Source organism: Elioraea sp. (genome assembly GCF_051860475.1).
Classification (GTDB): domain Bacteria; phylum Pseudomonadota; class Alphaproteobacteria; order Acetobacterales; family Acetobacteraceae; genus Elioraea.
In genome coordinates, this window is record NZ_JBHYDW010000017.1 from 1 (window position 1) to 49,217 (window position 49,217).

Annotated in this window: 47 protein-coding genes and 1 tRNA gene; 21 read left to right on the plus strand and 27 right to left on the minus strand. The window is 69.9% G+C overall.

The annotated features are described in order from the left end of the window. Positions 1 to 76: 76 nt before the first annotated feature. The 3 genes from ACTIFU_RS05275 to ACTIFU_RS05285 are packed head-to-tail and all read right to left on the minus strand — an operon-like array spanning position 77 to position 3,221. Positions 77 to 1,051, minus strand: coding sequence for a Bug family tripartite tricarboxylate transporter substrate binding protein (locus ACTIFU_RS05275; RefSeq protein ID WP_439577245.1), 975 nt, complete (start codon positions 1,049 to 1,051; stop codon positions 77 to 79). A 57-nt stretch (positions 1,052 to 1,108) separates the two neighbouring features. Beyond that, on the minus strand, positions 1,109 to 2,251 hold the full coding sequence (locus ACTIFU_RS05280; protein ID WP_439577246.1) for a DegT/DnrJ/EryC1/StrS family aminotransferase: 1,143 nt from the start codon (positions 2,249 to 2,251) through the stop codon (positions 1,109 to 1,111). A 10-nt stretch (positions 2,252 to 2,261) separates the two neighbouring features. Beyond that, a complete protein-coding gene (locus tag ACTIFU_RS05285; RefSeq protein WP_439577247.1) occupies positions 2,262 to 3,221 on the minus strand; it encodes an NAD-dependent epimerase/dehydratase family protein in 960 nt (319 codons plus the stop codon). A 148-nt stretch (positions 3,222 to 3,369) separates the two neighbouring features. Here ACTIFU_RS05285 and ACTIFU_RS05290 point away from each other — a divergent pair, with 148 nt between their 5' ends. Continuing rightward, positions 3,370 to 5,169, plus strand: coding sequence for a potassium/proton antiporter (locus ACTIFU_RS05290; RefSeq protein ID WP_439577248.1), 1,800 nt, complete (start codon positions 3,370 to 3,372; stop codon positions 5,167 to 5,169). Here the strand turns inward: ACTIFU_RS05290 and ACTIFU_RS05295 are convergent. Beyond that, positions 5,156 to 6,844, minus strand: a complete 1,689-nt coding sequence (locus ACTIFU_RS05295; RefSeq protein ID WP_439577249.1) for a cation:proton antiporter — start codon at positions 6,842 to 6,844, stop codon at positions 5,156 to 5,158. The genes ACTIFU_RS05290 and ACTIFU_RS05295 overlap by 14 nt on opposite strands. An 81-nt stretch (positions 6,845 to 6,925) precedes the next feature. Here ACTIFU_RS05295 and ACTIFU_RS05300 point away from each other — a divergent pair, with 81 nt between their 5' ends. From ACTIFU_RS05300 to ACTIFU_RS05310, 3 genes are all read left to right on the plus strand, one after another. Further along, complete coding sequence (locus tag ACTIFU_RS05300) at positions 6,926 to 9,526, plus strand: AMP-binding protein (RefSeq protein WP_439577250.1); 2,601 nt, start codon at positions 6,926 to 6,928, stop codon at positions 9,524 to 9,526. 67 nt (positions 9,527 to 9,593) lie between these two features. Then, entirely contained in the window at positions 9,594 to 10,223 is a 630-nt protein-coding gene (locus ACTIFU_RS05305; RefSeq protein WP_439577251.1) for an HAD family hydrolase, read from the plus strand. Then, positions 10,220 to 10,744: a TIGR00645 family protein gene (locus ACTIFU_RS05310; protein ID WP_439577252.1), complete on the plus strand. Its 525-nt coding sequence runs from the start codon at positions 10,220 to 10,222 to the stop codon at positions 10,742 to 10,744. The genes ACTIFU_RS05305 and ACTIFU_RS05310 overlap by 4 nt, the downstream gene beginning before the upstream one ends. A gap of 96 nt (positions 10,745 to 10,840) precedes the next feature. On the opposite strand, the gene ACTIFU_RS05315 is transcribed toward ACTIFU_RS05310, so the two are convergent. The 6 genes from ACTIFU_RS05315 to petA form a co-directional block, all read right to left on the minus strand. Then, positions 10,841 to 11,140, minus strand: a complete 300-nt coding sequence (locus tag ACTIFU_RS05315; RefSeq protein ID WP_439577253.1) for a chaperone modulator CbpM — start codon at positions 11,138 to 11,140, stop codon at positions 10,841 to 10,843. A gap of 3 nt (positions 11,141 to 11,143) precedes the next feature. Beyond that, positions 11,144 to 12,058 carry a DnaJ C-terminal domain-containing protein gene (locus tag ACTIFU_RS05320; RefSeq protein WP_439577254.1) on the minus strand — a complete coding sequence of 305 codons (915 nt, stop codon included), beginning with the start codon at positions 12,056 to 12,058 and terminating at the stop codon, positions 11,144 to 11,146. A 4-nt stretch (positions 12,059 to 12,062) separates the two neighbouring features. Next, entirely contained in the window at positions 12,063 to 12,965 is a 903-nt protein-coding gene (locus ACTIFU_RS05325; protein WP_439577255.1) for an S-methyl-5'-thioadenosine phosphorylase, read from the minus strand. Positions 12,966 to 13,034: 69 nt separating this feature from the next. Beyond that, positions 13,035 to 13,799, minus strand: coding sequence for a cytochrome c1 (locus ACTIFU_RS05330; protein ID WP_439577256.1), 765 nt, complete (start codon positions 13,797 to 13,799; stop codon positions 13,035 to 13,037). Then, complete coding sequence (locus ACTIFU_RS05335) at positions 13,799 to 15,064, minus strand: cytochrome b (protein ID WP_439577257.1); 1,266 nt, start codon at positions 15,062 to 15,064, stop codon at positions 13,799 to 13,801. Before ACTIFU_RS05335 ends, ACTIFU_RS05330 begins: the two co-directional genes overlap by 1 nt. A 10-nt stretch (positions 15,065 to 15,074) precedes the next feature. Continuing rightward, positions 15,075 to 15,632 carry a ubiquinol-cytochrome c reductase iron-sulfur subunit gene (gene petA, locus ACTIFU_RS05340; RefSeq protein ID WP_439577258.1) on the minus strand — a complete coding sequence of 186 codons (558 nt, stop codon included), beginning with the start codon at positions 15,630 to 15,632 and terminating at the stop codon, positions 15,075 to 15,077. 285 nt (positions 15,633 to 15,917) lie between these two features. On the opposite strand from petA, the gene hemF reads away from it, so the two are divergent. Beyond that, the gene (gene hemF / locus ACTIFU_RS05345) at positions 15,918 to 16,784 is read left to right on the plus strand and encodes an oxygen-dependent coproporphyrinogen oxidase (protein WP_439577259.1); all 867 of its coding nucleotides are present in this window, start codon (positions 15,918 to 15,920) and stop codon (positions 16,782 to 16,784) included. A 23-nt stretch (positions 16,785 to 16,807) separates the two neighbouring features. After that, the gene (locus ACTIFU_RS05350) at positions 16,808 to 17,212 is read left to right on the plus strand and encodes an OsmC family protein (protein WP_439577260.1); all 405 of its coding nucleotides are present in this window, start codon (positions 16,808 to 16,810) and stop codon (positions 17,210 to 17,212) included. 29 nt (positions 17,213 to 17,241) lie between these two features. Here ACTIFU_RS05350 and ACTIFU_RS05355 read toward each other — a convergent pair whose 3' ends face one another. Then, positions 17,242 to 18,243 carry a cysteine synthase A gene (locus tag ACTIFU_RS05355; protein WP_439577261.1) on the minus strand — a complete coding sequence of 334 codons (1,002 nt, stop codon included), beginning with the start codon at positions 18,241 to 18,243 and terminating at the stop codon, positions 17,242 to 17,244. A 57-nt stretch (positions 18,244 to 18,300) separates the two neighbouring features. Here ACTIFU_RS05355 and ACTIFU_RS05360 point away from each other — a divergent pair, with 57 nt between their 5' ends. Continuing rightward, complete coding sequence (locus ACTIFU_RS05360; RefSeq protein ID WP_439577262.1) at positions 18,301 to 18,717, plus strand: rhodanese-like domain-containing protein; 417 nt, start codon at positions 18,301 to 18,303, stop codon at positions 18,715 to 18,717. A gap of 12 nt (positions 18,718 to 18,729) precedes the next feature. Here the strand turns inward: ACTIFU_RS05360 and ACTIFU_RS05365 are convergent, their stop codons facing one another. Further along, a complete protein-coding gene (locus tag ACTIFU_RS05365) occupies positions 18,730 to 20,133 on the minus strand; it encodes a hypothetical protein (protein ID WP_439577263.1) in 1,404 nt (467 codons plus the stop codon). A gap of 150 nt (positions 20,134 to 20,283) precedes the next feature. Here ACTIFU_RS05365 and ACTIFU_RS05370 point away from each other — a divergent pair. After that, a tRNA-Thr gene (locus ACTIFU_RS05370) sits at positions 20,284 to 20,358 on the plus strand. Positions 20,359 to 20,392: 34 nt separating this feature from the next. On the opposite strand, the gene ACTIFU_RS05375 is transcribed toward ACTIFU_RS05370, so the two are convergent. Both ACTIFU_RS05375 and ACTIFU_RS05380 read right to left on the minus strand, forming a co-directional pair. Next, entirely contained in the window at positions 20,393 to 20,629 is a 237-nt protein-coding gene (locus ACTIFU_RS05375) for a hypothetical protein (protein WP_439577264.1), read from the minus strand. A 106-nt stretch (positions 20,630 to 20,735) separates the two neighbouring features. Next, the gene (locus ACTIFU_RS05380) at positions 20,736 to 21,074 is read right to left on the minus strand and encodes a hypothetical protein (RefSeq protein WP_439577265.1); all 339 of its coding nucleotides are present in this window, start codon (positions 21,072 to 21,074) and stop codon (positions 20,736 to 20,738) included. A 323-nt stretch (positions 21,075 to 21,397) separates the two neighbouring features. Between ACTIFU_RS05380 and ACTIFU_RS05385 the strand changes: the two genes are divergently transcribed. The 7 genes from ACTIFU_RS05385 to ACTIFU_RS05415 are packed head-to-tail and all read left to right on the plus strand — an operon-like array spanning position 21,398 to position 28,863. After that, a complete protein-coding gene (locus tag ACTIFU_RS05385) occupies positions 21,398 to 22,519 on the plus strand; it encodes a polyamine ABC transporter substrate-binding protein (protein WP_439577266.1) in 1,122 nt (373 codons plus the stop codon). A gap of 4 nt (positions 22,520 to 22,523) precedes the next feature. Further along, positions 22,524 to 23,675, plus strand: coding sequence for an ABC transporter ATP-binding protein (locus ACTIFU_RS05390; protein ID WP_439577267.1), 1,152 nt, complete (start codon positions 22,524 to 22,526; stop codon positions 23,673 to 23,675). Further along, positions 23,672 to 24,565, plus strand: coding sequence for an ABC transporter permease subunit (locus ACTIFU_RS05395; RefSeq protein WP_439577268.1), 894 nt, complete (start codon positions 23,672 to 23,674; stop codon positions 24,563 to 24,565). Before ACTIFU_RS05390 ends, ACTIFU_RS05395 begins: the two co-directional genes overlap by 4 nt. Beyond that, the gene (locus ACTIFU_RS05400) at positions 24,562 to 25,371 is read left to right on the plus strand and encodes an ABC transporter permease subunit (RefSeq protein ID WP_439577269.1); all 810 of its coding nucleotides are present in this window, start codon (positions 24,562 to 24,564) and stop codon (positions 25,369 to 25,371) included. The genes ACTIFU_RS05395 and ACTIFU_RS05400 overlap by 4 nt, the downstream gene beginning before the upstream one ends. A gap of 51 nt (positions 25,372 to 25,422) precedes the next feature. Further along, positions 25,423 to 26,625 carry a pyridoxal phosphate-dependent aminotransferase gene (locus ACTIFU_RS05405; protein ID WP_439577270.1) on the plus strand — a complete coding sequence of 401 codons (1,203 nt, stop codon included), beginning with the start codon at positions 25,423 to 25,425 and terminating at the stop codon, positions 26,623 to 26,625. A gap of 28 nt (positions 26,626 to 26,653) precedes the next feature. Then, the gene (locus ACTIFU_RS05410; RefSeq protein WP_439577271.1) at positions 26,654 to 27,856 is read left to right on the plus strand and encodes a pyridoxal phosphate-dependent aminotransferase; all 1,203 of its coding nucleotides are present in this window, start codon (positions 26,654 to 26,656) and stop codon (positions 27,854 to 27,856) included. A 2-nt stretch (positions 27,857 to 27,858) separates the two neighbouring features. Next, on the plus strand, positions 27,859 to 28,863 hold the full coding sequence (locus ACTIFU_RS05415) for a GNAT family N-acetyltransferase (RefSeq protein ID WP_439577272.1): 1,005 nt from the start codon (positions 27,859 to 27,861) through the stop codon (positions 28,861 to 28,863). A gap of 4 nt (positions 28,864 to 28,867) precedes the next feature. On the opposite strand, the gene ACTIFU_RS05420 is transcribed toward ACTIFU_RS05415, so the two are convergent. From ACTIFU_RS05420 to trxB, 3 genes are all read right to left on the minus strand, one after another. Then, positions 28,868 to 29,743, minus strand: a complete 876-nt coding sequence (locus ACTIFU_RS05420; RefSeq protein ID WP_439577273.1) for an alpha/beta fold hydrolase — start codon at positions 29,741 to 29,743, stop codon at positions 28,868 to 28,870. Between the two features lie 435 nt (positions 29,744 to 30,178). Further along, positions 30,179 to 31,066: a LysR family transcriptional regulator gene (locus ACTIFU_RS05425; protein ID WP_439577274.1), complete on the minus strand. Its 888-nt coding sequence runs from the start codon at positions 31,064 to 31,066 to the stop codon at positions 30,179 to 30,181. A gap of 218 nt (positions 31,067 to 31,284) precedes the next feature. Continuing rightward, complete coding sequence (gene trxB / locus ACTIFU_RS05430) at positions 31,285 to 32,253, minus strand: thioredoxin-disulfide reductase (RefSeq protein WP_439577275.1); 969 nt, start codon at positions 32,251 to 32,253, stop codon at positions 31,285 to 31,287. Between the two features lie 146 nt (positions 32,254 to 32,399). On the opposite strand from trxB, the gene ACTIFU_RS05435 reads away from it, so the two are divergent. Then, on the plus strand, positions 32,400 to 32,888 hold the full coding sequence (locus ACTIFU_RS05435; RefSeq protein ID WP_439577276.1) for an Lrp/AsnC family transcriptional regulator: 489 nt from the start codon (positions 32,400 to 32,402) through the stop codon (positions 32,886 to 32,888). A gap of 54 nt (positions 32,889 to 32,942) precedes the next feature. Continuing rightward, the gene (locus ACTIFU_RS05440) at positions 32,943 to 33,722 is read left to right on the plus strand and encodes a 3-hydroxybutyrate dehydrogenase (protein ID WP_439577277.1); all 780 of its coding nucleotides are present in this window, start codon (positions 32,943 to 32,945) and stop codon (positions 33,720 to 33,722) included. Between the two features lie 94 nt (positions 33,723 to 33,816). On the opposite strand, the gene radC is transcribed toward ACTIFU_RS05440, so the two are convergent. The 3 genes from radC to ACTIFU_RS05455 form a co-directional block, all read right to left on the minus strand. Beyond that, positions 33,817 to 35,133 (minus strand): RadC family protein, encoded by a 1,317-nt coding sequence (gene radC / locus ACTIFU_RS05445; protein ID WP_439577278.1) that lies wholly within the window; start codon positions 35,131 to 35,133, stop codon positions 33,817 to 33,819. 237 nt (positions 35,134 to 35,370) lie between these two features. Continuing rightward, entirely contained in the window at positions 35,371 to 35,976 is a 606-nt protein-coding gene (locus ACTIFU_RS05450; protein WP_439577279.1) for a hypothetical protein, read from the minus strand. Positions 35,977 to 36,104: 128 nt separating this feature from the next. After that, the gene (locus ACTIFU_RS05455) at positions 36,105 to 37,310 is read right to left on the minus strand and encodes a threonine ammonia-lyase (protein ID WP_439577280.1); all 1,206 of its coding nucleotides are present in this window, start codon (positions 37,308 to 37,310) and stop codon (positions 36,105 to 36,107) included. Positions 37,311 to 37,356: 46 nt separating this feature from the next. Here ACTIFU_RS05455 and ACTIFU_RS05460 point away from each other — a divergent pair, with 46 nt between their 5' ends. Then, the gene (locus ACTIFU_RS05460; RefSeq protein WP_439577281.1) at positions 37,357 to 37,950 is read left to right on the plus strand and encodes a hypothetical protein; all 594 of its coding nucleotides are present in this window, start codon (positions 37,357 to 37,359) and stop codon (positions 37,948 to 37,950) included. A 16-nt stretch (positions 37,951 to 37,966) separates the two neighbouring features. Here the strand turns inward: ACTIFU_RS05460 and greA are convergent, their stop codons facing one another. The 7 genes from greA to carA form a co-directional block, all read right to left on the minus strand. Continuing rightward, positions 37,967 to 38,440: a transcription elongation factor GreA gene (gene greA, locus ACTIFU_RS05465; RefSeq protein WP_439577282.1), complete on the minus strand. Its 474-nt coding sequence runs from the start codon at positions 38,438 to 38,440 to the stop codon at positions 37,967 to 37,969. A gap of 142 nt (positions 38,441 to 38,582) precedes the next feature. Continuing rightward, positions 38,583 to 41,828 (minus strand): carbamoyl-phosphate synthase large subunit, encoded by a 3,246-nt coding sequence (gene carB, locus ACTIFU_RS05470; protein ID WP_439577283.1) that lies wholly within the window; start codon positions 41,826 to 41,828, stop codon positions 38,583 to 38,585. 118 nt (positions 41,829 to 41,946) lie between these two features. Beyond that, positions 41,947 to 42,576 carry a LysE family translocator gene (locus ACTIFU_RS05475; protein ID WP_439577284.1) on the minus strand — a complete coding sequence of 210 codons (630 nt, stop codon included), beginning with the start codon at positions 42,574 to 42,576 and terminating at the stop codon, positions 41,947 to 41,949. A 7-nt stretch (positions 42,577 to 42,583) separates the two neighbouring features. Next, positions 42,584 to 42,928, minus strand: a complete 345-nt coding sequence (locus ACTIFU_RS05480; protein WP_439577285.1) for a hypothetical protein — start codon at positions 42,926 to 42,928, stop codon at positions 42,584 to 42,586. Continuing rightward, complete coding sequence (locus ACTIFU_RS05485; RefSeq protein ID WP_439577286.1) at positions 42,921 to 43,313, minus strand: hypothetical protein; 393 nt, start codon at positions 43,311 to 43,313, stop codon at positions 42,921 to 42,923. Before ACTIFU_RS05485 ends, ACTIFU_RS05480 begins: the two co-directional genes overlap by 8 nt. A gap of 39 nt (positions 43,314 to 43,352) precedes the next feature. After that, the gene (locus tag ACTIFU_RS05490) at positions 43,353 to 44,111 is read right to left on the minus strand and encodes an SDR family NAD(P)-dependent oxidoreductase (RefSeq protein WP_439577287.1); all 759 of its coding nucleotides are present in this window, start codon (positions 44,109 to 44,111) and stop codon (positions 43,353 to 43,355) included. Further along, a complete protein-coding gene (carA, locus tag ACTIFU_RS05495; protein ID WP_439577288.1) occupies positions 44,108 to 45,466 on the minus strand; it encodes a glutamine-hydrolyzing carbamoyl-phosphate synthase small subunit in 1,359 nt (452 codons plus the stop codon). The genes ACTIFU_RS05490 and carA overlap by 4 nt, the downstream gene beginning before the upstream one ends. A gap of 127 nt (positions 45,467 to 45,593) precedes the next feature. Between carA and ACTIFU_RS05500 the strand changes: the two genes are divergently transcribed. The 3 genes from ACTIFU_RS05500 to ACTIFU_RS05510 form a co-directional block, all read left to right on the plus strand. Further along, positions 45,594 to 46,052 carry a GatB/YqeY domain-containing protein gene (locus ACTIFU_RS05500; RefSeq protein WP_439577289.1) on the plus strand — a complete coding sequence of 153 codons (459 nt, stop codon included), beginning with the start codon at positions 45,594 to 45,596 and terminating at the stop codon, positions 46,050 to 46,052. Positions 46,053 to 46,054: 2 nt separating this feature from the next. Further along, positions 46,055 to 47,824: a DNA primase gene (gene dnaG / locus ACTIFU_RS05505; protein WP_439577290.1), complete on the plus strand. Its 1,770-nt coding sequence runs from the start codon at positions 46,055 to 46,057 to the stop codon at positions 47,822 to 47,824. Between the two features lie 83 nt (positions 47,825 to 47,907). Next, positions 47,908 to 49,217 (plus strand): RNA polymerase sigma factor region1.1 domain-containing protein (locus ACTIFU_RS05510; protein WP_439577291.1); only part of this gene is annotated, 1,310 nt, incomplete at its 3' end.

Consider the following 49,217-nt stretch of genomic DNA (forward strand, 5'->3'; position numbering starts at 1 on the left):
ATCGACCAGCCCTGGCGCATCACGTCCATCGGCCTCCGCGACTGGGCGCATCGGTTCTGATCAGTGGGAGTTGGTATCAGCTCTCGATCGTGACGTTGTTCTCGCGCACCACAGCACCCCAGTCGCGCGTGCTGGCCGCGAGCCACGTGCCGAATGCCGGGGGTTCCATGGTGCGCACCGCGCCGCCGATCTGGATGATGCGCTCGGCGATCGCCGGATCCGCCAGCACGCCGGTGATCGCACGGTGCAGCGCAGCCACGACGGGGGCGGGCGTGCCGCCGGTGGCGAGAATCCCCTGCCAGGTGCCGCTCTCGACCAGCAGCTTGGGCAGGCCGAGCTCGCCGAAGCTTCTCGTCTCCGGCAGCGCCGCCAGCCGTTCCTCACCCGACACGGCGATCCCGCGCAGCTGGCCCGAGACCACGAAGGGCTGGGTCGCGGTCGCGCCGTTCAGGAGCGCCTGGCAGTCGTTCTGCACCACGGCCTGGATGGCGGCCGCGCCGCCGCGATAGGGCACGTATTCCCAGACGAAGCCGAAATGCTTCGCCAGCACGATGCCGGTCAGGTGGTTCGCGGCGCCGATGCCGCTATGCGCGAGATTGAGCTTGCCGGGATTCGCCTTCGCATGGGCGACGAAGGACGGCACGTCGGTCGCCGCCACGGAGGGGTGCGCGCCGAAGATGTAGGGCGCGAAGGCGACCATCGTGACCGGCGCGAGATCCTTCAGCGGATCGTAGGACATCGTCTTCAGCAGGCTCGGCGCGATCGCGAGGCTGCTGACATCCGTGATCAGCAGCGTGTGCCCGTCCTTCTGCGCCCGCGCGACCGCCTCGGCGCCGATATGGCCGTTCGCGCCGGCGCGGTTCTCCACCACGACGGTCTGGCCCAGCGCCTCGGTCAGCTTCGGCGCCATCAGCCGGGCGAGGATGTCGGAACTGCCGCCCGGCGCGAACGGCACGACGATGCGGAGCGCGCGGGTGAAGGCGGGCTGGGCGAGCGCGGGCGCGGCGAGCAGCGCCGGCGCGGCAGCGAGGACGGTACGACGGCGGATCATGGCACTTCCTCCAGCGTGGCGGGTCGTTCCCGCCCTGTCAGGGTGCGCCTGCCGCCACTACCCTGCAAGGGCGCGGATCGCGGTGCAGACCGCCTCCACCTGCGCGTCCGTCAGTTCCGGGTACATCGGCAGGGAGAGCACCTCGGCGGCGGCGCGCTCGGTCGCGCGGCAGGCGGCGGGGCCGAGGGTGATCCGGCCGCGATAGGCGGGCTGGGCGTGCACCGGCATCGGGTAGTGCACGTTGGTGCCGATGCCGCGGGCGCGGAACTGCGCCTGCACGGACGCGCGGTCGGGGCAGCGCAGGACGTACTGGTGGAACACGTGCGTCGCGCCGGGCCGGCGCGCGGGCGGCGCGATGCCCGTGCCGGCAAGCGCCGCGTCGTAACGGTCGGCGATCACGGCCCGCCGCGCGTTCGCCGCGTCGAGATGCGCGAGCTTCACCGCGAGGATCGCCGCCTGCACCTCGTCGAGCCGGGAGTTCACCCCGGCGAGGTCGCTCACGTAGCGCTCGCGCCAGCCGTACTGGCGCAAGGCCGCGATGCCATCGGCGAGTGCGGCGTCGTCGGTCGCGATCACGCCGCCGTCGCCAAGCGCGCCGAGGTTCTTGGTCGGGTAGAGGCTGAACGCGGCGGCGATGCCGAGCGTGCCGGCCTTGCGGTTGGCCACCATCGCGCCGTGGCACTGCGCGCAGTCCTCGATCACGGCCGCGCCGTGGCGCGCGGCTGTCGCCAGGATCGCCTCGATCGCCGCCGGCTGCCCGTAGAGGTGCACCGGGATCACCGCCCGGATCGGCGGCAGGCCGCCGGGCGGGTCGCGCAGCACGGCATCGAGCTCGGCCGGGTCCATCGTGTACGTCGCCGGATCGATGTCGAGCAGGATCGGCGTGGCGCCGACCATCTCGACCGCGGCGACCGTTGCGACCGCGGTGTGCGACACGGTGGCGACCGCCGCGCCCGGACCGATCCCCAGGCCGCGCAGGATCAGCGCCAGCGCATCCGTGCCGTTGGCGACGCCGATCGCGCGCGCGGCCCCCTGCCAGCGCGCGAACGCCTCCTCGAAGGCGGCGCACTCGCGGCCAAGGATGTACCAGCCGCTCTCCAGCACGCGCGCGACCGCCGTGTCGATCGGTCCCTTCAGCGCGCGGTAGGCGGCGCCTGGGTCGGCCTGCGGCACGGTGACGGGCGGGGTCGGAACGTTCATCGCGGGTCTTTCAGAGATAGCGGTCGAGACGTGGGCGGAACCAGTCGAGCGTGCGGTGCAGCCCCTCGTCGAGTGGGATCTTCGGCGCCCAGCCGGTGGCGGCGCGGAAACGCGAATCGTCGGCGACGTAGCTGCCGATGTCGATCCTGGCACGCTCGGGCGGGAATTCCTTGACGACGTAGCGTCCACCCCCGTTCGCCGCGACCAGGGCCTCGGCGAGGTCACGCAGCGAGACGGGGGGCGAGCCACCGAGATTGTACACGCCGGGCGGCGCGCCGGCGGCGGCCAGGAACGCCTCGGCCACGTCATCGGCGTAGGCGAGGTCGCGCGTCTGATCCCCGCCCCAGACCTCGAATGGCTCGCCCTCCAGCACGCGCCGAACCCAGAGGCCGAGGAAGGTCTGGCGGTGGTCCTTCACGCGCAGCCCCGGCCCGTAGCAGTTGGTGAGCCGGAGCGAGACCACAGGCCGGCCGTGCACCTTGTGCTCCAGCAGCCAGTACTGCTCGGCGGCCCATTTGCTCACGGCGTTCGCGTCGGGCGGATCGACCGGGTGGTCCTCGGCGACCGGCAGCGCGCGCGGGCGGCCGTAGAGCTGGCGCGTCGAGGCATGGATCACGCGCGCATCCGGCGCGGACGCGCGCGCGGCGAGGATCAGGCGCAGCGTTGCGTCAGCGTTCTGCGCGAGGTCGCCGCGCGGATCGGCCTGGCTGCCCATGTGGCTGGTCTGCGCGGCGAGGTGGACGATCGCGTCCGCCCCGGCGAGTGCGTCCTCGAGTGGATCATGGCGCAGATCGGCGCGCACCACGCGGACGTCCAGACCTTCGAGATTGGCCGCGTTCGCCCCGGTCTCGGGCAGGAACGCGTCGATCACGGTCACACGCGCGCCCTGCCCGACAAGCGCACGCGCCAGGGCCGAGCCGAGAAACCCCGCGCCGCCGGTGATGACGACCACCGCACCGTGCCAGTCCATGCCCCGATCCCCTCGCGCGCCTCTCACCACGACGGCATGGCCGATTGATGGCGGCACTTGCAACGGCCCGCCGAGACCCGCACATCCCGACCATCGGCCCCGCGGAGGGCACGAGGGAGGACGTGGCCAGCGTGTCGAGGGGAGCCTGATGGACTGGATCTTCACGACCATCTTCATCGGCGCGGCGCTGATCGTCCTGTCCGTCCTGACCAGCCTGATCGCGTTCCGGTTCGGCACCCCGCTGCTGCTGTTCTTCCTCGGCATCGGGCTGCTGGCCGGCGAGGACGGGCTGGGGCTGCAGTTCGACGACGCCGCCAGCGCCTATTTCGTCGGCAGCCTCGCGCTGGCGGTGATCCTGTTCGATTCCGGCTTCAGCACGCGCTGGCGCACCTTCCGCCAGGCGGCCGGCCCGGCGGTCGTGCTGGCGACACTCGGCGTGCTGCTGACGACCGCCTTCCTCGGCGCCTGCATTCATTACATCTTCGATGCCCCCTGGCCGGAATCCCTGCTGATCAGCGCGATCGTCAGCTCGACCGACGCGGCGGCGGTGTTCTTCCTGCTGCGCACCGGCGGCATCACGATCAAGGAGACCGTGCGCGCCACGCTCGAGGTCGAGTCCGGCTCGAACGACCCGATGGCGGTGTTCCTGACGGTTCTGCTGGTGGAGCTGGTCGCCTCGGGCGGCGGGCTGGACGGGCTGACCACCGATCTGCTGATCGGCTTCATGACCCAGATGGGGCTGGGTCTGGTGTTCGGCATCGCGGGCGGGCTGCTGATCGTCCAGCTTGTCAACCGCGTCGAGCTGGAAAGCGCGCTCTACCCCATCATCGTGCTCGCCGCCGCGCTCGTGCTGTTCTCGCTGACCGGCGCGCTGGGCGGCAGCGGGTTCCTCGCGGCCTATGTCTCCGGGCTCGTGTCCGGCAACCGCCGCATGCGCGCGATACAGAGCCTGCGGCGGTTCCAGGAGGGCATGACCTGGCTCGCGCAGATCTCGATGTTCCTCATCCTCGGCCTGCTCGCGACGCCGTCCGAGTTTCCCGCGGCCGCGCCGCCGGCGATCGCGATTGCACTGCTGCTGAGCTTCGTCGTGCGGCCCGTTGCGGTCTGGCTCTGCCTGCTGCCGTTCGGGTTCAGCCGCAACGAGAACGCGTTCATCTCCTGGGTGGGCCTGCGCGGTGCGGTGTCGATCCTGCTCGCGATCCTGCCGCTGATCGGCAACCTGCCGAACGGCCAGCTCTACTTCAACACCGCCTTCATCATCGTGCTGAGCTCGCTGCTGATCCAGGGATGGACGATCAAGTCGATGGCGCGGCGGCTCGGGGTGATGGTGCCACCGCGGATGGGGCCGGTGCAGCGCGTCGATCTCGACCTGCCGGGCACCGCGAGCCACGAGCTGATCGTCTACCGCGTCGTCGAGCACAGTCCCGTGGTGCGCGGCGAACGGCTGCCACGCTGGGCCCGGCCATCGCTGGTGGTGCGCGACGGGCAGTCGATGCGCTTCCAGTATGCCGGCCGGCTGCAGGCGGGCGACTACGTCTACATGTTCATCCCGCCGCGTTTCACACGGTTGCTGGACCGGCTGTTCGCCAGCCCGGCGACGGTCGAGGAGGACGATTCGGACTTCTACGGCCGTCACGTCGTTGATCCGAAGCAGACCCTCGCCGCGCTGCGCGAGGCGCATGGCGTCGCGGTCCCCGCGCGCTCCCTCGACCGCGAGGTCAACACCTTCATGCTGAGCCGGCTCGGCGGTTCGGCCGAGATCGGCGATCGCGTGCCGTGCGGCGACGCCGAGCTGATCGTGCGCGAGGTGGATGCCCAGGGCAACGTGACCGAGGCCGGGCTCGCGCTCGGCGAGGATGCGCAGAAATGGCAGCTGCCGCTGTTCCTGAGCGGGCGCGAGATGATCGACCTTGCGCGGCGGAGCATCCGCCGCCTTACCCGTCGCTGACGGAGACCGCCGCCTTCTCCTTCTCGGCCACTCCCAACCCGAGGATGCGATCGACCGCCTCCTCGGCCGCATCGGCGAAGGGCGAGAGCACGGTGTCCGCGCCGAGGCCGCGCAGCCGCGCCTCCTCGACCGGGAAGTTCGCCGTGAGCGCGATGCGGCCGCGGAACCCGGCCTGGCGCAGCCCCCCGACCAGGGCGTCGTTGGTGTCGGCGTAGCCGAGCACGCCGACCGCATGCGGCACCGCCACGACCACCCACTCGGCAGAGGTCAGCGGCAGGTGCGCGACGAAGATCGGATCGCTGACGTCGCCGTAGATCGCCGGCCAGCCGCGGCGCTGGAAGGCGCGCACCGCCTCGGGGTCGAAATCGACGCCGAGGAAGCCCACGCCCCGCGCGGCGAGCCGCTCGGCGATCGCCGTGCCGTAGCGGCCGAGCCCGCACAGGATGACCGGCCGCTGCGGCGTCTCGCCCGCCTCGGCCAGATGGTCCTCGCGCAGCGCCCGGCGGCGCTCGAACACGCCGAGAGAGCGCTCGCACCAGCGATACAGCGTGGCCGAATAGACGATCATGTAGGTCGAGAGGCCGATCGTGACGATGCCGACCAGCGTGGTCAGCCCCACCGCCTCCAGCCCGACATGGCCGAGCGCGTGGCCGAGCGCGATGAACACCAGGCTGAACTCGCTGATCTGCGCGACCGTCAGCCCGGCGAGGAAGCTCGTGCGCTTGCGGTAGCCCATCACCCCCATGATCACCATCACGATCAGCGGGTTGCCGACCAGCACGAACACGGAAAGGATCGCCGCCTCGCCCAGCCGGTCGGCGATCGCCGAGAAGTCGAACAGGCCACCGAGCTGGAGGAAGAAGAACAGCAGCAGGAAGTCGCGCAGCGGCGCGAGGCGCGCGGCGATCGACTCGCGCACGCTGGTCGAGCCGAGGCTCACCCCGGCGAGCAGCCCGCCGAGCTCCTTCGACAGCCCGACCGCGTCCGCCGCCGCCGCGCCGACGGCGGCCCAGCCGATCGCGAACACGACGAGAAGCTCCGGCTCGCGCGCCATGCGGACGAGCAGCGGCTCGGCCAGGTACTGCATGAACAGGGCCGCGACGAGGATCAGCGCGATTCCACCGCCGAGGGCCCAGGCCAACGCGGTCGCCCCACCCTCGCCGGCGGCGGCGTCGAAGGCCGACAGCACGATCATCGCCACCACGACGCAGATGTCCTGCACGATCAGGAAGCCCAGCGCGATCCGCCCGTGCAGCGCATCGATCTCGCGTTTGTCGGACAGCAGCTTCACGATGATGATGGTGGAGGAGAACGTCAGCGCCACCGCGACATAGAGGCTCTCCACCGCGCCCATCCCAAGGGCGAGGCAGATCAGGAATCCGCCGACCGAGGTGAACGCCACCTGGCCGAGGCCGGTGGCGACCGCGACCCGGCCGAAGCTCCGGATCAGGCCGATATCGAGCTTGAGCCCGACGAGGAACAGCAGGAGCGCGATGCCGAGCCGGGCCAGCGTCTCGATCACGATCCCGCCCGTGACGATGCCGAAGCCCGAGGGGCCGACCAGGATGCCGACGGCGATGAACGAGACGATCAGCGGCTGGCGCGCGGCAACCCCGAGCAGCCCCACCACCGAGGCGATCGCCAGCAGCGCCGCCACCTCCTCGAACACCGACACGGCCGGTCATCCTCCTCCGCTCACGGACCCGCGACAGGCTAGCGGTTGGGCGCCGCGTCGGGAAACCGTAAGCTCCGACCCATGCGCGCACCGGACGGACCCTCGACCCTGCGGGACCTGGTGGAAGGGCTGGCACGGCACGGCGAGCGGCCGGCGCTGGTGCATGTGCGCGACGGCACGGGCGAGGCGCTGAGCTACGCCGAGATCGGCGCGCGGGCCCTGGCACTCGCCGGCGCGCTGGCCGCGCGCGGGGTAACGCCCGGCGATACGGTGCTGCTGTTCGGGCCGAACGGGCACGACTGGGTGGTGGTGCGGCTGGCGCTCGGCGCGCTCGGCGCGATCGCGGCCGCGCTCGACGACCTCACCACCGACGAGGAGCTGAAGGTGCTGGTGCCGGACAGCGGCGCCCGGCTTGCGTTCTGCGCCGCCGCGCACGCGCCGCGTCTGGCCGCGGTCGATGCCGGGCTGACGCTGGTGACGCTCGATCCGGCCGAGGGGCTGCCGCGCTGGACCGACTGGGAAGCCGGCGCCAAGGCCGAGCTGCCGCCGATCCGGCCCGAGGACGCGATGATGCTGGTCACCACCAGCGGCACCACGGGCCGGCCGAAATCCTTCCTGCTGACGCACGCGAACGTGCTGCACAACGTGCGCGCGCTGGCGTCCCAGGGGATCGTGACGCGCGAGGACCGCGCGCTGCTGCCGCTGCCGCTGCACCACGTCTATCCGCTGACCGTCGGCATCCTCGCGCCGTTCACGCTCGGCACCCCGGTGGTGCTGCCCGAGAGCGTGACCGGCCCGCACCTCGTTGCGGCCCTGAAGGAGGCGCGCTGCACCGTGATGATCGCGGTGCCGCGGCTCTACGCGGCGCTGCTGAACGGGCTGATGGGGCGCGTCGCGCAGCAGCCCTGGCTCAAGCGGCGGATCTTCAGGGCGCTGTTCGGCCTCTCGCTGGTCCTGCGCCGGCGCTTCGGCGTGCGCGTCGGGCGGCGGCTGTTCGGCTCGATCCACCGCAGCCTCGCACCCGACCTGTGGCTGATGGCCTCGGGCGGTGCGGCGTTCGAGGCCGAGCTGATCTGGCCGCTGGAGGCGCTGGGCTGGCAGGTGCTGTCGGGCTGGGGGCTCGCCGAGACGGCCTCGATCCTGACCAACAACCACAAGGACAAGGCACGCATCGGCACCGAGGGCTGGCCGCTGCCCGGCGTGGAGCTGCGCGTCGCCGAGCCGGACGAGAGGGGCGCCGGCGAATTGCAGTGCCGCGGGCCGTCGGTGTTCGTAGGTTACCGTAACAATCCGGAGGCGAATGAGATCGCCTTCACGCCCGACGGCTGGTTCCGCACCGGCGATCTCGGCTTCATCGACGCCGACCGCTACGTGCACATCGTCGGCCGGGTGAAGGAGATGATCGTGCTCGGGGGCGGCAAGAACGTCTTCCCCGAGGAGCTGGAGAAGCACTACGGCGCTGATCCGGCGATCAAGGAAATCGCGGTGCTGGACCGGCAGGGTGCGCTGGTGGCGCTGGTGGTGCCGGACGAGCCAGCGATCGCGGCCTCGGGCTCGCCGCGGATCGACGATGCGGTGCGCGTCGCGCTGGGCACGGCGGCGCAGCGCGTGCCGTCGCATCAGCGGCTCGCGGGCTATGCGATCACGCGCGAGCCGCTGCCACGCACGCGGCTCGGCAAGATCCAGCGCTTCCGCCTGTCCGCGCTCTACGACGCGGCGAAGGCGGGCCGGACCGCGTCCGCCGCGACGATGACCGACGAGGAGCGCGCGCTGCTCGCCGAGCCGACCGCGCGGGCGATGTGGGAGCTGCTCACCGCGCGCTTCCCGGGCAAGCTGGTGGCGCCATCGCAGTCGCCGCAGCTCGATCTCGGCGTGGACAGTCTGGGCTGGGTCGAGATCACGCTGGAGGCCGAGAGCCGGCTCGGCCTCGGGTTCAGCGAGGACGACTGGGGCGAGATCGGCACGGTGCGCGACATCCTGGATCTCGCAGTGAAGCGCGCCGCGGAGGGCGCGCCGGCGCGGCCGCCCGAGCCACCGGACCTGTCGTGGCTGGAGCCGCCCTCGGGCGCGCACGCGGTGGCGGCCTGGGTGCTCGCCGCGGCGAACCGCCTGCTCTGCGCGGCGCTGTTCCGGCTGCGCGTGACGGGGCGCGAGCACCTCCCCGACGGCGCTGTGATCGTCGCGGTCAACCATCTCTCCGACATCGATCCGGCAATCATGGCGGCTGCCCTGCCGAAGCCGGCGCTCGCGCGCATCCGCTGGTCGGGCGAGCGATCGCGGCTGTTCGTCTCGCGGATCGGCCGGTTCCTCGCGCGCGCGGCGCGCATCTTCCCGGTCGATGAGCGCCAGCCGGCGACCACGCTCGCCTATGCCAGGGAGGCGCTCGGTCGCGGCGACTGCCTCGTTTGGTTCCCGGAAAGCTGGCGCAGCCCGGACGGCGCGATCCAGCGCTTCCTGCCCGGGGTCGGCGAGCTCGTGCGCGCCACCGGTGCGCCGGTCGTGCCGGCACGGATCGTCGGCACCTTCGAGGCGATGCCGCGCACGGCGCGAGTCCCGAAGCCCCATCCCGTGCGCGTCACCTTCGGCCCGCCGATCCCGGCTGCCACGTTGACGGACGGGGCCGCGAACGCCCAGGAGATCGCCGGGCGGATCCGCGAGGCCGTCGCCGCGCTGCCCGACTGACCGCGTCTTGACACATCCGGAACGGCATGGCCCTTCACGTCCATCCCCGCCCGAACGGACCAAACCGATGCCACGCCAGATCGACGCCGTGATCTTCGACCTCGGCGGCGTGCTGATCGACTGGAACCCGCGCCATCTCTACCGCAGGCTGTTCGACGACGAAGCCGCGATGGAGGCGTTCCTCAGCGAGGTCTGCGCGCCTTCCTGGAACCTCGAACAGGACCGCGGGCGGCCCTGGGCGCAGGCGATCGCCGAGCTCTCGGCGCAGCACCCCGACAAGGCCGAACTGATCGCCGCCTATCGCGGCCGCTGGCACGAGATGCTGAACGGGCCGATCGCGGGCACGGTCACGATCCTGGAGGAGCTCGACAGCGCCGGCGTCACGCTGTTCGCGCTCACCAACTGGTCGGCCGAGACCTACCCCCATGCCGAGCAGCTCTACCCGTTCCTCGGCCGGTTCCGCGCCGTCGTGGTGTCGGGACGCATCGGCCTCATCAAGCCCGACGCCGCGATCTACCGCCACGCAATCGGCCGGTTCGGCGTGGAGCCGGACCGCACGCTGTTCATCGACGACAGCGAGAGGAATGTCGCGGGCGCCGAAGCCGTCGGCCTGCGCGCGATCCACTTCACCGGGCCCGACACGCTGCGGCGCGAGCTGGCCGCACGCGGCCTGCCGGTCGGGGCTGACACGCCATGACCATGCTGCAGAAGGTGATCGCGCAGATCATCCTCGCCAGCCGCTACATCCTGGTGGTCTTCTATGTCGGGCTCGCGGCGGCGCTGCTGGTCTATGCGGGGCAGTTCCTGGTGAAGCTCGGCGGGCTCGCCGCCTCGTTCCCGGCCGCCGACGACAACACCTTCCTGATCGGCCTGCTGCAACTGATCGACAAGGCGCTGGTCGCGGGCCTGGTCGTGATGGTGATGCTGTCCTCCTACGACAACTTCGTCGCGCGGCTGGAGGACCAGGAGAGCCGCCACCAGATCGGCTGGCTGTCCAAGCTCGATCCCGGCAACCTGAAGATCAAGCTCGCCTCGGCGATCGTCGCGATCAGCTCGATCCACCTGCTCCAGGTCTTCATGAACACGGGCAGCTACACCTCCAGCGACATCCTCTGGAAGGTCGTGATCCACGTCGTCTTCATCGGCTCGGCACTCTCGCTCGGCGTGCTCGACCGGATCACCGACAAGGCCGCACGCCAGCCCGCACAGGCCGAGTGATCCCCCCCGCACAAAGCCTTCACCTTTGTGCGGGGGGTATGGCGCGCGGGGCTGGTGGGCTGGACGCGCGCGAAACCAGGCGGGTATGACGCCGCGTCAGCCCTCGCCGTGTGCGATCGCCGCACGGACGCGCTCCAGCAGCCGCCGGTCCTCCTCAGCCAGCACCCGCAGCGCCCGGCGCAGTGCCCCGCGGGCCTCGTGCAACTGGTCGAGCAGGTCAAGCACCACGTCCACGCCGTCCTCGTTCACGCCGATGTCCTGCACGAGGTCGCGCACCAGCAGCGCGCGGGCGAGATCGGCCTCGGAGAGCTCGCGCCGGACATAGCCGGCCTCGATCCACGCCTCCAGCGTGGCCGCATCGAGCCGGGCGCGGATGCAGAAGGTCGTGCGGTCCATCGCTCAGCCCTCCAGCCCGGCGCGCGGGTCGTGGCCGCGCCCGGCCTCCCAGCCGCGCAGGAACTGCTCGAGCGTGGCGTCGGGCTTGGCCGGCAGCACGATCTTCAACGTGACGATGCAGTCGCCGCGGGTGCCGTTCGCGCGCGCGACGCCGCGGCCGCGCAGGCGCAGCACCGAGCCGGTGTTGGAGCCCGGCGGGATCGTCAGCATCACCTTGCCCGCCGGCGTGGGGGCCTCGACCTTGGCGCCCAGCGCGGCCTCGGTGAGCGACACCGGAAGCTCGTAGCGGATCGTGTCGCCCTCGCGCCGGTACAGCGGATGCGGCGTCACCGCGAGCTCCACCAGCGCATCGCCCGGCGGGCCCCCGTTGATGCCCGGCAGGCCCTTGCCGCGCAGCCTGAGCACCTGGCCGTCGGTCGCGCCGGGCGGGATCTTGAGCTCGATCACGTCGCCGCCGGGCAGCGAGACGCGGGCGGTCGCGCCATTCACCGCGTCGAGGAACGGCACGGTGAGCCGCAGCGAGAGATCGCCGCCCGGGAACGCCATGCGCTCGCCGCCGGCCTGGCGTTCGCCGAACAGATCGTCGAACAGGTCCTCGAGCCCCGAGCGCGCCGCGCGCGGGCCGCGCCGTGTGCGGAACGGTCCGGCATCGGCCGTCGCGTGGTCGCGGAAGAACGGCCCGCGCGGGCGCTCCTGGCCCTCGGCGTCGATCTCGCCGGCATCGAAGCGGCGCCGCTTCTCGGCGTCCGACAGCAGCTCGTATGCGGCCGAGACGTCCTTGAAGCGCGCCTCGGCGCTGCGGTCGCCCGGGTTCAGGTCCGGGTGCAGCCGCTTGGCGAGCTTGCGGTACGCCTTGCGGATCTCCTCGGGCTTGGCGGTTCGGGCCACGCCAAGGATTTCATACGGGTCCGTGGCCACCGGCTCACCCCGCCGCTTCGGCCTTCAGCACGCGCCCGGCCACCACGTCGAGCCGCGACAGCAGCGACGGGTCGCGCTTCGCCGGCGCCGTGACGATCGCGTTCTCGAGCGCGGTGTGGCAGCCCTCGGGGCAGAAGCCGCGCCGCTGCCCCAGCACCGGAACGACCTGCTTGAGCAGGCCGCGCGCCTTGGCGGCGTTCTCGAACAGCACCTTCACCACCAGCTCCACCGTCACGTGGTCATGCTCGGGGTGCCAGCAGTCGTAGTCCGTCACCATCGCCACGGTGGCGTAGCAGAGCTCCGCCTCGCGGGCGAGCTTCGCCTCCGGCATGTTGGTCATGCCGATCACGTCGCAGCCCCAGGCGCGGTAGAGCTCGCTCTCGGCGCGGGTCGAGAACTGCGGCCCCTCGATCACCAGATAGGTGCCGCCCCGCTTGTGCGGCAAGGAGAGCGCCCGGCAGCCCTCCTCCAGCACGTCGCCCAGGCGCCGGCAGACGGGATTGGCCATCGAGACATGCGCCACACAGCCGGCGCCGAAGAACGACTTCTGGCGCGCAAACGTGCGGTCGATGAACTGGTCGACGATCACGAAGGTGCCGGGCGGCATCTCGGCGCGGAGCGAACCGACCGCGGAGAGCGAGAGGATCTCGGTGCAGCCCGCCCGCTTCAGCGCGTCGATGTTGGCGCGATACGGCAGATCGGTCGGGCTGAGGCGATGGCCGCGATCGTGGCGCGGCAGGAACACGCAGGGGATGCCCGAGAGCCGGCCGAACAGCAGCTGCCCCGAGGGCAGGCCCCACGGCGTGCGCACCTCGCGCCACTCGGTGTCCTCCAGCCCCTCGATGTCGTAGATGCCCGACCCGCCGATGATGCCGATCACCGGGGCCGGGGCGTCCTGCTCCGCCATGACGTCGTTCCCCAACAGGACGGGCCGCCCCGGACGGAGCGGCCCGGCAAGCCTATCCGGTTCCGCCCCTCAATGCTTGAGGTCAGCCCAGATCTTGCGCTTCACGCCATAGGTCAGGCCACCAAGCACGATCAGGAACAGGATCACCCGCACGCCCATCGCGCGGCGCTGCTCGAGCTCGGGCTCGGCCGCCCAGGCCATGAAGGTCGTGACGTCGCGCGCCATCTGCTCGATCGTCGCTGGCGTGCCGTCGGCGTAGTCGACCATGTCGGGCCAGAGCGGCTGCGCCATGGCGATCCAGTGCCCGGGGAAGTACTCGTTGTAGTGCATGCCCTCCATCGGCTCGACGCCGTCGGGCGGGGTCTCGCGATAGCCGGTGAGCAGCGCGTAGAGGTAGTTCGCGCCGTCCGGCCGGGCCTTCACGATCAGCGAGAGATCCACCGGGTAGGCGCCCTGGTTCGCCGCCCGCGCCGCGCGCTCGTTCGGGAACGGGCTGCGGAAGCGGTCAGACGGGCGGCCGGGACGCTCAAACATCTCGCCGTCGTCGTTCGGCCCGTCCATGATCATGGACTCGGCCGCGATGGCGCGGATCTCGTCCTCGGACAGCCCGATGTCCGCAAGGTTGCGGTACGCGAGCTGCTTCATGGCGTGGCAGGCAGCGCAGACCTGCTTGTAGACCAGGAAGCCGCGCTGGGCGGAGGCGCGGTCGAAGGTGCCGAACAGCCCGCCGAACGACCACTCCTGCTGCGGCAGCGGAACCGCAGGACCGGCCGCCTGCGCGGGGGAGGCGAGGGCGAGCGCCGCCGCCGCGGCCGCCAGACGAACGATGCGCATCACGCCTTCTCCATCGGCTTGCTCGCCGCCCCCGCGGGCACCGGCCCGCCGCCCAGCACGCGCTGACTGATGCTCGCCGGCAGCGGCAGCGGCCGTTCGAGCTTGCCGAGCACCGGCAGGATCACGAGGAAGTAGAGGAAATAGTAGGCTGTGCCGACGCGGCTGATGGTCACCCAGATGCCCTCGGCCGGCATCGCACCGCAATAGCCCAGCACCAGGCACGCGACCACGAACACCCAGAAGAACGGGCGCGCGAGCGGTCGGAACTTCATCGACCGCACCGGGCTGGTGTCGAGCCAGGGCAGCACGAACAGCACGAAGATCGAGGCGAACATCAGCACGACGCCGCCAAGCTTGTCCGGCACCGCGCGCAGGATCGCGTAGAACGGCAGGAAGTACCATTCCGGCACGATGTGCGCCGGCGTGACCAGCGGGTTCGCCGGGATGTAGTTGTCCGGGTGGCCCATGTAGTTGGGCGCGAAGAAGACGAAGAAGGCGAACACGATCAGGAAGATGACCAGCCCGAAGCTGTCCTTGATCGTGTAGTAGGGGTGGAACGGGATCGTGTCCTGCGGCCCCTTCGGCTCGATCCCGAGCGGGTTGTTCGAGCCTGTGATGTGCAGCGCGACCACGTGCAGGAACACCACGCCGACGATCAGGAACGGCAGCAGGTAGTGCAGGCTGTAGAACCGGTTCAGCGTCGGGTTGTCGATCGCGAACCCGCCCCAGAGCCAGGCGACGATGCTGTCGCCGAACACCGGAATGGCGCTGAACAGGTTGGTGATGACGGTCGCGCCCCAGAAGCTCATCTGGCCCCAGGGCAGCACGTAGCCCATGAAGGCGGTCGCCATCATCAGCAGCAGGATGACGACGCCGAGCATCCACAGCAGTTCGCGCGGCGCCTTGTATGATCCGTAGTACAACCCGCGGAAGATGTGGATGTAGACGACGATGAAGAACATGCTGGCGCCGTTCATGTGGATGTAGCGGAGCAGCCAGCCGTAGTTCACGTCGCGCATGATGCGCTCGACGCTGTCGAAGGCGTGGTCGACATGCGGCGTGTAGTGCATCGCAAGGAAGATGCCGGTGACGATCATCACCACCAGGCAGACCATCGCCAGCGCGCCGAAGTTCCAGAAGTAGTTGAAGTTCTTCGGCGTCGGGAACTCGGCATACTCCTTGGTGAGCATGCTCGGGATTGGCAGGCGCTGGTCGATCCAGCGCACCACCGGGTTCTTGAAGTCACTCTTGTGCAGGCCGACCATGGTGCGTGCCTCAGCCGATCCGGATCGCGGTGTCGGAAGTGAAGGTATACGGGGGCACCTCAAGATTCGCCGGCGCAGGGCCGCGGCGGATCCGTCCCGAGGTGTCGTAGTGACTGCCGTGGCAGGGGCAGAACCAGCCGTTGTAGTCGCCCTTCGCGTCGGTCGGGCGCTGGCCGAGCGGCACGCAGCCGAGATGCGTGCACACGCCCACCATCACCAGCCACTCGGGCTTCTGCACCCGCCGCTCGTCCGGCTGCGGATCGGGCAGGGCGCTCAGCGGCGTCTCGCGTGCCGCGCGGATGTCGTCCGCGGTGCGGTGGCGGATGAACACGGGCTTGCCGCGCCAGACCACGGTGATCGCCTGGCCCTCGGCAATCGGCGCGAGATCCACCTCGGTCGAGGCGAGCGCGAGAACCGAGGCCGATGGGTTCATGCTGTGGATGAAGGGCCAGGCAAAGGCGAGCACGCCCACGCCCGCGACCGCGGTGGTGGTCAGCGACAGGAAGTCGCGCCGCGTGCCGCCGGCGTCATGTCCGCCCTGTGCCTGAGCCGTCGAAGTCTCGGCCATCCCCGTTCCTCTCCGCATCCGGCCCGCCCCGGGGAAGGGGCCGGCCCGCCTGTCCGCGACGCCAGGGGTCTGACGAGGGCGCGCGCCTCGCCTCTGGACTGCGCATCCCTCGAGGCGCGCGTTTCCGCGCCGCACCACACCAAGGCATCGGGCGCCCTTATAGGCAGGGGGTGGCGGCGCGGCAACGTCCCCGCGGCTGAGACGGACGTATGGGCGCTCCGCCGTTGCGCAACCCCCCGACAGGGCGCTGTTGACGCCGCGCGGCCGGGCCGTGATCGTCGCCCCATGACCCCGATCGCGGAAGCGCGGCAAGAGGCCGCCCGAACCTGGTTCGAAGACCTGCGCGACCGGCTCTGCGCCGCGTTCGAGGCGATCGAGGACGCGCTCGCCGAAGGCCCGCTTGCCGCCCTGCCGCCGGGCCGGTTCGTGCGCTCCGCCTGGGACCGCCCGGGCGGCGGCGGCGGGGAGATGAGCGTGATGAAGGGGAGGGTATTCGAGAAGGTCGGCGTGAACGTCTCGACCGTGTTCGGCGCGTTCAGCCCCGAGTTCCGCGGCCAGATCCCCGGCGCGGCCGAGGATCCGCGGTTCTGGGCCTCGGGCATCTCGCTGGTCGCGCACCTGCGGAGCCCGCGCGTGCCGGCCGCGCACATGAATACCCGGATGATCGCCACGACCAAGACCTGGTTCGGCGGCGGCGGCGACCTGACGCCGATGCTGCTGGAGGCGCCCGAGACGGCGGAGGACCGCGAGACCTTCCATGCCGCCTTCAAGGCAGCCTGCGACCGCCACCATCCGGACTACTACCCGCGCTTCAAGGCCTGGTGCGACCGCTACTTCTTCCTGCCGCACCGCAACGAGCCGCGCGGCGTGGGCGGGATCTTCTACGACACGCTCGACACGGGCGACTGGGCGACGGATTTCGCCTTCACGCGCGACGTGGGCCTTGCCTTCCTCGATGCCTATCCGGCGATCGTGCGGCGGCGGATGCACGAGCCCTGGACCGAGGAGGAGCGCGAGCGCCAGCTCGTCCGGCGCGGCCGCTATGTCGAGTTCAACCTGCTCTACGACCGCGGCACGCTGTTCGGGCTGAAGACCGGGGGCAATGTCGAGGCGATCCTGATGAGCCTGCCGCCCGAGGTGAAGTGGCCGTAGGCGGGGATCGGAGGGGAACGGGGATGGCGGCGAAGACGCGCACGGCAACGGTGAGCGACTCGGGTATCGCGCCGTATGGGATGACGGCCGTCGCGCGCGGGCATTCCTGGGCGGTGGACGAGCCGGGGGAGACCGGGGGGAAGGATTCCGGGCCGGAGCCGTTCGAGTTGCTCTGCGGCGCGCTCGGCGCCTGCACGGCGATCACGGTGCGGATGTACGCGGGGCGGAAGGCTTGGCCGCTCGAACGGATCGCCGTGACCGTGACCTACGAGAAACCCGCCGACACCGCACGGTTCTCGATCTCGATCACGCTGGAAGGGCCGCTCGATCAGGCGCAGCGCGAGCGGCTGCTGGCGATCGCCGGGAAGTGCCCGGTGCACCAGACGCTGGCGAAGGGGGCGGAGATCGTGACGGCGCCGGCGGCGTGAGGGGGGTGCGGGCGGTCGGGTCGCCCGCCTCACCTCATCCACGGCGGCACGGGCAGGCCCTTGCCGCGCAGGAACTCGGGATTGAACAGCTTCGACTGGTAGCGCGCGCCGCCGTCGCAGAGGATCGTCACCACTGTGTGGCCCGGGCCGAGGTCGCGCGCGACCCGGATCGCGGCGGCGACGTTCAGCCCGGCCGAACCGCCGACGCTCAGCCCCTCGTGGATGGTGAGATCGAACACCTGTTCCAGCATCTCCTCGTCGGGAATCCGCACCGCGTCATCGATCGGCGCGCCTTCGAGATTGCCGGGCACGCGGCTCTGGCCGATCCCCTCGGTGATCGAGGTTCCCTCGAGCTCCAGCACGCCGCGGGCCTTCCAGGCGTAGAGCGCACTGCCGGGCGGATCGGCGAGCACGATCCGGACGGACGGCTTCCTCGCCTTCAGCGCGAACGCGACGCCGGCGAGCGTGCCGCCGGTGCCGCAGGCGCAGGTGAACGCATCCACGCGGCCCTCGGTCTCGCGCCAGATCTCCTCGCCGGTGGTGCGGCGATGGCCCTCGCGGTTGGCGGGATTGTCGAACTGGTTCGCCCAGATCGCGCCGTTCGGCTCGCTTGCGGCCAGCTCCTCGGCGAGCCGGCGCGAGACATGCACGTAGTTGCCGGGGTCCTTGTAGGGGGCGGCGGGAACGAGGCGGAGCTCGGCGCCGATCATGCGCAGGAACTCGATCTTCTCGCGGCTCTGCGTCTCGGGCATCACGATAACGGAACGATACCCGCGCGCATTGCCGACCAGCGTCAGCCCGATGCCGGTGTTGCCGGCGGTGCCCTCGACGATCGTGCCGCCGGGTCGCAGGCGCCGCTGCGCCTCGGCATCCGCGATGATCGCGAGCGCGGCGCGGTCCTTCACCGACCCGCCGGGGTTCATGAACTCGGCCTTGCCGAGGATCTCGCAGCCCGTGGCCGCGGAGGCGCGCCTCAGCCGGATCAGCGGCGTGTTGCCGATCGCGCCGACGAGCCCGTCCACCATCGCCATGAGGTCGCTCCTGCCGCTACCCTGTCCGGGTTCGACATCCGTAGAGGAACCGACCGCATGAGCGACGTGCCCGAGGTCTCGCCCGCCGATACCTGGCAGGCCCTGAACGAGGATCCGCGCGCGATGCTGATCGATGTCCGGACGGATGCCGAATGGACCTATGTCGGCATGCCCGACCTCTCGGCGACCGGCAAGCCCGTCGTGCCGATCGCCTGGCAGCTGTTCCCCTCGATGGCCGTGAACCCCGGCTTCGTCGAGGCGCTGCGCGCGGCCGGGCTGACGCCCGACCACCGGCTCTATTTCCTCTGCCGCTCCGGCGCGCGCAGCCTCGCCTCGGCGCGGGCGGCGCGCGCGGCAGGATTCCCCCAGGTCTTCAACATCCGCGACGGGTTCGAAGGGCCAGTGGACGGGCTGAGCCACCGCCGGACGGTCTCGGGCTGGATCGCCTCGGGACTGCCCTGGCGGCAGCGGTAACGCCGCATCCGGTCAGGCTGCGATCAGCCGGACCAGGTAGGTGGCGGCCGAGCCGGTGTCGGCGATGCACTCCACCGCGATCTCGTCCCAGAGCGCGGCGGTGGCGACGGTGGCGTCGGCCGGCGCGAAGGTGACGTTCGCGCCCTTCGCCACGCTCGCGTTGCCGGCGGCGGCGCGGCGCACGACGCAGGCGAAGCCCTTCCCCAGCCCCGCAGGCAGGGTCAGGGTCCGGTTCGTACCGTCGCACTCCACCACCCGCCCGTTGTCCGCCGCGGTCGCGGCGCGATTGCCGGTGAGCGCAGCATAGGAGCCTGCGCCGCCGATCGCGGCGATGGTCGCGGTACGGCTCGCCCCGGTGCCGGCGAAGCTGATCGCGAGGTTCGCCCCGGCCAGCACCATCGCCTCGGTCTGGCCCCGTGCGCTTGCGTTGAAGTCGGTAACGTGCGCCGCGGTGTGGGTGTGGCTGGTACCGGCCTTGCCGTCGAGCGTGGCCTGGAGGTTGGTGACGTCGGCGATGGCGTGGCCGTGCGCGGCGGCCGCCGCGCCCAGCGTGCCGCGCGCCGTGGCGGCATCGGCGTCGTCGAGCAGCGTCCGCGCGAAGCCCGTCACGGCCATCAGCGCTGCGGCATTCGCCCCGGTGTAGTAGGCGACCCGGTCGGCCGCCGGCGTGAGGTTGTCGATCGCGTCGATCGCCGCGGGCATGCCAGTCAGGGCCGACCAGTCGGTCGAGCCGCCGCCCGTGCCGACATCATCGGTGCCGGGCGCCCAGGCCGAGCCGTTCCACTTCAGCACCTGACCCGACGCGGCGCCCGCCTGGGCGAGCTTGCCGGGGGCGATCGTGCCGCTGATGTCCGCCTCGGTGTGGGTGTGCGCGAGATTGGCCTTGGCGTCGAGCGCGGCCTGGAGGCCATTGACGCCGTTGATGGTGTGGTTGTGCACCGTGGCGGCCGCCCCGATGGTCGAGCGCGCGGTGGCGGAGTCGACATCGTCCAGCAGGCTGCGCGCGAAGGGCGTGACGGGGGTCAGGGCCGAAGCCGCCGCGCCGGTGTAGTAGGCGAACTGGTCGGCCGCCGGGGAGAGCCCGTCGATCGCGTCGATCGCCGCCGGAATGCCGGTCAGGGCCGACCAGTCGGCCGAGCCTCCGCCCGTGCCGACGCTGTCCGCCGCCGGCGCCCAGGCCGAGCCGTTCCACTTCAGCACCTGGCCGGAGCTGGCGCCGGCCTGGGCGAGCTTGCCCGGCGCGATCGTGCCGATGATGTCGGCCTCGGCATGGGTGTGCACGGCCGAAGCGAGGGTGGCGCGCACCTGACCCACGGTGAGCTTGACGGTCGTGCCGTTCTGGTTGGCGACCAGCTCGTCGGCGTTGTTGGCGGAGGACGTCGAGGGGTACTGCGAGATTCTGAGAGGACCGGACATCGGCTGCTCCTTGGACGGTCGGGGCGCCGCCGGCACGACGGCGGCATGGACGGGGTGGCGGTCACGCCTCCCCCACGGCACGAGGCATCTCGACGGGGGGCGGGGCTTTGCGGTAGTGGACGAACGCGGGCGGGCCTGTCGGTCCTCGGCGCTGCCGTAGCTCAGTGGTAGAGCACTCCCTTGGTAAGGGAGAGGTCGTGAGTTCAATCCTCACCGGCAGCACCATCCGCCCTGCCCGAGGCGTCGGCCCGGGCGGCACTCAGACCAGCGCGGCGACGTTCACCGAGGTTCCGGCATGCGCGGTCACGTGCAGGATCGAGAACGTGTCGCTCGAGCGCGAGAGCACCATGTCGCCGCGCCGCACCAGGTGCGCCGCCGGATTGAAGTAGCCGGCCGACAGGGTCTGGGTCCGCGTGTCGTTGTCGGTGCGGTAGTGCCACAGCGTGAAGCCGTTGGCGTAGGCGAGCACGGACAGGCTCTGGATCTCGAAAGGCATCGGAACGCTCCTTGGGGCGGGGCTGGAGGAGAAGCGCGGCAGGACCTGCCGGCGGGTGGCGGGCGCCTGAGAGGCGCGGCCGCGGCTTCAGGCTCGGCAGGCAGGCCTAGCCCTGAAGGATCGGTGCGCCGGCCTCGTCGAGGATGGGATTGCCGGCTTCATCGAGGATCGCGTCGCCCGGCAGGTCGGGCGGCTCGATCGGGACATCCCCGACGACCGACGCGACCGCGACCGTTGCCCCGTCATTCGAGCTCACGCGCAGGACCCGGGCCCCGTCCGTCGCGTTCAGCAGGATCACGTCGTCGGGACGCACATAGGTGCGCGCCTCATCGAAATAGCCATCCGCGAGGATCGCGGCCACGCCATCCTCGACGGTGGCGTAGGTCCAGAGTGTGAAGCCGGCGGCGTAGGACAGCACGGCGAGGTTGTTCGGCACGAACGCCATGGCGGGATCGACCCCTCTGCGCAGGGCGGCGCGCCCGACACGGCGAGGCGTCGGGACGGCGGCAAGGGTGAGGTTGGGGCGGCCAGGACGGTGCAGCTCGCAGGGCAGCGATTCCCCGGGGCGCACCACTCCCGTGACGCCGCGCAGGCTGCCAATCATTGGGATTGCAGTCAAGGAAAATATTCACATTGCGGCGTCTCGCACCTTCCGCGCAGGCTGCCGCGACGGGTCGACCGGACGGCCCGGCGTGATACGGTGCCACCCGAGCCTCCGCGCGATCGGCCCCGCGCGGGCTTCCATCAACGAGGGAGAACACCGGGACGATGACCACGCACGCCCCCGCGATGCGCCGCCTCATCCTCGGCGCGATCGCCGCCGGCGCCCTGGCGGCCCTGCCCGCCACGCCGTCCGGCGCCCAGAGCCAGACCGTCAATGTCTACAACTGGAACGACTACATCGACCCCGATGTGCTGGCGCGGTTCCAACGCGAGACCGGCATCACCGTCCGCTACGACGTGTTCGAGAGCCTGGAAACGCTCGAGGCGAAACTGCTCGCCGGGCGGTCGGGCTACGACATCGTCGTGCCCACCAACGAGCCCTCGTTCTCGCGGCTGATCGCGGCCGGCGCGTTGCAGCCGCTGGACCGGGCGAGGATCAAGAACTGGTCAAATCTCGACGCCACGCTGATGCAGCGGCTGGTCGCGTCCGACCAGGGCAACCGTCACGGTGCGATCTATCTCTGGGGCACGATCGGGCTCGGCATCAATGCCGCGCGCATCCGCGAGGTGGCGCCCGACGCGCCGCTCGACTCCTGGGAGCTGCTGTTCAAGCCCGAGCACGCGAGCCGGATCGCGCGCTGCGGCATCGTCATGATGGACAGCCAGATCGACGTGCTGCCGACGGTGCTGCGCTACCTCGGGATCGATCCGAACAGCACCGCAGAGGCCGATCTCCGCCGCGTCGAGCAGACGCTGATGGCGATCCGCCCGCATATCCGCACCTTCTCGACCGGCGGCGCGATCGAGCTGCTCGCGACCGGCCAGGCCTGCCTCGCCTTCGCCTATTCGGGCGATGCGATCCAGGCCGCCGACCGCGCGCAGGAGGCAGGCCAGGGCGTGGAGGTGAAATATGTCGCGCCGAAGGAGGGTGCCCAGCTCTGGTTCGACGTGCTCGCGGTCCCGCGCGACGCGCCGAACCGCGACAACGCGCACCGGCTGATCGACTTCCTGCTCCAGCCCGACGTGATGGCCGCGATCACCAACCACGTGCACTACCCGAACGCGGTACCCGCCTCGAAGCCGATGATCGAGCCGGACATCCTGGCCGACCGCAACGTCTACCCGGCCGAGGAGGATTTCGCGCGGTTCTTCACCGTCACCGCCGTGCCGCAGGCGGTGGAACGCGCGCGCAGCCGCCTGTGGGCGAGGTTCAAGGCCGGCCGCTGAGACGGTGCAGAAGGCGAACCTTGCCCCTCCGGGCGCGCCGGAACCCTGGCGCGACCCGGAGGCGGAGCCCTATCTCCGCATCCTCGGCGTAACCAAGCGCTTCGGCGCGACCGTCGCGGTCGACGACGTCACGCTCGACATCTATCGCGGCGAGCTGTTCTGCCTGCTCGGCGGGTCGGGCTCGGGCAAGACGACGCTGCTGCGCATGCTCGCCGGCTTCGAGCGGCCCGATGCGGGGCGCATCCTGCTCGACGGCGAGGACGTCGCCGACGTGCCGCCCTATGCGCGCCCGGTGAACATGATGTTCCAGTCCTACGCGCTGTTTCCGCACATGACGGTGGCGCAGAATGTCGCCTTCGGGCTGCGCATGGAGGGCATGCCGAAGGCCGAGATCGCCGCGCGCGTCGCGGCGATGCTCGAGCTCGTCCGGCTCGGCGGCATGGAGAAGCGCCGCCCGCACGAGCTCTCGGGCGGGCAGAAGCAGCGCGTGGCGCTGGCGCGCAGCCTGGTGAAGCGCCCCAAGCTGCTGCTGCTCGACGAGCCGCTCGGCGCGCTCGACAAGAACCTGCGCGAGCAGACCCAGTTCGAGCTCGGCAACATCCAGGAGACGACCGGCATCACCTTCATCATGGTCACGCACGACCAGGAGGAGGCGATGACCATGGCCACACGGCTTGCGGTCATGCACCACGGCTATCTCGCCCAGGTCGGCACGCCGGCGGAGGTCTACGAGTATCCGCAGGCGCGCCTCGTCGCGGAGTTCCTCGGCACCGCCAACGTGTTCGAGGGGATCGTGACGGCAGCCGGGGCGAGCGGTGCCGTGGTCGAGTCGATCGCGTTCGATGCGTTCTTCGAAAGCGATACCGATCCGCCCAAGCCCGAAGGCGCGCGCGTGTTCGTCGCGGTGCGGCCGGAGAAGATGCGCGTGCGCAAGGGGGCCGAGCGAGAGAGGCCGGGCACCAACCGCCTGGTCGGCACCGTGCGCGACATCGCCTATTACGGCGACTTCTTCATGTTCGTGGTCGATCTGCCCGGTGGCGGAACGGTACGCGTGAGCCAGCCGAATCAAGCGCGCATCACCGAACTGCCGATCACCTGGGGGGACGACGTGACGGTGGAGTGGCCTCCGCACGCGACCGTGGTGCTGCCGGAATGAGACGTCGTCTGCCCTCCAGCCGAGCGCTGGTGCTGGCACTCCCCTTTGCCTGGCTCGGGCTGTTCTTCCTCGCGCCGTTCCTGATCGTCGCCAAGATCGCGGTGAGCGAGGCGGCGCTCGGCATCCCGCCCTATGCGCCGGTCGCACGCTGGAGCGACGAAGGTGTCGTGTCGCTCGTGCTGAACCTCGGCAGCTTCGCGCTGCTGGTCGAGGACAGCTTCTATCTCGACGCCTATCTGCGCTCGGTCCGCGTGGCGGGCATCTCGGCGCTGCTGTGCCTCGCGCTCGGCTATCCGATGGCCTATGCGATCGCACGTGCCTCCGAGCACCGGCGCAACCTGCTGCTGCTGCTCGTGGTGCTGCCGTTCTGGACCAGCTTCCTGCTCCGCGTCATGGCCTGGATCGGACTGCTCGCCGACAACGGCGTCCTCAACAACCTCCTGATCGGCGCGGGCCTCGTCGCGGAGCCGGTGCGGCTGCTCTACACCGACGCGGCCCTCTATCTCGGCATCGTCTACTGCTACCTGCCCTTCATGGTGCTGCCGCTCTACGCCAACCTGGCGAAGCTCGACCCCGTGCTGCTGGAGGCGGCGGCGGATCTCGGCGCGCGGCCCTGGCGCGCCTTCGTGGCGGTGACGCTGCCGCTGTCGCTGCCCGGCATCCTCGCCGGCATGATGCTGGTGTTCATCCCCGCCGTGGGCGAGTTCGTCATCCCCGAACTGCTCGGCGGCCCGGACGCGCAGCTGATCGGACGGGTGCTCTGGACCGAGTTCTTCACCAACCGCGACTGGCCGATGGCCTCGGCGCTCGCGGTCGTGCTGCTGCTGCTGCTCGTGCTGCCGATCGCCTGGTTCCAGCACCTCCAGGGTCGCGCGACGGGGGGAGGATGAGCGGGCGGCTGGGCCGGGTCTGGATCGCGCTCGGGGTCGGCTATGCCTTCCTCTACATCCCGATCGCGCTGCTGGTGGTGCTGTCGTTCAACGACAGCCGGCTGGTGACGATCTGGACCGGGTTCTCGCTGCGCTGGTACGGCGCCCTGTGGCGCAACGACGCGCTGGTGAACGCGGCCTTGCTGTCGATCCGCATCGCCGCCGTGGCCGCCACCGGGGCGACCGTGCTCGGCATGGCGGCAGGCTTCGCGCTCGCCCGGTTCGGCGCGTTCCGCGGCCGCGGCCTGTTCGGCGCGATGGTCGCCGCGCCACTGGTCATGCCGGAGGTGATCACCGGGCTCAGCCTGCTGCTGCTGTTCGTGGCCATGGCCGAGTCGGTCGGCTGGCCGGGCGAGCGCGGCATCACCACGGTGACGATCGCGCACACCACCTTCGCCACCGCCTATGTCGCGGTGGTGGTGCAGTCGCGCCTGACCGATTTCGACCGCTCGCTCGAAGAGGCCGCGCTCGATCTCGGCGCCCGTCCCTGGCGCGTGTTCGCGCTGATCACCCTGCCGCTGATCGCCCCTGCGCTCGCCTCGGGCTGGCTGCTCGCCTTCACCCTGTCGCTCGACGACCTGGTGATCGCCTCCTTCACCTCCGGCCCTGGCGCCTCCACCCTGCCCATGGTGGTGTTCTCGGCACTGAAACTCGGGCTGACCCCGGAGCTGTTCGCGCTGGCGACCGTGATCATCGTCGTGGTCAGCGTCGGATTGCTGCTCGCCCTGCGTCTGGGCCGGGTTGCGTCCGCCCGGGCCGGCGGCTAGCGTCCGGGGTCGCTCATTCGCCTTGCACAAGGGTTTTCGGGGCCTGCCCGCATGTCGCTCACTGCCCAGCGGCTCGACCGCATCTCGCCTTCGCAGACGATCGCAATCAGCCAGAAGGCGCGTGCACTCGCGGCCGAGGGCCGCGACATCATCAGCCTGTCCGCCGGCGAGCCCGATTTCGATACGCCCGAGAACATCAAGCGCGCGGCGATCGCGGCGATCCAGCGCGGCGAGACCAAGTACACCGACGTCGCCGGCACCAGGGCGCTGCGCGAGGCGATCTGCCTCAAGTTCAAGCGCGACAACGGGCTCGACTACATGCCCGACGAGGTGATGGTCTCCACGGGGGGCAAGCAGGTCATCTTCAACGCGATGATCGCGACCCTCGACCCGGGCGATGAGGTGGTGATCCCGACCCCGTGCTGGGTCTCCTACCCGGACATCGTCAGCCTGGCCGAGGGCAAGCCGGTGTTCGTCGCCTGCCCGCAGAACAACGGCTTCAAGCTGCGTGCCGAGGACCTCGAGGCGGCGATCACGCCGAAGACGAAGTGGTTCATGCTGAACAACCCGTGCAACCCCACCGGCGCCGCCTATTCGGCCGCCGAGCTGAAGGCCCTGACGGATGTCCTGCTGCGCCATCCGCAGGTGATGGTGTTCACCGACGACATCTACGAGCATCTCGCCTATGACGGATTCAAGCCCGCCACGGTGGTGCAGGTCGAGCCGCGCCTGAAGGACCGCACGCTGACGATGAACGGCTGCTCCAAGGGCTATGCCATGACCGGCTGGCGCATCGGCTTCTGTGGCGGGCCGAAGGCGCTGATCAAGGCGATGGACAAGCTGCAGAGCCAGTCCACCTCCAACACCTCCTCGGTCAGTCAGGCCGCGGCCGTCGAGGCGCTGAGCGGGCCGCAGGAGTCGATCAAGGCGATGGTCGAGGTCTACCGGACCCGCCGGGACCTCGTGGTGGAGGCGCTGAACGCCTGCCCAGGTCTCGTGTGCCGCAAGCCGGAGGGCGCGTTCTACGTGTTCGCCGGAATCCATGGATGCCTCGGCAAGACCTCGCCGGGCGGGCGCCGGATCGAGACCGACGAGGACTTCGTCACCGCGCTGCTCGAGGAGGAGGGAGTAGCCGCGGTGCACGGCACGGCCTTCGTGGCACCCGGGCACATGCGCATCAGCTACGCCACCGACACCGAGAGCCTTCGGGAAGCGTGCGGGCGCATCCGCCGTTTCTGCGATGGACTGCACTGAGCCCACGCGCTTCGCCCGAGGTCCCGCCATGCCGGCACTCGCCAACCGCCTGAAGCAGGTCGAGGTCGCGGCCTCGGTCGTGATGACCAACAAGGCGCGCGCGCTGCGCGCGGCCGGGCACACGGTGATCAGCCTCGCCGTCGGCGAGCCTGATTTCGAGACGCCGCCGCATGCGGTCGAGGCGGCACACAAGGCGGCGCTCGCCGGCGACACGCACTACCCGCCGCAGGACGGCGCGCCGGCGCTGAAGGCCGCCGTGCAGCGCAAGTTCAAGCGCGACAACGGGCTCGACTACGCGCTCGACGAGATCATGGTGTCGAACGGCGGCAAGCAGATCATCGCCAACGCCTTCCTCGCCACGATCGACGAGGGCGACGAGATCATCATCCCGACCCCGTACTGGATCAGCTACGCCGAGCAGGCCAAGCTCACCGGCGGCAAGCCGGTGTTCGTCGCCTGCCCGCAGAACAACGGCTTCAAGCTCCGCCCCGAGGACCTCGAAGCCGCGATCACGCCGAAGACCAAGTGGTTGGTGCTGAACAGCCCGAGCAACCCGTCGGGCGCGGCGCTGTCGGCCGACGAGCTGCGCGCGATCGGCACGGTGGTCGCCCGGCACCCGGACATGTGGGTGCTGTCGGACGACATGTACGAGCACATGGTCTATGACGGGTTTGCGTTCACCACCCTCGCCCAGGTCGCGCCCGAGACACGTGCGCAGGTGCTGACGGTGAACGGCGCCTCCAAGGCGTATGCGATGACCGGCTGGCGGATCGGCTTCTGCGGCGGGCCGAAGGCGCTGGTGAAGGCGATGGTCAACGTGCAGGGCCAGCTCTCGTCGGGTGTCTGCACGGTCGCGCAGGCGGCGGCCGCCGCCGCGCTCGACGGTCCGCAGGACGTGGTGGCGGAGCGGGCCGCGATCTATCGCGCGCGGCGCGACCTTGTCGTCGAGATGCTGAACCAGGCGCCAGGCATCGTGTGCCACAAGCCCGAGGGCGCGTTCTACGTCTATCCCAACATTGCCGGCTGCCTCGGCAAGACCTCCGCCGGCGGGCGGCGGATCGAGACCGACTACGACTTCGTGCTGGCCCTGATCGAGGAGCACCACGTCGCGGCCGTGCACGGGGGCGCCTACGGGATGAGCCCCTATGTGCGCGTCTCCTACGCCACAGACACCAAGAGCCTGCGCGAGGCCTGCGCCCGCATCCAGGCGTTCTGCGCGGGGCTCGTCTGACCATGACCACCCTGCCGGGGATCCGCCAGGGCCGGGACGACGACGCCCCCGGCTACATCACGCTGATCGGCGAGTGCTGGTCGGAGTACCCCGGCTGCGTGCTGGACGTGGACGGCGAGGTGCCGGAGCTGCGCCTGTTCGCCACGCATGTCGGCGAGCGCGGCGGCGCGCTCTGGACCGCCGAGGCTTCGGGCCGGATCGTCGGGATGGTCGCGGCCACGCCGATGCGCGAGGACTCCGCGTGGGAGATCGCACGCATGTATGTCGCCCGGCCGTTCCGGGGCACGGGTCTTGCCGCCCGCCTGCTCGCGACCGCCGAGGGCCATATCCGCGCCTCGGGCGCGCGCCGGGTGGTGCTCTGGACCGACACGCGCTTCGAGGCCGCGCACCGGTTCTACGAGAAGCACTCCTTCATCCGGGCGGGCTCGATCCGCGTGCTCGACGACAAGAGCCGCAGCCTGGAGTTCCGCTATGCCAAGCCGGTGGCCGGCACGGTGGTCGAGGTGCTGGACGCCGCCGCCGCGGTCTCGGCCGAGCGGCGCCTCGCCGAGGTGCTGAAGGCCTGCGTCGACGACGGCGCGGTGGTGGGCTTTCTGTCCCCCCTCGCCACCGAGAAGGCGCGCAGCTTCTGGCGCGACCGCGCCGCCGAGGTGGCGGCCGGCAAGCGGGTCATCCTGTGCTGCTGGGTGGACGGCGTGATCGCCGGCTGCCTGCAGCTCGACCTCGACACGCCCGAGAACCAGAGCCACCGCGCCGAGGTGCGCCAGCTGATCGTGCATCCTGCGATCCGCCGCAGGGGCGTCGGCCGCGAGCTGATGGCGCGGATCGACCAGGCGGGGCTCGCGCATGGCCGGCGGCTGCTGGTGCTGCGCACCTGGCCGGGCGGACCGGCCGAGACGATCGTGCGCAGCCTGGGCTGGTCCTTCGTCGGCGTGATCCCAGGCTACGCGATCCGCCCCACCGGCGAGCCGGTGGACGAAGGCTACTGGTGGAAGCGGGTGGAGTAGCGGCTCACAGGAACCCCGCCAGCGCGGCCAGCGTCTCCACCGGCGCCTCCTCGGCGATGTAGTGGCCGGACGGCATCGCCGCGCCGCGCACGTCGTCCGCATAGAGCCGCCAGATCGCCGGCACGTCGTACCATGCGCCGACCCGGCCTTTCGCCCCCCACAGCACGAGCAGCGGGCAGCGTATGCGTTCGCCTGCCGCGCGACTCGCCCGGTCGTGCACGAGATCGATCGTCGCGGCGGCGCGGTAGTCCTCGCAGATCGCCGCGATCGTGCCCGGCTCGTTCAGCGCGGCGAGATAGTCGGCGAAGGCTTCCGGGGCGAAGAAGTCCGGCGGCACGCCGTGCTTGCCGCTGTGGCTCAGCAGCCAGAAGCGTGGATCGGCGGCGATCAGGGTCTCGGGGAAGGGCGCCGGCTGGGCCAGGAAGAACCAGTGGTAGTAGCCCATGGCGAAGGCCATGTCGGCGCGCTCGAAATGCTCGAGCGTGGGGATGATGTCGAGCAGGGCGGCGCGCTCGACCCGGTCCGCGTGGTCGAGCATCAGCCGGTGGCTCACGCGCGCGCCGCGGTCGTGGCCGACCAGCCGGAACCGGTCGAAGCCGAGTCCTGCCATCAGCGCGACCATGTCGTCCGCCATCGCGCGCTTGGCGTAGGCCGCGTGATCGGCCGAGGGCGACGGCTTGGAGGAGAACCCGTAGCCGCGCAGGTCGGGACAGACGACCGTGAAGCGCCCGGCGAGGGCGGGCGCGACCGCGTGCCACATCAGATGCGTCTGCGGGTTGCCGTGCAGCAGCAGCACCGGCGGACCGGCCCCGCCGATCCGCGTGCGCAGCGTGATCCCCGGCGCGACCTCGATGCTGCGGAGTGTGAACCCTGGAAACACCGTCGTACCTCCCGCCCCGCCTGAGAGGACAAAGCCTGGGCTCGGTCCGCGCCCATGGCAATCGCCAGCCGCCTGACCAACGGCCCAGCAACGAGCAAAAAAAGAGGGTCCAGGTTGCCCCGGACCCCCAGTCAACAGGGAGGCTTCACGTCTGGGAGACGAAGGGGTCCGAAGACCCCGGTTTCCGGCAACGTCGCCGGAACTGGCTCGGCCAACGCCGAAACTCCATTAAATCTATCAACGAAGGCGGCTAACCCGTGTGATGTGCGTCAATCGACAACACGGAAGGTAGGCTCGGGATCCATTCTGCTGCATCGCGAAATGCCAAGGGCCGACATGCGTGTGCCGCATGACCGAATCTGCAACCCCGCCGCGAGTCGGATCAACCCCTGTTTGCGCTCGGGACCCTGGTCGGTGCGCGACGGCGCACTCGGATCACCCCTTCTCCGCAAGATGGGTGAGCAGGAAGTCGCGGAACACCGACACGCGCTTCGAGTTCCGGAGCTCTTCGGGGTAGACGAAATAGGCCTCGACCTTCGGCGCCTTGATGTCCGGCAGCACGCGCACGAGCTCGCGCGTCTCCTCGACCATGTAGTCCGGGATCGCCGCGATCCCGAGGCCGCTCTTCACCGCGAGCAGCAATCCGTAGATGGAGTTGGTCTCCAGCACCGGCCGGCGCGTGATGCCCTGGCGTTTGCCCGCATCCAGGACCCAGTTGATGTCGGGGACGGGGGGCCTGTAGTCGCCGAACACGAGCAGGCGATGCTGGTCGAGGTCCTCGGCGCGCTCCGGCACGCCGACTCGCTTGAGGTAGTCGGGCGAGGCGACCAGCATCCAGCTCATCGTCAGCAGGTGGCGCTGGATCAGATCGGGCTGGCGCGGCGGGTGCATCCGGATCGCGACATCGGCCTCGCGCATGGCGAGGTCGAGGTCCTGGTCGTCGAGCACCACCGAGAAGGAGATCTCAGGGTAGCGATCGAGGAAGTCCTTGACCCGGGGAGCAAGCCAGGTCGAGCCGAACGCCACCGTGGTCGTGACCTTGAGCCGGCCGGTCGGCTTCTCCTTGCTCTCGGTCAGCATCGCCTCGGTCATCGCGAGCTTGGCGAACACCTCGCGTACGGTGCGGTTCAGCGTCTCGCCCTGCTCGGTCAGGATCAGCCCACGCGCGTGGCGGTGGAACAGCGGAACCTGGAGCGCCTCCTCAAGCGCCGAGATCTGCCGGCTCACCGCGGACTGCGAGAGGTTCAGCGTCTCGCCCGCATGGGTGAAGCTTCCGGCCTCGGCGACCGCGTGGAAGACCCGCAGCTTGTCCCAGTCGATCATCGTCCTGTCCTGCCCCGGTTCGCGGGCGCAGCGCCACAGCCTGCCCCCCTCCCCGGGACGGAGCGGCAGGGCGGTGCGTCGGCGTTTCGCACCCGGTGCCCGCGGCAGGAGACTCGGCGCCACGGGCGTTGTGATGGTGCCGCCGAGAGGCGGCCGTTGTCACCTGGAATGACAATGTTCCAGGCGTGATCCGACGGCCCGCACCGGCGGGCCGAAGCTCAGTCCGCCGCCAGTGCCGGCTGCGCCGGCGCAGCGGCAAGGAACTTCTCGGCCTCCAGCGCGGCCATGCAGCCCGTGCCGGCCGCCGTGACCGCCTGACGGAACACCTTGTCCTGCACGTCCCCGGCGGCGAACACGCCGGGCACGGAGGTGCGCGTGCTGTCGGGCGCGGTGAGGATATAGCCCTCCGCGTCCATCTCGAGCTGGCCCCTGAACAGCGCGGTGGTCGGGGTGTGGCCGATCGCGACGAACACGCCGTCAAGCGCCAGTTCCTGGGCCAGGCCGGTGCGCGCGTGGCGGAGCCGGAGCCCGGTCACGCCCGGCGGGTCCTCCGTGCCGAGGATCTCGTCCACCACGTGGTCCCAGACGACCGTGATCTTCGGGTTGGCGAACAGCCGCTGCTGGAGGATCTTCTCGGCGCGCAGGCTGTCGCGCCGGTGCACCAGCGTGACCTCGGCGGCGTGGTGGGTGAGGTAGAGCGCCTCCTCGACCGCGGAGTTGCCGCCGCCGATCACGGCCACCCGCTTGCCCCGGAAGAAGAACCCGTCGCAGGTGGCACAGGCCGACACACCGAACCCCTGGAGTTTCCGTTCGGACGGGATGCCGAGCCAGCGTGCCTGCGCGCCCGTGGCGATCACCACCGAGTCGGCGAGGTAGCGCGTCCCGGAGTCGCCAGTGGCGCGGAATGGCCGGCCCGAGAGGTCGATCGCCGTGACGATGTCCTCGATCACCCGGGTGCCGACATGCTCGGCCTGCTTGCGCATCTGCTCCATCAGCCACGGGCCCTGGATCACATCGGCGAAGCCCGGGTAGTTCTCGACATCGGTGGTGATCATGAGCTGCCCGCCCGGCTGGAGCCCGGCGACCAGCACGGGCTTCAGAGCCGCGCGCGCCGCATAGATCGCGGCCGTGTAGCCGGCAGGCCCGGCGCCGATGATCAGCACCGGCGAGGTGATCGTGTCCGCCATCGCCTCCTCGTTCTCGGGGTAACGAAGATATTGCCCCGGGCGCGGCAGGAGCAAGGCGAGCCAGTGCCGCCCGGTGGCTTTCCTGCCCAGGGATTCGGGAATAATCTTGCGCGGATAGACCCCCGGGAAACGTTCAGGACTATCCGATGCGCAAGTCTCCGGCCGCAACCCCCGTGCTGGACGGGATCGACCGTCGCATCCTCGCCGAGCTCCAGGAGGACGGGCGGATGACGAATGTCGAACTTGCCCGGCGCGCCGGCATCTCGGCGCCGCCGTGCCTGCGGCGGGTGCGGCGGCTCGAAGAGGCCGGCGTGATCCGCGGCTACCACGCCGAGACCGACGCGGCGATGCTCGGCTGGGAGGTGCTGTTCTTCGCCGTGGTGGGGCTCGACAGCCAGCGGCAGTCGGTCCTGGACGCGTTCGAGCAGATGGCGAACGCCTGGCCCGAGGTGCGCGAGTGCCACATGATCCGTGGTGGCGGAGACTTCCTGCTGAAGCTGGTGGCGCGCGACACCGCGCATGAGAACGAGCTGACGCGCCGGCTCACCGAGGCGCCGAGCGTCACCCGCGTGACCACGCTTCAGACCATCCGCACCGGCAAGGATGTCGCCGGGGTGCCGATCCCGCGCGACTGACCGGCGCGTCACGGGGTCAGAGGGAAGAACGGCGTCAGAGGGAAGAGGAGTGCGATGAGGCTTCAGGGACGCACGGCCATCGTCACGGGTGCCGCGAGCGGGATCGGGCGGCGCATCGCCGAACGCTTCGCGCTCGAGGGCGCGAGGATCGCGATCGCGGACCTCAACCGCGACGCCGCCGAGGCCGCGGCGGAGGCGATCCGCAGGCCCGGCGCGGAGGCGATGGCGGTGGCGATGGACGTCGCCGACGAGGGGGCCGTGCAGGCGGGAGTGGGGGCGGTGCTGACCGCCTGGGGGCGTGTCGACATCCTGGTCAGCAATGCCGGGATCCAGGTCGTGCACCCGGTCGAGGAGTTCAGCTTCGCCGAGTGGCGCAAGGTGGTCGGGATCCACCTCGACGGCGCGTTCCTGCTGACCCGAGCCTGCCTGCCCTCGATGTATGCGAACGGTCATGGGCGGATCATCTACATGGGGTCGGTGCACTCCAAGACCGCCTCGGTGCTGAAGGCGCCCTATGTGGCAGCGAAACACGGGCTGATGGGGCTCGCGCGCGTCGTGGCGAAGGAGGGGGCGAAGAAGGGGGTGACCGCGAACGTGGTCTGTCCCGGCTTCGTGCTCACGCCCCTGGTCGAGAAGCAGATCCCGGAGCAGGCCAGGGAGCTCCACCTCTCCGAGGACCAGGTGGTCAAGACCGTCATGCTCAAGGAAACGGTGGACGGCGAGTTCACCACCGTCGACGACATCGCCGAGGTAACGCTGTTCTTCGCCGCTTATCCGAACGCGGCGCTGACCGGGCAGAGCCTGATCGCGAGCCACGGCTGGCACATGGAGTAGCGAGGCGGCATTCGCGGATTCAGCTGGGCGCGACCGCCCCGCGCCGCGCGCGCGATAGCCGGTCGCCAAAGATCAACACTTTGGCGATTCGGTATCAGAGATACCCCGCCGCGCGCAGCGAGGTGATCCCGGTCCGCCCGACGATCAGGTGATCGCCGACCGCGATGTCGACGATCGCGCAGGCGCGGCTGATCTCCTTCGTCAGCGCGATGTCCTGCCGGCTCGGCCGCGCATCGCCCGAGGGATGGTTGTGCACCAGGATCAGCTTGGCGGCGTGGAGTTCGAGCCCGCGCTTGATGACCTCGCGCGTGTGCACGGCAACGAAGTCAAGCGTGCCGCGTGCCTGAAGGTCGTCGGCGAGCAGCCGGTTGCGGTTGTCGAGGTAGAGCACGCGGAAATTCTCGACCCGCTCGCTCGCGAGCGAGGCGTAGACATAGGCCGAGAGCTGGTCCCAGTCCTCCAGCACCAGCCCGTCCTGCATGCGTGTGCGCAACAACCGCACCGCGGAGGCGTTCACGGCCTTGATGCAGACCGCCTGGTCGCGGGTGAGCCCAGCGCGCCGCGTGAGTTCCGCGATCGGCGCGGCGAGCACCTCGGCATAGCCCTCGAACGTGGCCATCAGCCGCTCGGCGAGACGGCGCGCCTCATCCGGCGTCGCGACCAGGGTCAGGAGGAACTCGAGCAGGGTGCGGTCGTCGAGCTGATCGGCGGCCTGCGCGACCACGAAGGCGTAGCGGTTGGTCGCGTCGAGGGTGGCCGGCACCTCCTTCGACAGGTTGTCGTGCGCCATGCTGTCATGCAGCGCCGCGGCCAGGGTTCTTGCGATCCCGGCATCGGCCGGCGGCGCAGCGTCATGCTGGCGCTGCTCGGTCAGCCGCGACAGCCGCGCGGTGAGAGCTTGGCGTTCCTGCTCAGAGACCTTGAGCCGATCGCGCAGCGTTTCCGCCTCGACCGCGCGCCGTCGCCGCTCGACCGCGCTGGCGGCGGCACGCCGCACCACGTCGATCACCTCGGCCATGCGGAACGGCTTCTTGATGAAGTCGAAGGCACGGACACGCACGGCGTCGATGGCGACGTCGGCGGTGGCCCCGCCCGTCATCACAACGACTTCGATCGCAACGCTCTCCTGACGGTCCCAGAGCAAGTCGCTCGCCAGCGAGATTCCGCTCTGCTCGGGCATCCGGAAATCCGTCAAAATAACGCAAATCGTGGTGTCGCCTTTGATCAGAGTCCAGGCCTGCATCGGTGAATAGGCCGGGATGACTTCGAAGCCATGCTGTGAAAGACCAAAGGTAATGAGGTCGACAATCGCCTTTTCATCGTCGACAACAAGAATTCTCGGTCTATCCGACTCAATAACCTGAGTTCCGGCGCCGTCGCCGTCCAGTTTCTCGATGCCCCGCCGCGCCATTGTCGACCTTCGCCCAGCTGTGTGGAGGGCAGTCTAGTGCGGCGGCATCGGCGGTGACACGGGATATTTGCATTAAACCGGCAGGAATCGGCAGGCTTGGTCCGGTAGTGGCCGGCCAGCAACGGATCGGGACTGTCATGCTATTGAAGGATGACCATGCGCCAGCATGCGCCAAGAGGCTGGGGCGGGGCCAACAGCCCGCCCCCGCCCCGCAGACCAGAGTGCGCGGCGGCCGCTCTACTGGTGTGCCACGATCGGCGGCGGCTCCTCCGCCATCCGGTAGGGATGGCCCGCGCAGTCCACCTCCGGGTTGATCGCGCTGAACAGGCCGAACGGGTTGTCCTTCCAGAGCCAGACATGCAGGTCGTAGTGGTGCAGCGCGCGCGGCATCAGCGGCTCGTGGCCTTCCATCGGTCCGTCGAAGGGCTGGCCGAAGATGTGCGGCCGTTCGGTGATGCCGGTCGCGAGCGGGATGAACCACTCCGCGGCGACCAGGTGCAGCCTGCCCGCGCGATCCGGCTCGTAGACCAGGATCTGCGGTCGGAACGGATCAGGCGTCGGGCCGATCAGCGCGGGGTTGAGGAAATGCACCCCCATGCCGCCGGTCGGATAGACCACGCAGCCGAGCGTGGAGAAGTAGCCGTCGCGGATCGCCACCACGGGGTCGGTGTACTTCGAGAGCGCGTCGCGGACCTCGATCAGCTGCGGGGAGAGCGTCGCGGGGCCGGTGCGTGTCGCGGCATGCGGGCCGTGCGCGGCGGCAGGCGCCGCGGCGATCGCGGCGGCGAGGGCCGCGGCCAGGCGGAGGGTGCCGCGCAGCGTGCGCGTTGCATGGATGGTCATCGTGGGTCTCCCTGCTGCGGACGGCGCGTCGTTGCGCGTCCACCACGGCGGCAGGATCAACGGCTCGGCTTTCCGCGGCCATCGCCGCGCTTCGCCGGAACTTTCCGGAAGTCGCCGCGCGAGTGGCGCTACACGCGTTTGACCCGGAACGCGGCACCTTCGAGTGCGGCGAGGATGTCGGCCCCGTGCGCCGCATCGCGCGCCTCCACCACAAGGTCGAGCTCGGCGGTGCGCACGGAGGGTGCTGCGAACAGCCGTTGATGCGCAACGTCGATGATGTTGCCGCCCGCCTGCGCGATCCGCCCGGCGACGTCGGCCAGCACACCGGGCCGGTCGGCGATGTCCACAGCGAGACGCAGCAGCCGCCCGTCGCGCACCAGGTCGCGCAGCAATACGTTCGCGAGGATGCGTGCGTCGATGTTCGCGCCGCACAGCATCACGCCCGCCTCGGCGCCGGCGAACAACGCGGGATGCGCGAGCAGTGCCGCGACGCCCGCCGCGCCCGCGCCTTCGGTGACGATCTTCGCCTCCTCGACCAGCAGTCCGATCGCCTCCTCGATCGCGCGTTCGGACACCACCAGAACGCGCTCGACATGGTCGCGGATGATCGCGAAGGGGCGCTCGCCGATGTCGCGCACGGCGATGCCCTCGGCGATCGTCGCTCCTCCGGTCTGCACCGGTTCACCGGCAAGACGTTGCGCACAGGCCGTCCAGCCCTCGACCTCCACGCCGATCACGCGCATGCCTGGACGCAGCGCACGCGCCGCGACTGCGCAGCCGGCAATCAGCCCGCCGCCGCCCACCGGAATCACGAGCGTATCGAGGGCGGGTGCATCCGCGAGCAGTTCGACCGCCGCCGTGCCCTGGCCGGCGATGATCGCGTCGTCGTCGTAGGGATGCACGATGGTCAGACCGCGCGCCGCAGCAAGGGCACGCGCGCGCTCGGCACTGTCCGACAGCGTCTCGCCGTGCAGTACCACGGTGGCGCCGTGCGCGCGCGTGCGCATCACCTTGGCGTTCGGCGTGGCCGCCGGCATCACCACGGTCGCCGGGATGCCGAGGCGGTGCGCGTGGTACGCCACCGCCTGCGCGTGGTTGCCCGCCGACATCGTGATCACGCCGGCGCGCCGCTCCGCGTCCGGGAGCGCGAGCAGCCGGTTCAGCGCCCCGCGTTCCTTGAAGCTTCCCGTGCGGTGCAGCGTCTCGAGCTTCAGCGCGAGCGACGCGACGCCCAGACGTGCGGCGAGCGCGTGCGCCTGAATGGTCGGCGTGCGAGCGACTCCCCCGGCGATCCGGGCTGCCGCTGCGACGATTTCGACTTGCGTGACCGCCATCGGAAATCGTCTATAGCGCAGGCCCAACGAACATCAAGGTTCAGCAATGGCTATGCCGACGACGATGCGCACACGCGAGGAGGAACTCCTGCGCGAGGCGTCGAAGCTCGGCCATGTGATCTCCGTGGGCAGGGGCAAGACGCTCCGCATGATCGATCACTCGATGCCCGCAATCTGTGCGCCTGGCATCAATCAGCCGCTCGCCGCTGCCGCCGCCGCGTCCTTCCAGGACGGGCTCTATCTCCGGTGCCGCGCAACGCACCAGTTCCATGTCTGGCGGTTCCACAGTGACGACGGGAAGATGTGGCGATCCAACATCCGTGGCCAACGCGAAGTGGGCCTCGCATTCAAGATCGGACAATGGTGGACACCGGTCGAGCCCGGCGCCGCGGAGGCCCAGCGCCTTGGCCTGGAGGAGCGCGAGGCTCGCGCCGGGCTGGCGCTCACGGCGGCCTGGAACGACATGCGCAACTTCACCCGCGCCACCATGCTGCAGAATGGGCACTTCTTCTATGGCCGGGCCGCGCCTCAGCAGGACGGCCAGGCGCTGCTGCCCGGCGGCTGGCCGCAGCTCTTCGTCATGTATCAGTGGCTCTACGCGCTGTTCGATCGGCAGGAGAGCCAGCCGACCGGGCGGTGACCGGCGCGGCGCAGGCTCAGCCGAATCCGACCGCGGTGATCTCGTAGCTCTTCGCCCCGCCCGGCGCGGGCACCTCGACCACGTCGCCCACCTTCTTGCCCAGGATCGCCCGCGCCACCGGCGAGGAGATGCTGATCAGCCCCTTCTTGATGTCGGCCTCGTGCGCGCCGACGATCTGCCAGGTGCGCTCCTCCTCGGTCTCCTCGTCCACCAGCGTGACCTTGGCGCCGAACATCACCTGGCTGCCCGACAGCTTGGAGATGTCGATCACCTCGGCCGAGGCGATGATCGCCTCCAGCTCGGCCACCCGCCCCTCGATGAAGCTCTGACGTTCGCGCGCGGCATGGTACTCGGCGTTCTCCGACAGATCGCCATGGGTGCGCGCCTCGGCGATCGCGCGGATCACGGCAGGCCGCTCGTTGCTCTTCAGATGCCGGAGTTCATCCTCCAGTCTTGCCAGGCCCTCGGCCGTCATCGGGAATTTCTGCACGGGAGGCGTCCTCTCCGAACCCTTGTCGCGTATCACCGGCACGACCGAACGGTCGGGACGGGCGATCAGCTTGCCCCGTTTCCGACCTCTGTCAAACGACGCTGCGCGCCCCCGGTTTCCCGGGCAGGCGCGCCGCATCGTCCTAGAACGATCCGTGAAAATACGACTGGAGGGGTGCGACTTCAAGCGTGCCGGCCTTCAGGGCGGCAATCGCGTGCACCGCCGCCCGTGCGCCAGCAAGTGTCGTATAGTGCGGCACGTTGTGCGTCAGCGCCGAGCGGCGGATGTCGAAGCTGTCGGAAACGCTGCGGCCGCCCGAGGTCGTGTTGATCACCAGCTGGAAGGCGCCGGACTTGATCGCGTCCACACAGTGGGGCCGCCCCTCCAGCACCTTGTTCACGACCGTCACCTCGACTCCGGCCTCGCGGATCGCCGACGCGGTGCCGCGCGTCGCGGTGAGCGCGAAGCCCATGTCGGTGAGCCGCCGCGCCAGCGCCACCGCCGCCTGCTTGTCGCCATCCTTGACGCTGATGAACGCCGTGCCGCTCGCCGGAAGCCGTACCCCGGCGCCGAGCTGGCTCTTGGCGAAGGCGCGCTCGAAGCTCGCGTCCAGCCCCATCACCTCGCCGGTCGACTTCATCTCCGGCCCCAGCAGCACATCGACATTCGGGAAGCGCGCGAACGGGAACACGCTTTCCTTCACCGCGACGTGGCGGCTGACCGCCTCGTCATCCAGCCGGAACGAGAAGAGCTTGGCGCCGGCCATCACCTTCGCGCCGATCTTCGCCACCGGCACGCCCGTCGCCTTGGCGACGAAGGGCACGGTGCGCGACGCGCGCGGGTTCACCTCCAGCACGTTGATCGTTCCGTCCTGGATCGCGTACTGCACGTTCATCAGCCCGACCACCTTAAGCGCCTTCGCCAAGGCCTCGGTCTCCGCACGCAGCTCCGCCACCAGTGCGGGCGACAGCGAGTAGGGCGGCAGCGAGCACGCCGAATCGCCCGAGTGGATCCCCGCCTCCTCGATGTGCTCCATCACGCCGGCGACATAGACCGTCTCGCCGTCGGCGATGCAGTCCACGTCCACCTCGATCGCGTCGTTCAGGTAGCGGTCGATCAGCACGGGGTTGTCCCCGGAGACGCGCACCGCCTCGCGCATGTAGCGGTGCAGCCCCTGCCGGTCGTGCACGATCTCCATCGCCCGCCCGCCCAGCACGTAGGACGGGCGGATCACCACCGGATAGCCGATCCGTTCGGCGATCGCCTCGGCCTCCTCGGCCGACCGCGCGGTGCCGTTCTCCGGCTGGCGCAGCCCGAGCTTCTTCAGAAGACCCTGGAACCGCTCGCGATCCTCGGCGATATCGATCGCATCGGCGGTCGTGCCCAGCAGCGGGATTCCCGCCGCGGCCAGCGCCTGGCTGAGCCTGAGCGGCGTCTGCCCGCCATACTGCACGATACAGCCGAGCACTGTGCCGTTCTGCTGCTCGCGGCGCACCAGCGCGATCACGTCCTCGCCCGTCAGCGGCTCGAAATAGAGCCGGTCCGAGGTGTCGTAGTCCGTGCTGACCGTCTCGGGGTTGCAGTTGACCATGATGGTCTCGAACCCCGCCTCCTTCAGCGCGTAGGCGGCGTGCACGCAGCAATAGTCGAACTCGATCCCCTGGCCGATCCGGTTCGGCCCGCCGCCGAGGATCACCACCTTGGTGCGGTCCGTCGGATCCGCCTCGCACTCGGCAGGCTCGATCCCGTTGCCCTCGTAGGTGGAGTACATGTAGGGCGTCAGGCTCTCGAACTCCGCCGCGCAGGTATCGATCCGCTTGTACACCGGATGCACGCCGAGCTTCGCACGCAGCCTCGCGACCTCGGCCTCCTTCACCCCCGCCAGCGCCGCAAGCCGCCGGTCCGAGAATCCCATCGCCTTCAGCCGCTGCAACCCGGCCGCCTCCTTCGGCAGACCTGCCGCACGCACCATCTCCTCGGCATGCACCACCGCCTCGATCTCGCGCAGGAACCACGGATCGAAGCGCGTGGCGCCATGAATCTCCTCCACCGTCAGCCCCTCGCGGAACGCCTGCGCCACCGCGAGCACGCGATCCGGCGTCGGCGTGGAGAGGGCCGCCAGGATCTCGCCCTTCTCCGCGCCCGCCAGCGCGTCCACCTCGTCGAGGCCCATCAGCCCTGTCTCGAGGCTCCGCAACCCCTTCTGCAACGCCTCCGCGAACGTCCGCCCGATCGCCATCGCCTCGCCGACCGACTTCATGCTCGTCGTCAGCAGCGCCGGCGTGCCGGGAAACTTCTCGAACGTGAAGCGCGGCATCTTCACCACCACGTAGTCGATCGTCGGCTCGAAACTCGCCGGCGTCACCTTGGTGATGTCGTTCGCCAACTCGTCCAGCGTGTACCCGACCGCGAGCTTCGCCGCGATCTTCGCAATCGGGAACCCAGTCGCCTTCGACGCCAGCGCCGAGGATCGGCTAACGCGCGGATTCATCTCGATGATCACCATCCGCCCATCGGCCGGATTGATCGCGAACTGCACGTTCGACCCGCCGGTATCCACGCCGATCTCGCGCAGACACGCGATCGAGGCATCGCGCATCCGCTGATACTCCTTGTCGGTGAGCGTCAGCGCCGGCGCGATCGTCACCGAATCGCCCGTGTGCACGCCCATCGGGTCAAGATTCTCGATCGAACAGATGATGATGCAGTTGTCCGCACGGTCGCGGACCACCTCCATCTCGTACTCCTTCCAGCCGAGCACACTCTCCTCGATCAGCACCTCGGTGGTCGGCGACGCATCCAGCCCGCCGGTGACGATCGCCTCGAACTCCTCCATGTTGTAGGCGATACCGCCGCCCGTGCCGCCGAGCGTGAAACTCGGCCGGATCACCGCCGGCAGCCCGACCTGCTTCAGTGCTTCCCGCGCCTCCGCCAGCGAATGCGCAATCGCGCTCTTCGGGCTCTCGATGCCGATCTTCGCCATCGCGTCGCGGAACTTCAGCCGGTCCTCCGCCTTGTCGATCGCCTCGCGCTTCGCCCCGATCAGCTCGACGCCGTAGCGGTCCAGCACGCCCGCATCGGCGAGCTTCATCGCCGTGTTCAGCGCCGTCTGGCCGCCCATCGTCGGCAGCAAGGCATCGGGCCGCTCCTTGGCGATGATCTTCTCCACCATCTCCGGCGTGATCGGCTCGACATAGGTTGCATCCGCGAGCCCGGGATCCGTCATGATCGTTGCCGGGTTGGAGTTCACCAACACAACCCGATAGCCCTCGGCCTTCAGCGCCTTGCACGCCTGTGCCCCCGAGTAGTCGAACTCGCAGGCCTGACCGATCACGATCGGCCCGGCGCCGATGATCAGGATGCTGTGGATGTCTTCGCGCTTGGGCATGTCTTCACCTCCGCAAGGGCTCCGCCCGTGCATCCCGGGGGGGGGGGGGGGGGGGGGGGGGGGGGGGCCCCCCCCGGTCCACCCCGCGGGGGGGCCGGACGCCCCCCCGGACCCCCCATTACCGTCGATCCGTCGCCAGCTTCACCGCGAGCAACGCCAAGGCACCGCCGAGCACCCAGCGCTGCGCGGCCATCCACATGGGACGCTTCTGCAGGAACGTCGCGACCCCGCCCGACGTCGCCACGAGGAAGGTGTCGCCCAGCGTGCACACCAGCACCTGGATGCCGCCCAGCACCGCGCCCTGCAGGAACACGTCGCCGCGCGACGGATCGATGAACGGCGGCAGCACCGCGACATAGAACAACGCGACCTTCGGATTCAGGATCGCCGTGCCCATGCCGATCAGGAACAGCCGCAACGATCCCTCGCGCGGCAACGGCCGCGGCGAGAACAACGGCACACCTCCAGGCCGCACGCTCTGCCAGGCGAGCCAGCCGAGATAGGCCGCACCGCCGAACCGCAACGCGTCATACGCCGCCGGCACCGCCAGCAGCACCGCGCTGATCCCCGCCGCGCCCAGCAGCGCATAGACGAGACTGCCGCACTGGCAGCCGACCAGCGAGACGAACCCCGCCCGATGCCCCTGCGTCAGGCTGCGCGAGACGAGATAGAGCATGTTCGGCCCAGGCGTGATCCACAGCCCGAAGCTCAGCGCGGCGAAGGTCAGCAGGACGGCTGTGTCGGGCACGATGCCACTAACCCTTAGGCGGATTGCCTGGGTCGGGCAGAAGCGCAGTCAAGCCACCTGGGGGCTGCGGCTGGATCTGTTGGTTGATCCAATCCCAAGCGTCGCCGGGCAACCAACCATCACAGTGCTCGGGCAGTACTTCGATGACCAGAAAGTGGCTATCACGGGCAAATATCCTTAGCTTGTTTGCTATTTCCGCAGCATTGAGCGGAGACGAAACAAGGAAAAAGAATGGCAGTCGATTCCACCACGCAGGAAAGTCTCTGCTGTCCTGTATGTATTGCGCGAAAGACATAAAATCGAAATCCTTCGCGATCCAGTTGAATGCTATCGCGTAGAGCCGATTAGCCATGATTGGGGTCCTGGCTCTGAGAAAGCAGCGGCATATTTCGCGGGTTATTTGTGGCAGGGCTATCTTTTATGAGCTCCACCACCATTTTCGGGTTGAACTTGCTATCGCCGAGGCACGCCAACGCAGCAGTCCGCTCCTGGTGCCTTTCGGACATCAGGAGTCGCGGGTTCGACCACATAGCCAGCGCAAAAGCTACAATGCTCACAAGAACAGGAAATGATGCTAAAATAGCAAAAAAAATACCCTTCCATCCATCAGTCATTGAGAGCAAGACTAAAGAACCTGGGGTAACTATGAGCGTAAGCCAAAGTAACGGGCTTATGATATTTTGCTTTGTCATAGCCTGCGCGGCAACCTTAATCCATGTGGATTCACCGATGCTCATTTTGCGTTCCACGGCCAAGTCATTCCTAAAAACATCATATCATATCATCGCCGCGTAGCCGCCATCGACCGGGATCGCCGTGCCGGTGACGAAATCCGACGCGCTGGAGGCCAGAAACACCGCGATCCCACCCAGATCGTCTGGCGCGCCCCAGCGCCCCGCCGGCGTGCGCGCCACCACCTTCTCGTTCAGCCCCGCCACATCCTGCCGCGCGCGACGCGTCAGCGCCGTGTCGATCCAGCCGGGCAGCACGGCGTTCGCCTGGATGTTGTCGGTCGCCCAGCCGGTCGCGAGCGCCTTGGTGAACTGCACGATCCCGCCCTTGCTCGCCGCATAGGCCGGCGCGAATCCGGCCGCGAAGATCGACATCATCGAGCCGATCGTGATCACCTTGCCGCGCCCGGACGCCTTCAACGCCGGATAGGCCGCCTTGGCGCAGGTGAACGCGCTGTCGAGATTGGTCGCGATCACCTGACGCCACTCCTCGAACGCCAACTCCTGCACCGGCTTGCGGATGTTCATCCCGGCATTGATCACCAGGATGTCCAGGCCGCCGAAACGATCCGTGGTCGCCTTGACCATCGCCGCCACCGACGCCGCGTCGTTCACGTCCGCAACCGCCGACGCCGACCGGTCGCCAAGCTCCGCCACCGCCGCCGCGTTCTTCTCCGTGTTGCGGCCCGCGATCATCACCGACGCGCCAGCGCCGTGCATCGCCTTCGCCATGCCGAGGCCGATGCCGCCGTTGCCGCCGGTGACCAGCGCCACCCGTCCCGTCAGATCGAACAATGCGCTCACGCTGCCTTCCTCCCTTGCATCATCGTCACGAACCGGTCGAACAGGTGATGGCTGTCGGTCGGCCCCGGGCTCGCCTCGGGGTGGTACTGCACGCTGAACACCGGCAGCGCCTCCGACGCGATCCCCTCGTTCGTGCCGTCGAACAGCGACACATGCGTCACCCGCACGCTCTCCGGCAGGCTCTCGGGGATCACCGCGAAGCCGTGGTTCTGGCTGGTGATCTCCACCTTGCCGGTGGCGAGCTCCTTCACCGGGTGGTTCGCGCCGCGATGCCCCTGGTGCAGCTTGCGTGTCTTGCCGCCCAGCGCCAGCGCGAGCAACTGATGCCCGAGGCAGATGCCGAACACCGGCACGCGGCTCTTCAGCACGCCGCGGATCGCCGGCACCGCGTACTCCCCGGTCGCGGCGGGATCGCCCGGCCCGTTCGACAGGAACACCCCATCAGGCGCGTGACGCAGGATGTCCTCGGCACTCGCGGTCGCGGGCAGCACCGTCACCCGGCAGCCGGCATTGGCGAGGCAGCGCAGGATGTTGCGCTTCGCGCCGTAGTCGATCGCGACCACGTGGAACCGCGGCGCCTCCTGCCGCCCGTAGCCCGCGGGCCAGGCCCATGTGGTCTCGTCCCAGCCATACTGCTGGCGCGTGGTGACCTCGCGCGCGAGGTCCATCCCCTCCAGCCCCGGCCAGGCCCGTGCCTCGGCCACTAGCGCCGGCAGGTCGAACTTCCCGTCCGCCGGGTGCGCGAGCACGCCCGTCGGCGCGCCAGCGAGGCGGATGCGCCGCGTCAGCCGCCGTGTGTCGATCCCGGCGATCCCCGGCAGCCCGTGCGACACCAGCCATTCCGGCAGGCCGCGCGACGCCCGCCAGTTCGACGCCAGCGTCGGATCGTCCTTCACCACGAGCCCGCGGGCCGCCGGCGTGGTCGTCTCGATGTCCTCGGCATTGGTGCCGACATTGCCGATATGCGGGAAGGTGAAATTGATGATCTGCCCGGCATAGGACGGATCGGTCAGGATCTCCTGGTAGCCGGTGATCGCGGTGTTGAAGCACACCTCGCCGACCACGGTGGCATGCGCGCCGAAGCCGCGGCCCCACAGCACCGTGCCGTCCGCCAGCACCAGGGCCGCGGTCGCGCCGACCGGGCGGCCATCTGCGCTCGGCGCCGGCTCGGCCGACTCGGCGCCGGGCATGTCGGCGAGCGACAGCGCCGTCTCCTTCAGGATCAGCGGCCAGTGCTTGGCGGGGATGGTGCGGGACTGGCGCCATTTGCGGATCGCCTCGGTGCCGACGCCGGTGAGCTGGGCCGCCCGGTCCGGGCCGCCGAGCCTGTCGATGATCTCGTCCACGCTGGCCATGGCGCGGGAATACGGGAACCGATTTCCCGTCGCAAGGCGAATCCGCACATGGGAACTGCGTTCCCGACGCTGCGCTGCGCGGGACACTGCTCTATAGTAGGAGACCACGCATCAAGGAGATCCGCGCATGGGCCTGCGCGAGCAGTTCACCGAGGCGATGAAGGCCTCGATGAAGGCGGGTAATGCCGCCACCACCTCGACCATCCGCCTGATCATCGCCGAGCTGAAGAAGGTCGATATCGAGGCTCGGCCGAAGGGGATCGAGCGGGTCGAGGACGGCGAGATCGTCGCCATGATGCGCAGAATGGTGAAGTCGCGCCGCGAGAGCATCGAGCTCTACCGTCAGGGCAACCGCCAGGACCTGGTGGACAAAGAGGCGGCCGAGATCATGGTGATCGAGCGCTTCCTGCCGCCTGAGATGGACGAGGCCGGGATGCAGGCGGCTGTGCGCGCGGCCGTGGCCGAGACCGGCGCTGTCTCGGTGAAGGACATGGGCAAGGTGATGGCCGCGCTGAAGGCGAAGCACGGCGGTACGCTCGACATGGCCAAGGCCGGACCCGTGGTGAAGGCGGCGCTGGCGGGCTGAGCGTGGCGCTCCCGGAATCCTTCCTCGACGAGTTGCGCGCGCGCACCCCGCTCGGCGCGCTGGTGGGCCGGCGCGTCCGCCTCGCGCGCGCCGGGCGGGAGCTGAAGGGGCTCTGCCCCTTCCACAACGAGAAGACACCCTCCTTCCACGTCGTCGAGGACAAGGGCTTCTTCCATTGCTTCGGCTGCGGCGCGCATGGCGATGCGATCGCCTTCGTGATGCGCTGCGAGAACCTCGGCTTCATGGAGGCGGTGGAGCGGCTCGCCGGCGAGGCCGGGCTGACCGTGCCGCGCGCGAGCCCCGAGGCGGCGGCCGCGGCCGATCGCGCGGCCAGCCTCTCCACCATCGCCGAAGCGGCCGCCTCCGCCTTCGTCCGCCGGCTGCACCTGCCCGAGGGCCGGCCCGCACTCGACTACCTGCGCCGCCGCGGCCTTGCCGACGAGACGATCCGGCTGTTCGGGCTCGGCTGGTCGGGCGAGGGGCGCGGGGCAATCGCGGCCGATCTGCGCGGCCAGGGGGTGACCGTCGAGCAGCTGGTCGCGGTCGGGCTGATGAAGCAGGAGGACGACCGCCCGCCGGTCGATCTGTTCTTCAACCGCGTGATGTTCCCGATCCGCGACCGGCGCGGACGGGTGATCGGCTTCGGCGGCCGCACCCTCGGCGACGGCCAGCCCAAATACCTGAACGGGCCGGAAACCAGCCTGTTCTCGAAGCGCCGCACGCTCTACGGGCTCGACCTCGCCCGCGCCAATGCCCGCGGGGGCGCCGAGCTCGTCGTGGTCGAGGGCTACATGGACGTGATCGCGCTGCACCAGGCCGGGTTCGGCGGTGCGGTCGCCCCGCTCGGCACGGCGCTCACCGCCGATCACCTGGCCGAGCTCTGGAGAGTGGTGCCTGCACCGGTGCTCTGCTTCGACGGGGATGCGGCCGGGGCGCGCGCCGCGCTCCGCACCGCGGAGATGGCGTTGCCGCTGCTTGCGCCCGGCCGGACGCTCACGCTCGCGACGCTGCCGTCGGGAGAGGACCCGGACACGCTGGTGCTTCACCAGGGTGCCGGGGAGTTCCAGAAGGTTCTAGCGAACCGCCGGGGTCTCGCGGACGCGCTGTTCGACACCATCGCCACGCCGGCCAAAGCGCCCGAGGACCGCGCCGCGCAGCGCCGGCGCCTCGACGAGCTCGCGGAGCGGATCCAGGACCGCGACCTGCGCGACGAATACCGTCGTCACTTCCGCGATCGCTGGTTCCGCCAGCGCCCCGCCGGCCGGGCCACGCGCGTCCGGCCCGCCCAGCCCGTCCAGCGCCCCGCCCTCGGTGCCGACCGGGCCCGCATCCTGCGCGAGCGCAACCTGCTCGCCCTGCTGCTGACCCACCCGGCGCTCCTGCCTCGCTTCGAGGAGGCGCTGGCGGCCGAACACTTCGCCTCCCCGCCCTGCGAGCAGGTCAGGACCGCCCTGATCGGCCTTGACCCCGGAGGCGCGCTCGACCACCTGCGGAATTTGGGGCTCGCAGTGGCGCTGGAGGCCGTTCTGGGGCGCGGCCTGACCGACAACACTCCACCGACCCGGCTGCCGGACGCCACGCCGGAGGAGGCCGCCGTCGCGATCGAGCGCGCATTCGCCGGGCTGCATCTCGAGCGGCTGGAGCGCGAGGTGGCCGAGGCGCGGGCCGCCCTCGCCGCCGATTTCTGCGAAGCCAATCTTCGCCGGCTCGTGGCGCTCGACCGGATGTGCGCTGAGCTGCGGACCGACCACGCGGAGGACGCGGCCCCATGAGGCGTCCGAACCCCGCGGGACGTGCACATAGTATAGGGGGTGTTTTTTCGCGCCCCTGACCGACCACCGACCGAGGTGACCGAATGGCGAAGCCGACGACCACCACGACCGCCGACCCCGCCGGCGAGGACATCGCCGAGGGCGCGCTGCTCGACACCCAGTCGGTGGCGGTCAAGAAGCTCGTCGCCCGTGGCAAGGAGCGCGGCTACGTCACCTATGACGACGTGAATGCCGCCCTGCCCCCCGGCCAGGTCTCCTCGGAACAGATCGAGGACACCATGGCGATGCTGAGCGAGCTCGGCGTCAACGTGGTCGAGGCCGAGGAGGCCGAGGAGGCAGAGCCCACCCCCGTTGCGAAGGCCGCCAAGGCCGAGGAGGAGGACGAGGAGGAAGGATCGGGCGGCAACGTCGACGAGGCCGAGCTCGGCCGGACCGACGACCCGGTCCGGATGTACCTGCGCGAGATGGGCTCGGTGGAGCTGCTCTCGCGCGAGGGCGAGATCGCGATCGCCAAGCGGATCGAGGCCGGCCGCGACATGATGATCGGCGGGCTGTGCGAGAGCCCGCTGACCTTCAGAGCGATCATCGCCTGGCACGATGCGCTCCAGCAGGGGAAGATCCTGCTGCGCGACATCATCGACCTCGAGGCGACGCACGGTGCCGGGCAGACGCCGGAGGAGGCCGCTGCCGTTCCGCCAGCCTCTGCCGCGCCAGAGGCGGCGAATGACGAGGAGCCCGCGGGCGAGGAGTTCGACGATGACGAGGGTGCGCAGCTCTCGCTCTCGGCGCTCGAGGAGAAGCTGAAGCCGGAGGTGCTGGCCACCTTCGAGGCGATCGCGGCCGCCTACAAGAAGCTTGCCAAGCTGCAGGAGGGGCGGCTCAAGACGCTCTCCGAGGGCGGCACGCCGACGCCGCAGGCCGAGAAGAAGTACGAGAAGGGCAAGGCCGAGGTGGTCGAGCTGGTGCAGAAGGTGCACCTGAACAACGCGCGGATCGAGCAGCTGGTCGAGGAGCTGCGCGATCTCAACCAGCGGCTGACGGCGTTCGAGGGCCAACTGCTGCGGATCGCCGAGGGAGCGAAGGTCAAGCGCGAGGATTTCCTGAAGGAGTATCGCGGCCAAGAGCTCGATCCGGGCTGGCTGGATCGGGTGGCGGCCCTGCCCGCGAAGGGCTGGAAGGCGTTCGCGACCCGGCACGCCGACGAGGTCGAGTCGATCCGCTCCAAGATCGCCTCGATCGCCAACGAGGTGCATCTGCCAGTCGGCGAGTTCCGCCGCGTGGTGCTGACGGTGCAGAAGGGCGAGCGGGACGCGGCTCGGGCGAAGAAGGAGATGATCGAGGCGAACCTGCGTCTCGTGATCTCGATCGCCAAGAAGTACACGAACCGCGGGTT

Excerpts from the sequence above, each read along its gene's own strand:
- ACTIFU_RS05275 (WP_439577245.1), bottom strand. The coding sequence starts at position 1,051 with ATGATCCGCCGTCGTACCGTCCTCGCTGCCGCGCCGGCGCTGCTCGCC.
- ACTIFU_RS05280 (WP_439577246.1), bottom strand. The coding sequence starts at position 2,251 with ATGAACGTTCCGACCCCGCCCGTCACCGTGCCGCAGGCCGACCCAGGC.
- ACTIFU_RS05285 (WP_439577247.1), bottom strand. The coding sequence starts at position 3,221 with ATGGACTGGCACGGTGCGGTGGTCGTCATCACCGGCGGCGCGGGGTTT.
- ACTIFU_RS05290 (WP_439577248.1), top strand. The coding sequence starts at position 3,370 with ATGGACTGGATCTTCACGACCATCTTCATCGGCGCGGCGCTGATCGTC.
- ACTIFU_RS05300 (WP_439577250.1), top strand. The coding sequence starts at position 6,926 with ATGCGCGCACCGGACGGACCCTCGACCCTGCGGGACCTGGTGGAAGGG.
- ACTIFU_RS05305 (WP_439577251.1), top strand. The coding sequence starts at position 9,594 with ATGCCACGCCAGATCGACGCCGTGATCTTCGACCTCGGCGGCGTGCTG.
- ACTIFU_RS05310 (WP_439577252.1), top strand. The coding sequence starts at position 10,220 with ATGACCATGCTGCAGAAGGTGATCGCGCAGATCATCCTCGCCAGCCGC.
- ACTIFU_RS05315 (WP_439577253.1), bottom strand. The coding sequence starts at position 11,140 with ATGGACCGCACGACCTTCTGCATCCGCGCCCGGCTCGATGCGGCCACG.
- ACTIFU_RS05325 (WP_439577255.1), bottom strand. The coding sequence starts at position 12,965 with ATGGCGGAGCAGGACGCCCCGGCCCCGGTGATCGGCATCATCGGCGGG.
- ACTIFU_RS05330 (WP_439577256.1), bottom strand. The coding sequence starts at position 13,799 with ATGCGCATCGTTCGTCTGGCGGCCGCGGCGGCGGCGCTCGCCCTCGCC.
- ACTIFU_RS05335 (WP_439577257.1), bottom strand. The coding sequence starts at position 15,064 with ATGGTCGGCCTGCACAAGAGTGACTTCAAGAACCCGGTGGTGCGCTGG.
- petA (WP_439577258.1), bottom strand. The coding sequence starts at position 15,632 with ATGGCCGAGACTTCGACGGCTCAGGCACAGGGCGGACATGACGCCGGC.
- hemF (WP_439577259.1), top strand. The coding sequence starts at position 15,918 with ATGACCCCGATCGCGGAAGCGCGGCAAGAGGCCGCCCGAACCTGGTTC.
- ACTIFU_RS05350 (WP_439577260.1), top strand. The coding sequence starts at position 16,808 with ATGGCGGCGAAGACGCGCACGGCAACGGTGAGCGACTCGGGTATCGCG.
- ACTIFU_RS05355 (WP_439577261.1), bottom strand. The coding sequence starts at position 18,243 with ATGGCGATGGTGGACGGGCTCGTCGGCGCGATCGGCAACACGCCGCTG.
- ACTIFU_RS05360 (WP_439577262.1), top strand. The coding sequence starts at position 18,301 with ATGAGCGACGTGCCCGAGGTCTCGCCCGCCGATACCTGGCAGGCCCTG.
- ACTIFU_RS05365 (WP_439577263.1), bottom strand. The coding sequence starts at position 20,133 with ATGTCCGGTCCTCTCAGAATCTCGCAGTACCCCTCGACGTCCTCCGCC.
- ACTIFU_RS05375 (WP_439577264.1), bottom strand. The coding sequence starts at position 20,629 with ATGCCTTTCGAGATCCAGAGCCTGTCCGTGCTCGCCTACGCCAACGGC.
- ACTIFU_RS05380 (WP_439577265.1), bottom strand. The coding sequence starts at position 21,074 with ATGGCGTTCGTGCCGAACAACCTCGCCGTGCTGTCCTACGCCGCCGGC.
- ACTIFU_RS05385 (WP_439577266.1), top strand. The coding sequence starts at position 21,398 with ATGACCACGCACGCCCCCGCGATGCGCCGCCTCATCCTCGGCGCGATC.
- ACTIFU_RS05395 (WP_439577268.1), top strand. The coding sequence starts at position 23,672 with ATGAGACGTCGTCTGCCCTCCAGCCGAGCGCTGGTGCTGGCACTCCCC.
- ACTIFU_RS05400 (WP_439577269.1), top strand. The coding sequence starts at position 24,562 with ATGAGCGGGCGGCTGGGCCGGGTCTGGATCGCGCTCGGGGTCGGCTAT.
- ACTIFU_RS05405 (WP_439577270.1), top strand. The coding sequence starts at position 25,423 with ATGTCGCTCACTGCCCAGCGGCTCGACCGCATCTCGCCTTCGCAGACG.
- ACTIFU_RS05410 (WP_439577271.1), top strand. The coding sequence starts at position 26,654 with ATGCCGGCACTCGCCAACCGCCTGAAGCAGGTCGAGGTCGCGGCCTCG.
- ACTIFU_RS05415 (WP_439577272.1), top strand. The coding sequence starts at position 27,859 with ATGACCACCCTGCCGGGGATCCGCCAGGGCCGGGACGACGACGCCCCC.
- ACTIFU_RS05425 (WP_439577274.1), bottom strand. The coding sequence starts at position 31,066 with ATGATCGACTGGGACAAGCTGCGGGTCTTCCACGCGGTCGCCGAGGCC.
- trxB (WP_439577275.1), bottom strand. The coding sequence starts at position 32,253 with ATGGCGGACACGATCACCTCGCCGGTGCTGATCATCGGCGCCGGGCCT.
- ACTIFU_RS05435 (WP_439577276.1), top strand. The coding sequence starts at position 32,400 with ATGCGCAAGTCTCCGGCCGCAACCCCCGTGCTGGACGGGATCGACCGT.
- ACTIFU_RS05440 (WP_439577277.1), top strand. The coding sequence starts at position 32,943 with ATGAGGCTTCAGGGACGCACGGCCATCGTCACGGGTGCCGCGAGCGGG.
- radC (WP_439577278.1), bottom strand. The coding sequence starts at position 35,133 with ATGGCGCGGCGGGGCATCGAGAAACTGGACGGCGACGGCGCCGGAACT.
- ACTIFU_RS05450 (WP_439577279.1), bottom strand. The coding sequence starts at position 35,976 with ATGACCATCCATGCAACGCGCACGCTGCGCGGCACCCTCCGCCTGGCC.
- ACTIFU_RS05455 (WP_439577280.1), bottom strand. The coding sequence starts at position 37,310 with ATGGCGGTCACGCAAGTCGAAATCGTCGCAGCGGCAGCCCGGATCGCC.
- ACTIFU_RS05460 (WP_439577281.1), top strand. The coding sequence starts at position 37,357 with ATGGCTATGCCGACGACGATGCGCACACGCGAGGAGGAACTCCTGCGC.
- carB (WP_439577283.1), bottom strand. The coding sequence starts at position 41,828 with ATGCCCAAGCGCGAAGACATCCACAGCATCCTGATCATCGGCGCCGGG.
- ACTIFU_RS05480 (WP_439577285.1), bottom strand. The coding sequence starts at position 42,928 with ATGGCTAATCGGCTCTACGCGATAGCATTCAACTGGATCGCGAAGGAT.
- ACTIFU_RS05485 (WP_439577286.1), bottom strand. The coding sequence starts at position 43,313 with ATGAGCATCGGTGAATCCACATGGATTAAGGTTGCCGCGCAGGCTATG.
- carA (WP_439577288.1), bottom strand. The coding sequence starts at position 45,466 with ATGGCCAGCGTGGACGAGATCATCGACAGGCTCGGCGGCCCGGACCGG.
- ACTIFU_RS05500 (WP_439577289.1), top strand. The coding sequence starts at position 45,594 with ATGGGCCTGCGCGAGCAGTTCACCGAGGCGATGAAGGCCTCGATGAAG.